This is a genomic window from Xenorhabdus griffiniae (assembly GCF_001028135.1).
Taxonomy (GTDB): domain Bacteria; phylum Pseudomonadota; class Gammaproteobacteria; order Enterobacterales; family Enterobacteriaceae; genus Xenorhabdus; species Xenorhabdus bakwenae.
On record NZ_LDNM01000010.1, the window covers coordinates 1 to 55,158 of the forward strand.

At 44.7% G+C, this 55,158-nt stretch carries 44 protein-coding genes, 4 pseudogenes and 1 other annotated feature; of the genes and pseudogenes, 19 read left to right on the forward strand and 29 right to left on the reverse strand.

Translation table 11 applies throughout. The features are described 5' to 3' along the window. Positions 1–363 precede the first annotated feature (363 nt). The 3 genes and pseudogenes from AAY47_RS03470 to AAY47_RS21575 form a co-directional block, all read left to right on the forward strand. Positions 364–1,458, forward strand: coding sequence for a hypothetical protein (locus tag AAY47_RS03470; RefSeq protein ID WP_047766917.1), 1,095 nt, complete (start codon positions 364–366; stop codon positions 1,456–1,458). Positions 1,459–1,560: 102 nt separating this feature from the next. Continuing rightward, positions 1,561–6,642, forward strand: a complete 5,082-nt coding sequence (locus tag AAY47_RS03475) for an RHS repeat domain-containing protein (protein WP_047766919.1) — start codon at positions 1,561–1,563, stop codon at positions 6,640–6,642. Between the two features lie 22 nt (positions 6,643–6,664). Continuing rightward, a pseudogene (locus tag AAY47_RS21575) lies at positions 6,665–6,739 on the forward strand (GlsB/YeaQ/YmgE family stress response membrane protein); the annotation flags it as partial. 101 nt (positions 6,740–6,840) lie between these two features. Here AAY47_RS21575 and sseA read toward each other — a convergent pair. Continuing rightward, positions 6,841–7,680, reverse strand: a complete 840-nt coding sequence (gene sseA, locus AAY47_RS03480) for a 3-mercaptopyruvate sulfurtransferase (protein WP_047766921.1) — start codon at positions 7,678–7,680, stop codon at positions 6,841–6,843. A gap of 39 nt (positions 7,681–7,719) precedes the next feature. Beyond that, on the reverse strand, positions 7,720–7,875 hold the full coding sequence (locus AAY47_RS22205; RefSeq protein ID WP_167400583.1) for a hypothetical protein: 156 nt from the start codon (positions 7,873–7,875) through the stop codon (positions 7,720–7,722). A gap of 273 nt (positions 7,876–8,148) precedes the next feature. On the opposite strand from AAY47_RS22205, the gene dinG reads away from it, so the two are divergent. Then, complete coding sequence (gene dinG, locus AAY47_RS03485; protein WP_047766923.1) at positions 8,149–10,263, forward strand: ATP-dependent DNA helicase DinG; 2,115 nt, start codon at positions 8,149–8,151, stop codon at positions 10,261–10,263. A gap of 360 nt (positions 10,264–10,623) precedes the next feature. Here the strand turns inward: dinG and AAY47_RS03490 are convergent, their stop codons facing one another. The 3 genes from AAY47_RS03490 to rhtA all read right to left on the reverse strand — a co-directional run bounded on the left by AAY47_RS03490 (position 10,624) and on the right by rhtA (position 12,645). Beyond that, positions 10,624–10,848 (reverse strand): alkylphosphonate utilization protein, encoded by a 225-nt coding sequence (locus AAY47_RS03490; protein WP_047766925.1) that lies wholly within the window; start codon positions 10,846–10,848, stop codon positions 10,624–10,626. A 192-nt stretch (positions 10,849–11,040) separates the two neighbouring features. Then, positions 11,041–11,547, reverse strand: a complete 507-nt coding sequence (gene dps / locus AAY47_RS03495; RefSeq protein WP_047766927.1) for a DNA starvation/stationary phase protection protein Dps — start codon at positions 11,545–11,547, stop codon at positions 11,041–11,043. A 207-nt stretch (positions 11,548–11,754) separates the two neighbouring features. After that, complete coding sequence (gene rhtA / locus AAY47_RS03500) at positions 11,755–12,645, reverse strand: threonine/homoserine exporter RhtA (protein ID WP_047766929.1); 891 nt, start codon at positions 12,643–12,645, stop codon at positions 11,755–11,757. 207 nt (positions 12,646–12,852) lie between these two features. On the opposite strand from rhtA, the gene AAY47_RS03505 reads away from it, so the two are divergent. Next, the gene (locus AAY47_RS03505) at positions 12,853–13,317 is read left to right on the forward strand and encodes a GNAT family N-acetyltransferase (RefSeq protein ID WP_047766931.1); all 465 of its coding nucleotides are present in this window, start codon (positions 12,853–12,855) and stop codon (positions 13,315–13,317) included. A gap of 176 nt (positions 13,318–13,493) precedes the next feature. Here AAY47_RS03505 and AAY47_RS21580 read toward each other — a convergent pair whose 3' ends face one another. Continuing rightward, entirely contained in the window at positions 13,494–13,649 is a 156-nt protein-coding gene (locus AAY47_RS21580) for a hypothetical protein (RefSeq protein WP_235428274.1), read from the reverse strand. Between the two features lie 264 nt (positions 13,650–13,913). On the opposite strand from AAY47_RS21580, the gene AAY47_RS03510 reads away from it, so the two are divergent. Further along, positions 13,914–15,509, forward strand: a complete 1,596-nt coding sequence (locus AAY47_RS03510; RefSeq protein WP_047766933.1) for an ABC-F family ATPase — start codon at positions 13,914–13,916, stop codon at positions 15,507–15,509. A gap of 80 nt (positions 15,510–15,589) precedes the next feature. Here the strand turns inward: AAY47_RS03510 and moeB are convergent, their stop codons facing one another. Both moeB and moeA read right to left on the reverse strand, forming a co-directional pair. Beyond that, the gene (moeB, locus tag AAY47_RS03515) at positions 15,590–16,345 is read right to left on the reverse strand and encodes a molybdopterin-synthase adenylyltransferase MoeB (RefSeq protein WP_047766935.1); all 756 of its coding nucleotides are present in this window, start codon (positions 16,343–16,345) and stop codon (positions 15,590–15,592) included. Between the two features lie 62 nt (positions 16,346–16,407). Next, positions 16,408–17,664 (reverse strand): molybdopterin molybdotransferase MoeA, encoded by a 1,257-nt coding sequence (gene moeA, locus AAY47_RS03520; protein WP_047766937.1) that lies wholly within the window; start codon positions 17,662–17,664, stop codon positions 16,408–16,410. 205 nt (positions 17,665–17,869) lie between these two features. Here moeA and AAY47_RS03525 point away from each other — a divergent pair, with 205 nt between their 5' ends. The 3 genes from AAY47_RS03525 (at position 17,870) to yeiB (ending at position 21,170) form a co-directional block, all read left to right on the forward strand. Beyond that, the gene (locus AAY47_RS03525; RefSeq protein ID WP_047766939.1) at positions 17,870–19,054 is read left to right on the forward strand and encodes a YbfB/YjiJ family MFS transporter; all 1,185 of its coding nucleotides are present in this window, start codon (positions 17,870–17,872) and stop codon (positions 19,052–19,054) included. Between the two features lie 274 nt (positions 19,055–19,328). Further along, positions 19,329–19,997 carry a GTP cyclohydrolase I FolE gene (gene folE / locus AAY47_RS03530; protein ID WP_047766941.1) on the forward strand — a complete coding sequence of 223 codons (669 nt, stop codon included), beginning with the start codon at positions 19,329–19,331 and terminating at the stop codon, positions 19,995–19,997. 39 nt (positions 19,998–20,036) lie between these two features. Further along, positions 20,037–21,170: a DUF418 domain-containing protein YeiB gene (gene yeiB / locus AAY47_RS03535; RefSeq protein ID WP_200897735.1), complete on the forward strand. Its 1,134-nt coding sequence runs from the start codon at positions 20,037–20,039 to the stop codon at positions 21,168–21,170. A gap of 70 nt (positions 21,171–21,240) precedes the next feature. On the opposite strand, the gene sanA is transcribed toward yeiB, so the two are convergent. From sanA to metG, 6 genes are all read right to left on the reverse strand, one after another. Beyond that, complete coding sequence (gene sanA, locus AAY47_RS03540) at positions 21,241–21,969, reverse strand: outer membrane permeability protein SanA (protein WP_047766945.1); 729 nt, start codon at positions 21,967–21,969, stop codon at positions 21,241–21,243. 212 nt (positions 21,970–22,181) lie between these two features. Then, positions 22,182–23,879, reverse strand: coding sequence for an NAD-dependent malic enzyme (locus AAY47_RS03545; RefSeq protein ID WP_047766947.1), 1,698 nt, complete (start codon positions 23,877–23,879; stop codon positions 22,182–22,184). A gap of 162 nt (positions 23,880–24,041) precedes the next feature. Next, positions 24,042–24,926: a cytidine deaminase gene (cdd, locus tag AAY47_RS03550; protein WP_047766949.1), complete on the reverse strand. Its 885-nt coding sequence runs from the start codon at positions 24,924–24,926 to the stop codon at positions 24,042–24,044. Between the two features lie 192 nt (positions 24,927–25,118). Further along, on the reverse strand, positions 25,119–25,814 hold the full coding sequence (locus AAY47_RS03555; protein ID WP_047766951.1) for a CidB/LrgB family autolysis modulator: 696 nt from the start codon (positions 25,812–25,814) through the stop codon (positions 25,119–25,121). Further along, complete coding sequence (locus AAY47_RS03560) at positions 25,808–26,305, reverse strand: CidA/LrgA family protein (RefSeq protein WP_047766954.1); 498 nt, start codon at positions 26,303–26,305, stop codon at positions 25,808–25,810. The genes AAY47_RS03555 and AAY47_RS03560 overlap by 7 nt, the downstream gene beginning before the upstream one ends. A gap of 148 nt (positions 26,306–26,453) precedes the next feature. Further along, positions 26,454–28,481 carry a methionine--tRNA ligase gene (gene metG / locus AAY47_RS03565; RefSeq protein WP_047766956.1) on the reverse strand — a complete coding sequence of 676 codons (2,028 nt, stop codon included), beginning with the start codon at positions 28,479–28,481 and terminating at the stop codon, positions 26,454–26,456. A 183-nt stretch (positions 28,482–28,664) separates the two neighbouring features. Here metG and apbC point away from each other — a divergent pair, with 183 nt between their 5' ends. From apbC to asmA, 4 genes are all read left to right on the forward strand, one after another. Then, positions 28,665–29,777 carry an iron-sulfur cluster carrier protein ApbC gene (apbC, locus tag AAY47_RS03570; RefSeq protein ID WP_047766957.1) on the forward strand — a complete coding sequence of 371 codons (1,113 nt, stop codon included), beginning with the start codon at positions 28,665–28,667 and terminating at the stop codon, positions 29,775–29,777. 359 nt (positions 29,778–30,136) lie between these two features. Next, positions 30,137–30,778: a uridine kinase gene (gene udk, locus AAY47_RS03575; protein ID WP_047766959.1), complete on the forward strand. Its 642-nt coding sequence runs from the start codon at positions 30,137–30,139 to the stop codon at positions 30,776–30,778. 47 nt (positions 30,779–30,825) lie between these two features. Then, positions 30,826–31,407 (forward strand): dCTP deaminase, encoded by a 582-nt coding sequence (dcd, locus tag AAY47_RS03580; RefSeq protein ID WP_047766961.1) that lies wholly within the window; start codon positions 30,826–30,828, stop codon positions 31,405–31,407. A 63-nt stretch (positions 31,408–31,470) separates the two neighbouring features. Beyond that, a complete protein-coding gene (gene asmA, locus AAY47_RS03585) occupies positions 31,471–33,339 on the forward strand; it encodes an outer membrane assembly protein AsmA (protein ID WP_047766963.1) in 1,869 nt (622 codons plus the stop codon). Between the two features lie 78 nt (positions 33,340–33,417). Here asmA and AAY47_RS03590 read toward each other — a convergent pair whose 3' ends face one another. Next, positions 33,418–34,998, reverse strand: coding sequence for a TerC family protein (locus AAY47_RS03590; RefSeq protein WP_047766965.1), 1,581 nt, complete (start codon positions 34,996–34,998; stop codon positions 33,418–33,420). A 290-nt stretch (positions 34,999–35,288) separates the two neighbouring features. Between AAY47_RS03590 and gndA the strand changes: the two genes are divergently transcribed. Continuing rightward, positions 35,289–36,695, forward strand: a complete 1,407-nt coding sequence (gndA, locus tag AAY47_RS03595) for an NADP-dependent phosphogluconate dehydrogenase (RefSeq protein WP_047766967.1) — start codon at positions 35,289–35,291, stop codon at positions 36,693–36,695. A gap of 444 nt (positions 36,696–37,139) precedes the next feature. Then, positions 37,140–38,291 (forward strand): L-threonine dehydrogenase, encoded by a 1,152-nt coding sequence (gene yiaY / locus AAY47_RS03600; protein WP_047766968.1) that lies wholly within the window; start codon positions 37,140–37,142, stop codon positions 38,289–38,291. Between the two features lie 76 nt (positions 38,292–38,367). On the opposite strand, the gene hisIE is transcribed toward yiaY, so the two are convergent. The 9 genes and pseudogenes from hisIE to hisL form a co-directional block, all read right to left on the reverse strand. After that, a complete protein-coding gene (gene hisIE, locus AAY47_RS03605) occupies positions 38,368–39,003 on the reverse strand; it encodes a bifunctional phosphoribosyl-AMP cyclohydrolase/phosphoribosyl-ATP diphosphatase HisIE (protein ID WP_047766972.1) in 636 nt (211 codons plus the stop codon). Then, the gene (gene hisF, locus AAY47_RS03610; RefSeq protein WP_047766974.1) at positions 38,997–39,773 is read right to left on the reverse strand and encodes an imidazole glycerol phosphate synthase subunit HisF; all 777 of its coding nucleotides are present in this window, start codon (positions 39,771–39,773) and stop codon (positions 38,997–38,999) included. The genes hisIE and hisF overlap by 7 nt, the downstream gene beginning before the upstream one ends. Further along, positions 39,755–40,492 carry a 1-(5-phosphoribosyl)-5-[(5-phosphoribosylamino)methylideneamino]imidazole-4-carboxamide isomerase gene (gene hisA / locus AAY47_RS03615; protein ID WP_047766975.1) on the reverse strand — a complete coding sequence of 246 codons (738 nt, stop codon included), beginning with the start codon at positions 40,490–40,492 and terminating at the stop codon, positions 39,755–39,757. Before hisA ends, hisF begins: the two co-directional genes overlap by 19 nt. A 4-nt stretch (positions 40,493–40,496) precedes the next feature. Beyond that, positions 40,497–41,087, reverse strand: a complete 591-nt coding sequence (gene hisH / locus AAY47_RS03620; RefSeq protein ID WP_047766977.1) for an imidazole glycerol phosphate synthase subunit HisH — start codon at positions 41,085–41,087, stop codon at positions 40,497–40,499. A 23-nt stretch (positions 41,088–41,110) separates the two neighbouring features. Then, entirely contained in the window at positions 41,111–42,178 is a 1,068-nt protein-coding gene (gene hisB, locus AAY47_RS03625; protein ID WP_047766979.1) for a bifunctional histidinol-phosphatase/imidazoleglycerol-phosphate dehydratase HisB, read from the reverse strand. Continuing rightward, entirely contained in the window at positions 42,175–43,317 is a 1,143-nt protein-coding gene (gene hisC / locus AAY47_RS21585) for a histidinol-phosphate transaminase (protein ID WP_327213532.1), read from the reverse strand. The genes hisB and hisC overlap by 4 nt, the downstream gene beginning before the upstream one ends. Next, positions 43,294–44,601 (reverse strand): annotated as a pseudogene (gene hisD, locus AAY47_RS21590) (histidinol dehydrogenase); the annotation flags it as partial. The gene hisC and the pseudogene hisD, both read right to left, overlap by 24 nt. Before the next feature lie 5 nt (positions 44,602–44,606). Then, on the reverse strand, positions 44,607–45,506 hold the full coding sequence (gene hisG / locus AAY47_RS03640; RefSeq protein WP_047766980.1) for an ATP phosphoribosyltransferase: 900 nt from the start codon (positions 45,504–45,506) through the stop codon (positions 44,607–44,609). Between the two features lie 47 nt (positions 45,507–45,553). After that, positions 45,554–45,674 (reverse strand) — a sequence feature (His leader region). Continuing rightward, positions 45,650–45,697 carry a his operon leader peptide gene (gene hisL, locus AAY47_RS21595; RefSeq protein ID WP_113967449.1) on the reverse strand — a complete coding sequence of 16 codons (48 nt, stop codon included), beginning with the start codon at positions 45,695–45,697 and terminating at the stop codon, positions 45,650–45,652. Its footprint overlaps the feature before it by 25 nt. Before the next feature lie 327 nt (positions 45,698–46,024). On the opposite strand from hisL, the gene AAY47_RS03645 reads away from it, so the two are divergent. Further along, positions 46,025–46,864, forward strand: coding sequence for an SDR family oxidoreductase (locus AAY47_RS03645; protein ID WP_047766981.1), 840 nt, complete (start codon positions 46,025–46,027; stop codon positions 46,862–46,864). Positions 46,865–46,883: 19 nt separating this feature from the next. Here AAY47_RS03645 and AAY47_RS03650 read toward each other — a convergent pair whose 3' ends face one another. Then, positions 46,884–47,504, reverse strand: coding sequence for a glutathione S-transferase family protein (locus AAY47_RS03650; RefSeq protein ID WP_047766982.1), 621 nt, complete (start codon positions 47,502–47,504; stop codon positions 46,884–46,886). Positions 47,505–47,657: 153 nt separating this feature from the next. Between AAY47_RS03650 and AAY47_RS03655 the strand changes: the two genes are divergently transcribed. Beyond that, positions 47,658–48,866, forward strand: coding sequence for a serine hydrolase (locus AAY47_RS03655; protein WP_047766983.1), 1,209 nt, complete (start codon positions 47,658–47,660; stop codon positions 48,864–48,866). Positions 48,867–48,947: 81 nt separating this feature from the next. On the opposite strand, the gene AAY47_RS03660 is transcribed toward AAY47_RS03655, so the two are convergent. Together AAY47_RS03660 and AAY47_RS23140 are read right to left on the reverse strand one after the other, a co-directional pair. Next, on the reverse strand, positions 48,948–50,255 hold the full coding sequence (locus AAY47_RS03660; RefSeq protein ID WP_047766985.1) for an HAAAP family serine/threonine permease: 1,308 nt from the start codon (positions 50,253–50,255) through the stop codon (positions 48,948–48,950). Positions 50,256–51,083: 828 nt separating this feature from the next. Continuing rightward, positions 51,084–52,048 (reverse strand): annotated as a pseudogene (locus AAY47_RS23140) (ISAs1 family transposase). A 78-nt stretch (positions 52,049–52,126) separates the two neighbouring features. On the opposite strand from AAY47_RS23140, the gene AAY47_RS23260 reads away from it, so the two are divergent. Then, a complete protein-coding gene (locus tag AAY47_RS23260) occupies positions 52,127–52,444 on the forward strand; it encodes a hypothetical protein (protein ID WP_160300190.1) in 318 nt (105 codons plus the stop codon). Between the two features lie 4 nt (positions 52,445–52,448). On the opposite strand, the pseudogene AAY47_RS03670 reads toward AAY47_RS23260, so the two are convergent. Further along, a pseudogene (locus AAY47_RS03670) lies at positions 52,449–53,493 on the reverse strand (ISAs1 family transposase). A gap of 35 nt (positions 53,494–53,528) precedes the next feature. On the opposite strand from AAY47_RS03670, the gene AAY47_RS03675 reads away from it, so the two are divergent. Then, positions 53,529–54,638: a tyrosine-type recombinase/integrase gene (locus AAY47_RS03675; protein WP_047766987.1), complete on the forward strand. Its 1,110-nt coding sequence runs from the start codon at positions 53,529–53,531 to the stop codon at positions 54,636–54,638. Between the two features lie 109 nt (positions 54,639–54,747). Here the strand turns inward: AAY47_RS03675 and AAY47_RS20365 are convergent, their stop codons facing one another. Then, positions 54,748–54,939: an isocitrate/isopropylmalate family dehydrogenase gene (locus tag AAY47_RS20365; RefSeq protein ID WP_072161163.1), complete on the reverse strand. Its 192-nt coding sequence runs from the start codon at positions 54,937–54,939 to the stop codon at positions 54,748–54,750. Positions 54,940–55,158: the final 219 nt, after the last annotated feature.

Here is a 55,158-nt window from a genome sequence, read left to right on the forward strand (position 1 = left end):
ATATTTCCCCGCGCAGAGGGGAAATATAAGGACTCACGTCGTCTTGCGGATGGCAACTTGAAGTTTATCGAGTGTATTAATGAATTTTTATAATTAAATAATTTTATGGGAAAATATATTATTAAATAATAATTTGTTGCCATTTTTATTTAAATTTCCATTTGGCTATTTAAGTAACTTAATTGATGTAATGTTATTTTTGTGATTTATTCTGGAAATATTTTAGTGTTGGATGTAATATTATATATGTCGAATTTCAACAATGAAATGTCGCCATTATTTTTAATATCATAATGTAAAAAATCAAGAGTTCCTTAAAAGGATAATGAATTTTTTATTATTATTTCTCAAAGAGGAATTATAATGAGCACACAACAACACAATGTTTTTTTAAAAAAAATTATGAGCTTACCCACATTTAATCTTGAATTATCTAGTGGGGAAAGGGAGGTTCATCTGTTTGCTAATGGAAATATGCAAGTTTGTATCATTGTTAATATACAAGCTGCAACTGATAATGAGGAGGTGGTAACCTTATCTACTGAACAATTAGATAGTATTGAATTAGTTGATAAAACAACAGATAAAAAATTATCTGGTGAGTGGGAATACAGCTCAGAGGAAAACGATTACCGTCACCATCTTCCAGGACGTAGCATAACAAGAGATACCAATTTATCATATGAAAGAGACGCGATCAGTGATGAGCCTAAACCCCAGAAAAAAATTTATTGGCTGAAAACAAAAAAAAGTGAAATCATCACAATAATGGCAAGAGTTACATTGGATGGGAAAACATATTCATCAGATGATTATCATCATAAGGGATCACATATTGTTGTTACAGGCCATGAACCAATTATTTATCATTCTGATAGTCTGGAGCCAGTAATTGAAGAAACAGTTACCTCTGGCACATATGGAGTTAAACAAACCATAACTACATATAGTTTATTTGGAACGAATACTCAAATTACATTTCAATATCCGCAATGGACTCAAAATAATTATTATCTCTTACCTAAAAAAAGTCAGGGCTATGCAGTGCATGATGTTGAAATTCGAAATACTATAAACGATGAAGATACCCTTAAGTATGATTACCGAAGATTTACCCATCATACAAGAAGTAACAATCTTTACCTTTGGTTTCTTTGGGGGACATATAATGCTGAGAGAACAGCTGGCGCGGCTTATCAGGTCTTAGAATTTGATGACCCACATGGTACTTCCAGTTTTAAATGGGAAGCTACCCCACAAGAGAAGATAGTCACAACAACACGCACAGATGCTATTAGTTTGAGTAGGCTTTATTTTGAAAGCCCAAGACCTGATTTTTGGGTTGATGAGGCTGACCAAATTCCACAATTCAAATTCCGTGATATCTATGGTAATGAGTCTGTCTTTCTAAAAGTTATCATGGACAATGCAGATTCGTTTCACCTACAGGAGGGCTGAATATAATATTTTGTCAGTCGCCGTAGTGAGTTTTCCTTGAGCATCCTCTGATTAAGAAATGAGAAATACATTTTTCTATAACTAGAAAAGAGAGGCGCTAAAATGCCATATGATTTTTTCTCAAATGCCCACAACTTTCAAAGTGCGGCCATGGGCAGTGTCGACCCCCGCACCGGCCTGTTTACGTATGCGATGCTGGTTGCTCAGTTAACCGGCAACAATCACCTCGGGCCGACTCAAACGATAGCGCTGTCGTATAACCCGCTTAATACCGGAGATATTGGCCTGGGTATTGGTTTTTCCCTGGGGCTGACCCAGTATGACCGCCGGCAACGGTTATTAAGTCTCTCCACCGGTGAGCGCTATAAAGTGGATGAATACACGGACAAAGTCTATCTGAAACAGTATAAGCAGGATGTTGTGCGGTTTGAAAAGGACGTCACTCAGAATGTTTACCGGGTGATCCATAAATCGGGTACAGTTGAAGTGTTGACCGGGCCGAAAAATGCCTATCACCTCAAAGTGCCTACACAGATATTTACCCCGCTGGGCCATGCCCTGAAACTGGACTGGATTTATAAAACGGGGACGATACCCCGTCTTGCTGCGGTATCGGACGAAAGGCGGGTGCTGTTAAAAATTGAGTATAAAACAGCTCGCTATACCCGTATTACGGTCTGGCCCGAATCATCGGAATCTTATGATATCCGATTACGCTTTGAGAATGACAAAGTCACTCAGATTAGCAATGAGACGAGTCACCACAGGTTAATCTGGACGCTGGAATATGACTCAGACAGCAATTTTTTAACCCGGGTTTCATCTCCGACAGGTGCCACGGAATTTGTGGATTACGATTTTGACGGCCATCAGTTTCCCAAAGAGGCAAAATTGCCGCCTCTGCCTTATGTCACCCGCTACACGCAACATACAAAGCAACGTTCCGAAATCATTAAGCACTATAAATATACAGAGTATAATTTTTTGGGTTATGGGAGTCACGAGAGCTGGAATGATGATGAAGATTTTCTCTACGGTGTCTTAAGTCATTACTGGTATGGCTCGACCGAAAGCTGGGACAACGGCACCACGCAACGCCATATTACCCGAAAGTATAATAAATACCATTTATTGGTGTCCGAAACGACGGAGCAAAATGGGTGCAGGCGGGTGCATGAGACCGACTATTATGCGCAGGAGGGCCGTTCGTTTGAAGAACAGCCCCCGCAGTTCCAGCTGCCGAAAACAGCCCGCGTCAGCTTCAATGACACCCCGGATGTGGAGGTGATCCAGACCGAGTTTGATGAAGCGGGAAACCCGACCGTGCAAATTGCGCCGGATGGCACCCGCACGGACTGGGTTTATTATCCGGCTGAGGGAGAAGAAGGGGGCTGCCCGGCGTCCCCGCAGGGCTTCGTGCGTTTTGTCAAATCCAGGACCGTGACACCGGGCAGGGCCTCGCCGGGAGGGACGTATGAGGATGTTCCGACTCACCGGACAGTCTATCGCTATGAGGTATTGCCGACCCTTCCCGGCGCACCCTGTGCGCATGCCGTCGCCTGCACCTATCAGGGCTGGTATAGTGAACAGCAGCATAACCCTCAGTTACTGCATGAAACACAGACCCACTATGTAAATGATACCCGCTCTCCAGACCACGGGCGCATCCGGCGGATTGACGAGACGGTGCATGCCCTGTCGGGAGAGGCGCTTGCGGCCGGCAAGGCATGGACAAGCTCCCAGATTTTCAGCTATACCCTGCAAGGTGAAGCGCTGGTGAAAACCGGTCAATGGGTCGGTCATGACCGGCTCAGTCTGACAACCGAGAGTCGTCAGTCGCAGGTCAGCGGCAAGTTATGGCAGGCCGTGGATGCACAGCAATGCACGGCTCATTATGATTATGATGAGCTGGGACGTATCTCAACGTATACCAGTAATGCGCATACCGACTATGCCCAGACGGTACATTATGCCTATGCCATTGAAGAGACAGGGGCAGCGGCGACCACAAAAAATGATGTATGGGGCAATCAGGCGCGTCTCCGCTTTAACGGGCTGGGTCATGTCTGCCAGCAGGAGATACGGGAAAAGGGGCAGGGAGAACAGGGCTGGCGGTTAGCATCTGACGCTGAACGGGATGGTTGGGGGCGGGTGGTCACTCAAACCCGGTATGACTGGTTACCTGTGGAAGATGGTACTGACAATCATGGTTGGACTGACCATGCCGCCGGTCAGATGGTGCGGATCTCTTCCAGCCAGCGTATTGAATACGATGACTGGGGAAAATTACACCGGATTATCCAGGACACGGGTGAGAGCGTCCGGCAGGATTATGATCCGGTGATCCGCACTGCGCAGATAACCCAACTGGCGGAAGGATTGCACTTTAGTCACAGTACCGTAGTGTATGATAACCGTCATCAGCCGGTCACGATCACCCTCTACGACAGCCAGGGGAAACAATATCGCCAGCAACACTACTACTATGATGGTCTGGGGCAGTTACGGGCCAGCGTTGACGAATTGGGGCAAAAGACCGAATACACGTACGATTTATTGGGACGGATATTGACGATAAGTCACGCTGATGGCACGGTTATCCGAAAATCTTATGCGCCGTTCACGACCGGCAATTTAGTCACGCAAATTGAAGTGAATGGGGAGGTGCTGGGGCGCCGTCGCTTCGACAGCCTGCACCGTCAGGTTGAAGTCACCAGCAGGGGGCGTACTTACTCTTCGTCCTATCAGGGGAATAGCCCCAGCCCCCGCGAGGTGACCGATCCGCTGGGGCAAACGGTGAAGTATCACTATGAACCGCAGCTGGGCAATGCCCTGACACAGGTGGAGGCGGGGGCGATACAGCAGCATTTTACCTACGATCCCCGGACCGGAGCGATGACAGCCGACCGTGCGGTACAGCAGGTCACTCACGGTATGGAATATACCGCTTCCGGTCGTTTGCAGCAGGAAACCTTCCGTTTTGACGATAAGGGCACGGCACGGGCGGCGACCTATACCTATTCCCCTATGGGCCGGCTGACCGCTTATCAGGATGTTACCGGGAAAAACTGTCGGGTCAGTTTTGATAAATCCGGCCGCCCGGTGGCGGCTTATGATCCTGATGTGGACGTGGTATTAACCTACGATGCGGCCAGCCGGGTCAGGGGCTGGCGCGTTCACGACAAACGCAGTGGTAAAACCCTGACCACCACGCTGGATTGGGATGATTTTGGGCGTGAGACGGCACGCCACATCCAGACGGAAACGGATACGCTGACTCTGGCACACACGTATACGGTCAGGGATCAGGTGGCGTCGTGCACCACCCGTTCACAAAGTGCCGGTTTGCTACGTCAGGAAACCTACACCTATGATCCGATCCGCAACTGGCTGACAGAATATGACTGTACGGGGTTAGAGCTTCCGCGTGATGCCTATGGTTTTAGCATAGCCCATCAGCGTTTTACCTACGATCGTTTGGGGAATATCCTGACATGCCTCACCACCCTTGATGATGGCCGCAGTGATACAGCCACGTTTATCTACAACCCGTCAGATCCCTGTCAGTTACTTACCGTCACCCATACCCACCCGGATTATCCGGCCACGATCCGTTTAGCGTATGACGCGGCCGGTCGTCTGAGACAGGATGAAGCGGGCCGGGCTTTAACCTATGATGCATTAGGGCGGCTGGTTAATGTGAGCGCCGGTGACCTGAGCAGCTCCTATACCTATGATGCGGGCAACCGACTGGCGCTACAACAAATCGGCACAGACAGAACCCATGAGCTTTATTATCAGGGGGCCACCCGCGTGACCGAAATTCTGCGCGAAAGCGGTGCGGTGACCCGTTTGTTACGGGCACAGGGGGAAACCGTGGCAGCCATCATGGATACCGGTACACATTTATTGGGCACTGACGGTCATGGCAGCGTGCTGGTGAGCCAGCAGGGAGAAGACCCGGAAACCCGCTATTGCTATTCCCCTTACGGGCAGCAGGCCGAAGGGAAAGGTAACCCGGCTATTCCGGCGTATAATGGCGAACGCCGTGATCCGGTGGGAGGAGCCTATCATCTGGGCAATGGATACCGGACTTATCATCCTGTTTTGATGCGTTTTAATGCCCCTGATAGCTGGAGTCCATTTGGTGCCGGGGGACTCAATCCGTATGCCTACTGCCTCGGTGATCCGATCAATCATATTGACCCGACGGGGCATCTCAGTCTGGGCAGTATTTTTGGGATTATTGGCGGCGCCATCGGGCTGGTGATTGGGCTGGCGATGGCTATCCCCACCGGTGGGGCCTCACTGGCGGGTGATGCCGCCATTCTCGCGGGGATTATCGCGGATGTGACCGGGATTGCCAGTGCGGCCACAGAAGACAGCAACCCCCGGGTCTCGGCAATTCTCGGCTGGGTTTCTCTGGGACTGGGGGCGCTCAGTCTGGGGACCAGTGTCATTGGCGGTCTTAGCCGCAGCATGAGGCGGTTGGGCCAACAGTCAGGTGAGTTTAGTGAAGCGTTTGGCAGCCGGTTCAGTAGTGGAGGGCCAAGGCAAATGAATCTGGTCACCCCTCCTGCAACATCAAGCGGATCAATGGCAAGCTCAAGCAATGACTATGTAGCCGTGTTCAGGCACGCCATAGTTGAAAATAGGATTAGGCAAGTTGAAAATCCCAGAGGGAGTGGTTTTTATACTGTAGGGATAGAAACTAATGGATTACCTGAAAATAGTCAGATGCAATACCTGAGAAGGAAATTATTTACCCCAAGAGGGGATAACTCTACGATAGAAATTATTGATAATATCATGCCATTAGAAAATGGAACTAACCAGTTATTAAATATCGGAAATGAAGATTTTGAAGTATTATATTTGCACTTTATAGACACCAGCATATTAAGTAATCGTAATCTATCTAATGCTGTTATTGGCACTGTTAATCGTCTCCGTCTTGTCACTAGACTTCATCTCTTAGACGCATCTGCATTTGACGATAACACTATAAATATGATGAAACGTTTGTGGGAAGTAAGCGAATTTTCTAATTCTAGTTTATGTAAGTGGCTATATTATCACTTGCGGTATTTATCTCCGAATCTAAATTTCCCAAACGATATAGCGGCAGAAGACAATGCATTTCAGTTTTTTAATCATATTCTTATTCCAAATCTGAGGGGATAAAAAAGTAAGCCTGGATTGGTATATGGGTATCCTGTCATGGATTATCTTTGGTCTGATCGCCGGAATCCTCGCTAAATGGATTCTGCCGGGAAATAACAGCAATTGTTCTGTTTGTATACCCTAAAATTTCTAACCAAGAATACAAGAAAGGGCATATTATTTTGATGCTCTTTCTTGCTCTTTATTATTGTCAATAACCTATTTTTCTAATGGAAGTGAAGCATCAGCGCCCCATTCAGCCCAGGAGCCATCGTATAATCCCGCTTCTTTATGACCAATCATATCAAGCCCCAGGACTAAAATTGCGGCTGTCATACCAGAACCACAACTGGTAATTATGGGTTGGCTTAAATCAATGCCCTGTTTGCGGAATATTGCTGCAATTTCTTCTTGTGGCTTATAGCTCCCGTTATCAATCAGGGCTGTCCACGGAACATTTTTAGCGCCGGGCAGGTGCCCCATTCTCAGACCTGGACGGGGTTCCGGCACTTTTGCCTGAAAACGGTCTTCTGCCCTGGCATCGACAAATTGTACCGCGACATTGTTACGGATAGCATCAAGGATCTGTGCCTGAGAACAGACTTTTTCAGGGGCAAACTGGATATTGAAAACTTCGGGAGAGCGAATAACTTTACCTGATTCGGGTGGATAACCGGCTTGCTGCCAGCCTTGTAAGCCCCCTGCAAGAATACGGATATGATGAGCCCCAAAAATTTTAAATGTCCACCATGCCCGTGGGGCGGAAAACATATTGCCTTGATCGTAAATTATCACCAGATGATTTTCACTGATGCCCATTTTGCTAACAGCCTGACGAAAGGTTTCCGGCTCCGGCAACATGTGAGGCAGGTTGATTTGTAGATTAGCGACCTCATCCAGATCAAAAAATTGTGCGCCCGGAATGTGTTTCTCTAACCAAAGCTGGTGATAATTGATGGATTGGGTAGGCATTGGGGCACTGGCATCAACGACAACGATATTCTCATCATGGCGATGTTCGTTTAACCATTGTGAACTGACAAAATATTCATTTTTCATGAGCTTCCTCATCGGGTGTTACGATACAAGCCAATGTATTTATTGCTGCCCTGTTGGCGCATTTTCCTGCTGAGCCTGTTGTGGTGCTTCGGCTGGTGTGGTTGAGCGGGTATATATATTCATCCCTGCCAGAAAGATCCCGCCAATTGAGCCGATGGAAAATAATATGATGATAATGAGCAGGATTTTTTTCATCTCTGTCTCCAATAAGGTTTTAATAACGAGTTATAACGGTTATAAAAAGTCAAAAGTATATCGGCTTCTGCATTCCAGACAAGCGATAACCGATTTTCTTGCATTGAGAGTAAAAAGACTGGAAACCGCTTCGCAGGAATGATCATATAAAGCTGATTTGAGATCAGTTCTATGGGAAAATTATTCCTTACCAAATTGCGCTTATGCGTTTGAATAGTAAAGACAGAAGTATGATGAAAAAAATAGCTCTCCAATTTTTAAGCAGTAAAACTCATGGCACTTTCTAGTTCAGTAAAAAGTCAGATTAGTCAGTGGTATAAATCATTATCTACCCATATTGATGGTTTCATTCCACGCGCTCCGCAACGTCAAATGATTGCCGAGGTTGCAAAGACATTGGCGGATGAAGAGGGGCGACATTTGGTGATAGAAGCGCCAACGGGAGTAGGGAAAACGTTGTCATATCTGCTCCCCGGGATTGCCATCAGTCGGGCAGAACAGAAACCATTGGTAGTCAGTACAGCCAATGTTGCCTTACAAGATCAAATTTACGGCAAGGATTTACCGCTGCTGCGTAAGATTATTCCTGACCTGAAATTTACGGGCGCTTTTGGTCGGGCGCGTTATGTTTGTCCGCGTAATTTGGAGGCCATTTGTGCTGAGGAAGGCGAGCAGATTGATTTGATGTTTCTGGTCGAAGACCAGACTGAAATTGCTAATAGTGAAGAGCGGGAATTATGTCGCCGATTGCGCAGTGATTATACAACGTTTGCCTGGGATGGCTTACGTGATCACCATAAACTGGCACTGGCGGATCCACTATGGGCAAAAATCAGTACGGATAAAGTGAACTGCCTGGCCCGCAATTGCCAGTTTTACCATCGTTGCCCATTTTTCCTTGCCCGCAGGGAAATTGAAGATGCAGATGTCATCGTTGCCAATCACTCTTTGGTTATGGCTGCGCTGGAAAGTGGATCGGTTTTACCGGAGGCAAAAAATCTGCTGTTGGTTCTGGATGAAGGGCACCATATTCCCGAAGTGGCAAGGGATGCACTGGAAGTTGAAGGGGAAATAACCTTATTCCAGTTTAATGGGCAGTTAGATACATTTATCCATCATGTAGAACAATACCTGGTTCAATTTCGGCCGACAAAACCTCCTGCTTTGGCAAATATCCCCCGATTACAGACCCATTGTGCAACAATCCGTGAATGCTTTAAGGAATTGGCGGAGATAACACAGGCGCTATTGCCTTCGCGTGGCGAAGCGGAAGAATACCTGTTCGAACTGGGAAAGTTACCGGAGAGTTTACTGCTATGTTGCCAGCAATTATTTAAACTCACTGATGGATTACGTGGGTTGGCTGAAGCGATTTTGAATGATTTGGGTGATCATCAGACTGCCAGACAAGATATTGTCCGTTTGCATCGTGCTATTTTGCAAGCCAGCCGAACGTTAGGCTATTTTGAGAATATGACAAAACTGTGGCGTTTGGCTTCACAAGAAGAATCTTCCCATGCGCCGATATCCAAATGGTTAACGCGACGCAATGAGAAAAATCAATCACATCTCTATCTTCATTGTGCAGGCATTCGGGTCAGCGAACAATTAACTCAGATACTATGGCGTACTATCCCCCATATTATAGTGACATCGGCCACGTTGTGTTCACTAAATAGCTTTTCCCGCATTCAGGAACTTACCGGATTACACGAAAATCATGGTGATCGTTTTATCAGCCTGTCATCGCCTTTTAAACATGTACGTCAAGGGCGTTTAGTCATTCCTCAAATGACACAGGAACCGACCATTCAAAATGAAATGCAGCATCTTGAGGAAATGTCGCGCTATTTTCGTTCTCAGGTGATGGCAGGGAAACATCGGGGAATGTTGGTACTTTTTAGCAGCCAACGAGCAATGGAAGGGTTCCTGACTTTCGTTACAGACTTGCGGTTGGTGTTATTGGTACAAGGTGATCAGCCTCGTTATCGATTGGTAGAAACACATTGCAAGCGAATTGATGAGGGACAAACCAGCGTTCTGGTTGGATTGCAGTCATTTGCAGAAGGATTGGATCTAAAAGGTGATTATCTTTCACAAGTCCATATCCATAAAATTGCATTCCCTCCCGTGACTAATCCGGTGATCATTACTGAAAGCGCATGGTTGAAATCTTTAAAACGTTATCCATTTGAAGTACAGAGTTTACCCAGCGCTTCCTTTAACTTGATCCAACAAGTGGGGAGGCTAATTCGCAGCCATGAGTGTTATGGTGATGTAGTGATTTATGACAATCGGTTATTCACCAAACGTTATGGTTCACGTTTATTGAATGCGTTGCCGGTATTTCCCATCGAACGGCCAAAGGTGCCAGCAGAAAAGAAATAAATAACTCAAGGATGAGTTATTTATTCAATTGCGCTGTATCAATATTCCAATTTGATGATTTTATTTTTATTACCTGAGGCAAATTGTTTTATCTTGCCTTTATGTTCCAATACATCTTCAATAAGTAAATTCATTTTTTATCCTAAAACCAGATTCTATATTGCTCTTAATGCCCGTCACTATTGAAGACACCAGTGCCTTAATAATGACGGGATATGTCCAAAACTAAAAACCTGGGCTTGAACTTACAACCTCTTGAAATTACTGTTCAACAAAACTGAAGTTGGATTGGTATAAAAAGGATAAATAATATAATAGTTAATATTATTTATCCTTTAAGCAAAAATGGATTTATAATCGTTATTTATCTACTTTTTTCAGGAAGCAGGTTTTCAAGACTAATCCTTTAATTTTATCGGCATTACATTCAATCTCGTCTTCACGGTGGGTCAGGCGGATGTTTTTGATCAGTGTGCCGCGTTTCAGTGTCTTGGAAGTGCCTTTAACTTTCAGGTCCTTAATAACCTGCACTGAGTCGCCGTCATCCAGTAATGCGCCGTTAGAATCTTTAACTTCGTTATCCATCTAATAGAATCCTCATGTTTATTTTTGAATCAAACAGGGATTATAGAGAGAAAAATGATTTTTTTAAAGGTTTGTGGGGTTTTTAAGGGTATAACTGCTTTTTTTAATGTTTTTTCCATCAATAATGGACACTGATGTTAAAAAGGCCACTGATGTGGCCTTAACTTAATTACGAGGAATAATATTTTTATTTTACTGCTCAATATTTGCTTCGATAAACCATAAAAATTTGTCGAGATCACGGGATGCTGCGGTAAACATATCCGCAGTGTCTTCATCTTCCGCATCAATGATCGCCTGACGGATATCATTAGCAACCACCGCATAGCGATCGGCCAGCACCTTTAGATGATCCTGTACATCGTGAATATCAGTTGGGTAGCTTTTCAGGGTGGTACGTTTATACACTTCCTGAACCGTGCCCAGCGCGGTTCCTCCTAATTGAACAGCTCGTTCTGCAAATATATCAAGGTGTTCTGTGACGGCATTACGAAAATTATCCAACATTTCATGAATGGCAATGAAATTGCGGCCACGCATATTCCAGTGAGCCTGTTTAGTCAGCATGGATAGGTCGATAAATTGGCTCACCATATGATTTAAGGTAGTAATCGTTCTCTGTTTAATACCTTCATCAAGATTGTTTCGGGTATAAATCAGGCCAGAAGGTTGGGTTTTGAGTAATTTCGCGGTATTCATAATAATATCTCCTTAATTCTGAGTAATGAGTTATCTCATTAGATAGAATAAATTTAGTTGATCATCTGTCGGAAGTCATATTGATTACCTCTATTGAATTGATAGTTATTGTGTTGGTCGGTAACATTTTGATAATTTATGAAAATAAAAAACCGGAGAAAAATATTTCTCCGGTTTCAATAAATCATCCCCGTATTTTTAAAGTCGTTATTCTACTTTTTCTATTTTAGTTTTTCGCTTAATGGTTGAAGTGGAGCCTATGGACGCACAAATAATACAGAAAAGGGCAACCCACTGACTCATTGCCAAATGTTCATTAAGAAAAATGATGCCTGATAATGCTCCCAATACAGGTTCAAGGCTCATTAATGTCCCGAATGTTTTGGCTGGTAAACGAGTAAGGGCAATCATCTCCAGAGTGTAAGGAAAGGCGGTGGATAAAATGGCGATCCCCAGGGCAATCGGTAGTAAAGAAGCATCGAACAGGAGTTCAGGGCCAGTCTGTATTAACCCGATTGGGAAGAAGATAAAGGCAGCAATGAGTGAACCGATAGAAACTGTTGCGGCTCCATAGCCCGCTCCAGCACGTTGCCCAAAGATAATATAAAGCGCCCAAAAAACACCGGCTCCCAATGCGTACAACATACCGATAGGATCGAGTGTATTGACACTATTTCCGATTGGCAGCAGGACGCTTAACCCGGCAATAACCAGGGCAATCCAGAGAAAATCCAGAGGACGGCGGGAAGAAAACATGGCTACTGCTAAAGGTCCGGTAAACTCAAGTGCAACGGCAATGCCGAGCGGAATTCGGGATAAGGACATATAGAACAGGTAGTTCATTGCCCCCAAAGAAATGCCGTAGGCAAAAAGCGGGAGCAATGAAGAACGCTGAAACGTTAACCGCCACGGTTTAAAAATCAGAAATAGGATAATCGTGCCTAATGCAAGTCTCAGGGCTGTGACACCGGGTGCACCAATGACAGGAAATATTGTTTTAGCCAGTGAAGCTCCGGCTTGAATTGATGTCATTGACAGTAACAATAAAATCACAGGAAGCAGTGAAAAAGAAGCTGCCCGATGCTTGGAAAGAGACATTTTAAAGAAACCTCAGTTACAACATGTTATTTAAGGTCGCCATCTTCGCAGTGAAACAGATATAACTCAACAGTATTATCAGTTGTATGCTTGTTAGCAAATGTTGAACAAAATCCAGCTTTATCACCTGATACTTGACCGTTTTAATAATTACATCAATTCTATTGATTGAAATTTATACTAACTGAAAGTGATCGAGAGAACCTAATGATAATAAGAGCGGCTACTATGCAGGATATTGAGGCTATTTTATCTCTTTATAGCATATTGTTTAGTGAAATGGCGGCGTTACAGCCGGATAGAATGCAGGCGGCTGAACAAGACAGAGATTTTATTGTTTCCAATATCAATAACGATAAGTTTCATTTACTGGTTGCGGAAGATGGGAATGGCAATATTAAAGGTTTTGCTATTGCCCAGGAGCAAAAAACACCTCTCTTCAATTGCCTGGTGCCGAGAACTTATGGTTATGTTTTTGACTTGATGGTAAGTCAGGATGCCAGAAACCTTGGAGTTGGTCAGAAGTTACTGGCTGGTATGAAAAAGTGGGCGCAAGAAAACCATTATTCACACCTTGAACTGAGTGTATTATCCCACAATGTTGATGCGATACGTTTTTATATCAGGGAAGGGTATCAAGAAGCCAGCAGAACGATGGTAATTACCTTGTGAATAAAAAGAATATATATTAAAACCATCAAAAGTTATACTTTGATGGTTATTTTATTAGTTGGTTTACTCTTCATGTTTTTAAACAGTAACACCAAGCTATTTAGGAAATAATATTTGCAGTAGCCCGATATTCTTTTAATACTTCATCCATAACCCAACTGGTGCGAGCGGCAGATTCACCCGTGGAGGGACAATTGCCATTGCCTTGCTAAATCTGCATTGCGCCGCATGACGGCGACTAATTCTGAATTCTCCAATTTATAAAAAGCTGGGCCACTTTTTACTTCTGTTACATCACCACAACCTATAATACCCCATCTTACTTTTTGCATTGTGTTTTTCCGATATATCAATTTGTTGATTTGTAAAATAATATCGGAAAGTTTATAACAGTACCGGTTTCTATTCTATATTTCTCTGTCCAATAGATTAGTTTATTTTATGAAAAAATGATTAATATTCAGTGTGTTATGTGAGGTGATGGCCTAATTTTAAACGTGGGTAACGCATTCTGGCGATACTTTTCTTCTGTTGTGGCATAATGCGCGGCTATCGATTTTACATTTCCCTTTTTATCCACTTTAAGAGCAACAGTTGTGTTAAGTACAAACAACATCACTATGCAGTTTGGCAGTAAGCCACTGTTTGAAAATATTTCTGTCAAATTCGGCAACGGTAACCGCTATGGTTTGATTGGGGCGAATGGGGCAGGCAAATCTACTTTCATGAAAATCTTGGGCCGGGATTTAACCCCAACTTCCGGTAATGTCAGCCTTGATCCTAATGAGCGTTTGGGTAAGTTGCGTCAGGATCAGTTTGCTTTCGAAGAATATACCGTGCTGGATACCGTCATCATGGGGCATAAGGAGCTGTGGGAGGTCAAACAGGAGCGTGACCGTATTTATGCGATGGCAGAAATGAGCGAAGAAGATGGCTATCGCGTCGCAGATCTGGAAGTCGCTTATGGTGAGATGGAAGGTTACAGTGCAGAAGCGCGTGCCGGCGAATTGTTGTTGGGGGTCGGCATTCCCGTTGAACAGCATTATGGCTTGATGAGTGCAGTGGCTCCGGGCTGGAAATTGCGCGTATTGCTGGCACAAGCCCTGTTTTCCAATCCTGATGTCTTGCTGCTCGATGAGCCAACTAACAACCTGGATATCGACACTATCCGCTGGTTGGAGCAAGTGCTCAACGAACGTAACAGCACGATGATCATCATTTCCCATGACCGTCATTTCCTGAATACGGTATGCACACATATGGCCGATCTGGACTATGGCGATCTGCGCTTGTTCCCTGGCAACTATGATGAGTATATGATTGCTGCAACGCAAGCGCGTGAACGTCTGCTGGCCGATAATGCCAAGAAAAAGGCGCAAATTGCTGACTTGCAGGCATTCGTTAGCCGTTTCAGTGCTAATGCTTCCAAGTCTAAACAGGCGACTTCCCGTGCCCGTCAGATTGATAAGATCCAGTTGGAAGAGGTGAAGGCTTCCAGCCGTCAGAATCCTTATATCCGCTTTGAACAAGAGAAAAAACTGTTCCGCAATGCGCTGGAGTTGGAGGCATTGACCAAGGGATACGATAACAACCCACTGTTTAAAAATCTAAATATGCTGATAGAAGTCGGCGAAAAGATGGCGGTAATTGGTGAAAACGGTATCGGTAAAACGACCCTCCTGAAGACACTGATTGGTGAGGAAACGCCAAATAGCGGCACCATTAAATGGTCTGAAAATAGCACGATTGGCTATTATGCACAGGATCATGCCAGTGATTTTAACTGTGATATGACGGTGTTTGAGTGGATGAGCCAATGGAAGCGCGAAAGCGATGATGAGCAGGCAGTACGCAGTATTCTTGGTCGCTTGTTGTTTGGGCAGGATGATATCAAGAAGAAAGTGGGTGTGCTTTCCGGTGGTGAACAAGGCCGGATGCTGTTTGGCAAACTGATGATGCACAAGCCTAATATTCTGGTGATGGATGAACCAACTAACCACCTGGATATGGAATCTATCGAATCTTTGAACCTGGCGCTGGAACTTTACCAGGGAACGCTGATTTTTGTCTCCCATGACCGTGCTTTTGTGAGTTCATTGGCTAGCCGTATTTTAGAAATTAAATCCGACAAGGTGATTGATTTTAAAGGTACTTATGATGAGTATCTGAGAAGTCAGGGGATTGTCGGGTAAGCTTTTTGTATTGGAAGAGAAACATCCGGCTTAATTGGGCTGGATGTTTCTTTATCAGAAGTAAGTTTCCAACGACATATTCATTGTGACTGGCAAACTTCACATAAGGGATCTTGCAGCAATGTTATTTGGCGAAATTGCATTGTCATTGCATCAAAAAGTAATACTTTGCCGTGACAGGTTTGCCCGTATTGAGTCAATAGCTTAATGGTTTCCATTGCCTGCAATGAACCGATAGTTCCTACCAATGGCGCCATGACACCTGCTTCAACACAAGTCAGGCTGTTTTCACCAAACAAGCGGCTCAGGCAACGGTAACAGGGCGTTTCCGGTTGGTAAGTAAAGACAGAAAGCTGGCCTTCCATGCGGATCGCAGCACCCGAAACCAATGTTATCTTACGGCCATAACACAGGCGATTGAGTTGTTCACGAATGGCAACATTATCTGTACAGTCGAGTACAATTTCATGTTGGCTGATTAATTCATCTAACGCCGGATCATCCAATAGCCCTTCAATGGGATTGATAGTGATGTGTGGATTGATCTCCCGCAGGGTTCGCGCGGCGGAATGCACTTTTGCCATACCAATGCGCTCATCGCGGTGGAGGATCTGCCGTTGCAGATTGGAAAGGGAAACCGTGTCAAAATCCAGCAGGGTCATTGTCCCAATACCCGCCGCCGCAAGATACTGGGAAGCGGCGCAACCCAGCCCGCCAGCACCCACTATCAACACGTTGGCTGATTTTAATGTTTCCTGTCCGTCGAAATCGAAACCACGTAAGACAATTTGTCTGTTATAACGCAAGGTTTCTTCATCAGTAAGTTCGACCGCCATTTTTCACTATCTTCTTATGATTGGTTTTTCGGTTATTGGTTTTTCGGTTATTGGTTTTTTAACTATTTATTTTTTAATAAATAGTTAAAAAACTCGATTTGCACGGTTTCACCAGCAGCAACATGCCCACGTTCCCGTTCCAACACAATAAAACAGTTGCCGAAGTTATATGAACTAAATATATGGGAGCCTTGATGCCCCGTAGTTTGCACTTCTAATTCACCCTGTTCATTAAGTGAAGCAATACCACGTTGGAAATCCAGCCTGCCGGGGGATTTTTTCAAAGGTGTCGTCGTCCTGGCCGTGAGACGCATAGGTGATTGCCATGCAGTAAAACCCGATAGGTGGGCAATCAACGGTTGTACCAATTGGTAGAACGTGAGCACGGCTGATACCGGGTTGCCAGGCAAGCCGCAGAACCAGGCATTTTCCAATTTACCGAAGGCGAAAGGTTTACCCGGTTTGATGGCGAGTTTCCAAAAACTGATTTTTCCTGTTTCGTCTAAAATCTGTTTGGTGTAATCCGCTTCACCAACAGAAACGCCACCGCTACTGATCACTAAATCAGTTTGTTTATCTGCTTCAATAAAGGCCCGGCGCAAGGCTTCAGGATCATCGCGGATTACGCCAAGATCGATGATTTCACACTCCAGTTTTTCCAGCATCAGGCGAATAGCAAACCGGTTGGTATCGTAAATTTGGCCTGCCTGTAAGGGTTCACCGATGGCTTGTAACTCGTCACCGGTAGAAAAAATGGCAACTTTCAGCTTGCGGACAACATCAACCGTTGCAATGCCTAGTGAAGCAATCAGCGCTAATTGTGCTGTGGAGAGCTTGATCCCTTTTGGTAATACCACCGCATTTTGGCTGATATCTTCCCCAATGGTGCGAATGTTCTGCCCCGGTTTTACCGGATGGGTGAAGCGAATTCCCATTTCGGTAGCCTCCGTTTGTTCTTGCATCACAACGGCATCAGCGCCAAAAGGAATGAGAGCACCGGTCATAATGCGGATACAACTGCCGTTCGGCCATTCCTGCTGAAACGGCATACCTGCCAGCGCTTTGCCTGCCACGGGTAAGATATGGTTTTCGTTAAGATCTGCCAGGCGAATCGCATAACCATCCATTGCTGAGTTATCAAACGAGGGGACGTTGATCGGGGAAACGATATCAGTGGCGGTAATTCTGCCCATAGATTCGGTCAGGTTAATGGTTTCTGTCGTGATCAGAGGAGTTGCAGTAAGGGGAACGGTGTGTGTCAGTAATGTTTCCAGTGCTTGCTCAAGAGAGATTAAGTCTGAGGTATGACAGTGATCCATAAGAAACTCCCTATATGCCGCAAATTGCGGACAAGTGTTTATTCTTGTATTGGATGCATTATGGCAAAGATTGCATTGATGGGGAATGACAGGCAGTGGTGACTGCCACAGAGAGGGTTGTTAAGAAAAGATGTATATTATATTTATGGTTTGTTATAACTAAATAATGCCCCCAACCAATTAATTTCATTACTCTTTAATCACTATGAAAAATCAAACGGTTACATCTCTTCATCGTAATTATCAAGCTGTTCAGATTGCATTAAGCGGTTTTCTCGCTTTGGTTGTTGCAATGGGAATAGGACGCTTCACTTTTACCCCACAAGTGCCATTGATGATTGCTGAATCACAACTCACATTAACGAGTGCGGGGATAGTCGCCGCATTCAATTACCTCGGCTATCTGGCGGGTTCTTATGATGCCATGCGGGCGCCACGTTTTGTGGAATGCCGTTTGTGGAGCGGTTTGTGGGGAGCCGTCATTATCACCCTGCTTTCTGCCTTGTTGGATGGACCGATATTGCATAGTATTGCCCGCTTTTTTATAGGTTGGGCCAGTGGTTGGACGTTGGTATTGGTAGCTGCATGGGCGAATGATGAATTGGCAAAATTGAGTCGTCCGGGGTTGAGTGCAGCCGTTTTCTCAGGGACAGGCGTGGGGATTTTTATTAGTGGTATGCTGGCAATTGGCATCCAATCCTGGCAGATGAGCGCAGCCAGTGCGTGGATGTTATATGGTATTTTGGCGCTGTTATTCAGTGTTTACGTCAGTCGCTATCTGCCCCGCAGCGGTGAATTACACCGTCCGCAGACGGCGGGCGAAACACTGAGCCTGACACCGGAAATCAAGCGATTGGTGTGGTGTTATAGCCTGGCTGGATTCGGCTATATTTTGCCTGCGACGTTTCTTTCCCAAATGGCGGCAGCGCGTTTTCCTGATAGCTTGTTTGCCCAATTTGTCTGGCCAATATTTGGCGGTGCGTCGGTCGTTGGCATCATGCTGGGAATTTTGTTGCGTAATGTATCAACATCCCGAATCCGTCTGGCGGTTACGTTATGGCTCCAGGCACTCGGCATCCTGATTGTGGAAATATTACCGGGCATTGGTGGTTTGATGATTGGGGCATTGCTGATAGGCGGTGGATTTATGTGTGTGGTACAGCTTGCTTTACAGTATGGCCGTGAATTGGCGCCCAATCATGCCCGTTATATGGCGGGATTGCTGACCACGGGCTATGCGCTGGGGCAATTGGTAGGGCCAATGTTATCCGCGACTTCGACATGGCTGACAGGCAAATTAGAACCTGCTTTGTATATCGCATTTATTGGGTTGCTCATTGCCGGTTTACTGGTATTTTATCGCACCAATACCTATCGTGAACCATCCTGATTTGGTGCATTGATGATGTACGGGTATAGTTATGCGCTCGCGTATACGATATATACTCGATAAACTTCAAGTTGCAATCCGCAAGACGGCGCAGAGCCTTATATCTCCCCGCTGCACGGGGAAATATAACACGCATCTTGAAGTTGGATTGGTATATGCGTAGAACAAGATAAATAAAGTCGATATTGTGTGGTATTACATTCGCTGATATCTGCGTAAAATAAGCGCCCTGATTTCCCGTCAAGTAACGAAAATATTTACCCTGGAGAAACTGATGTCATCCTTAAGTACAGAAGCTGCACTGGTGCATTCGGCACTGGCTGAGCGTGGTCTTGAAACCCCATTGCGTGAACAAACTTTGGAGCCAGAGGTGCGTAAGGTACGCATTAAGGCACACATGACAGAAATTATGAAGCTGTTAAATCTCGATTTGAGTGATGACAGTCTGGCAGATACGCCCGGTCGTATCGCCAAAATGTATGTGGATGAGATATTCTCAGGGTTGGACTATAACAATTTCCCGAAAATTACGCTGATAGAAAATAAAATGAAAGTGGATGAAATGGTGACCGTGCGTGATATTACGATGACCAGCACTTGTGAACACCATTTTGTCACTATTGATGGCAAAGCCACGGTTGCTTATATTCCTAAGGATAAGGTCATTGGTTTGTCGAAGATTAACCGGATTGTCCAGTTTTTTGCACAGCGCCCACAAGTGCAGGAACGCTTAACACAGCAGATCCTGATTGCATTACAAACCCTGCTTGGCACAAATAACGTCGCTGTTTCCATTGATGCTGTTCATTATTGCGTGAAAGCGCGCGGCATTCGTGATGCGACCAGTACGACGACGACGACTTCTCTGGGAGGGTTATTTAAAACCAGCCAGAATACACGGCAGGAATTCCTGCGTGCCGTGCGTCATCTGCATTTATCATGATGAATTTCTATTATCATGAAACAGAGTTGTAATGGGGTAATGTGTCAGAGAATTGAAGTACTTGATAGTGTGCGTGGTGTTGCCATTTTGGGAATATTGTTGCTGAACATTTCCAGTTTTGCTTTGCCGTATGCAGCGTCCATGAATTTGTTTTATAAAGATTCAGTCTCGTTCTCTGATGTGATGACATGGTCTGTCTTGAGTACCTTTACTCAGGGAAAATTCCTGTTTATCTTGACGCTGTTGTTCGGAGCATCACTCGAATTGCTTCGGCAGCGGGGACGGGACTGGAATATTTCCAGGTTACTGGTTTTGGCTGTTATTGGTTTGTTGCATGGAGTTTTGCTATGGGATGGTGACATTTTGTTGCTATATGGCGTTGTTGGCTTATTGGCATGGCGTTTTATCAATACCCGTCAAAAGTTGTTTGGTACAGCGGCGACGTTCTATTTATTCGGCGTAATGATGTTTTACCTTCTGGGGCTGTTTCCCTTAGGGGAAAATAATGCATTCTGGCAGCCTACACTGGAAGATATTTCTTATGAAAGCTACTGGAAAATGTATGGTGGATTATTGGCCATAGAATACCGTATTCGTCAGATAAGCGGGGCGATGATAGTGGTGATTGTGCAATATGGCTGGCAATTAATCGGAGTCATGCTTTGTGGCGCGATGTTACTGCGTAATGGTTGGTTAAAAGGGGAGTTTAGCCATAAGCATTACCGCCGTTTGGCGCTATGTCTGATCCCGGCTGGCATGGCAATTCAGGGTATTGCTTTGTCGATACAATACTTATATCCCTACAGTTATTTTGCATCCTGGACTGTCCGTTACACCATTACTGAACTGGCAACACCGTTGCTGGCATTGGCTTATATCGCATTGATTTATGGATTCTGGCCTGCCATTTCGCGTTGGAAAATCACGTTTTGGCTCCGGCAGGTCGGAAAAATGGCACTGAGTAGTTACGTGTTGCAAACACTGATTTGCACCACACTTTTTTATCGCTTTGAGTTATTTGGGCAGTTTAGCCGTTTGGAGTTAATGGCATTTATTCCCTTTATCTGGGTATTGAATATTGGGTTTGCTTGCTGGTGGCTGAAACGTTATTCTCAGGGACCGATGGAAAAGCTCTGGCGCAGCTTAACAGCAAAATTGGCAGGTAAGGTTTAGAGAAATCCGCCGTAAACCCTCGCCCAATGCGGGCGGGGATATAAGTTTGTCGGTAAACTGCCACTTTTATCTATTCTGATTTCCTTTGTGGCTTCCTTTCTAATTCCTGTAACTCCGCTGGCGATACCGCAGGGTAACCTTGAATTCCTGTTGGTATGGTATGTGGCGCAGGGATAGGCATTAATGGGCCTAAAAAGCGCGGTTCACGTTTTAAAATATAGAGATCAGTCAAGGCACCGAGACGAGCCAATACTTCCCTGAGACGGATCGTCATCATATTCTTGGGAGAGGGAACCACATAACATTGTGCTTCTATACCAAAATGCATAGCGATAAACAAGGCCCGTTCGCAGTGGAAGCGCTGAGTGATGATAGTAAAATCGTTGGTATCAAAGACCTTACGGGTTCTGACAACTGAGTCCAATGTTCTGAAACCGGCAAAATCCATCACAATATTACTGGCCGGAATTCCTGCCTTGATCAAATCCTTTCGCATGGTAATTGGCTCATTATAACTATGCTGGGCGTTATCTCCGCTCAATAGCAGGTATTTGACTTTACCGCTGTTGTAAGCGTTAACCGCGCCCTGGATCCGATAGAGATAATATTGGTTATATGTACCGGTTTTATAATATTTGGATGTGCCGAGTACCATACCGACTTCTCGCTCAGGCAGTTGCCTGACATCATCAAAAATGTAAGGAGCGGTTTTCCAGCTAACCCAACGGTCAAGCATAATGGCTGCCAGTATAAGAACCGCAATGATAAAAATGAAACCCGTAATCAAGCGCTTCCACATGATTTTTGTTTGCCTTATATGTGCTGATGAGCCAATGCCGTAAAGGCTACTTGACTTGAAATATCGAAGCAAGTTTTGGGGGGGCATATCGGCACTAAATTGATTCAATTAAAAAAATATAAAGCCATTATTTATGATTTATCTGACCAGATTATTATTTGATTACTTTTCAAGCCTGCCAATATTATTAGCAGGCTTATTTATTACCAATATCAGAATGAAGTGCGTTTATACACGCGATATTCTGGTTTCCAGAAATTGCGCTCAATCGCTTCATCCAACGCATCTTCCGATGTAACAATCGCTACGCCTTGAATTTGGGCTTTTTTTGCTACTTCTTTGGCTATTTTGCGGGAAACACCCTGGATGTCATCAATCAGTGGCAACAATGGGCCTGAGCCTGTTTGCGCCAGCGGTGAACACTCCGCTAATGCGCGGCTGGCCGCCATCAACATATCATCGGTAACACGTTTGGCACCGGCAGCGATAACACCTAAGCCGATCCCCGGGAAGATATAGGAGTTGTTGCATTGTGCGATTGGATATTCCTGACCGTCATATTTTACTGGTGCAAACGGGCTTCCTGTAGCGACCAATGCTTTGCCTTCCGTCCAGTTGATGATGTCTTCCGGGCGAGCTTCCACTCGTGATGTTGGGTTGGACAGCGGCATCACGATAGGACGTTCACAATGTTTGTGCATTTCACGGATGATCCCTTCGGTAAATAGACCAGATTGACCAGAAACACCAATCAGAACCGTAGGTTTGGCATTGCGAACCACGTCCATCAATGAGAGAGAATCGCGGGTGACATCCCACGATTGCAAGACGGTGCTTTTCTGTACCAATGCACTTTGGAAATCCAGTAAGTTTGGCAGCTTGTCAGTGAGGAGGCCAAAGCGGTCAACCATAAACACGCGGGCACGAGCTTGTTCATCACTCAATCCTTCAGATTTCATTTGGGCAATGATCTGCTCTGCAATACCACAGCCCGCAGAGCCGGCACCGAGGAATGCCACGGTCTGGTCTTTCAACTGGCGGCCGGCGGCCCGGCTGGCGGCAATCAGGCTACCTAAAGCAACCGCTGCGGTGCCCTGGATGTCATCATTGAAGCAGCAAAGCTCATCGCGATAGCGGTTCAACAGCGGCATGGCGTTGTTCTGGGCAAAATCTTCAAATTGCAGCAGTACGTTAGGCCAGCGACGTTTCACAGCCTGAATAAACTCATCGACAAATTCATCGTACTCTTTGCCAGTAATGCGTGGATGACGCCAGCCCATATACAGAGGGTCATTGAGGCGCTGTGGGTTATTGGTTCCTACATCCAGAACCACAGGCAGGGTATAAGCAGGGCTGATCCCGCCACAGGAGGTATACAGCGACAGTTTACCGATAGGAATACCCATGCCGCCGATCCCCTGATCACCCAGACCAAGAATGCGCTCACCATCGGTAACAACGATAACTTTTACATTCTGCTTGGTGGCATTTTGCAGCATATCATCAATGTAAGCCCGGTTTGGGTAGGAGATAAACAAGCCACGGGCACGGCGGTAAATATCAGAAAAGTGTTCACACGCTTCACCAACAGTTGGCGTGTAGATAATAGGCATCATTTCGCTTAAGTGGGCATCAAGGAGACGATAGAACAGCGTTTCGTTGGTGTCCTGAATATTCCTTAAATAAATGTGTCTATCGATATCGTATTTGAAATCGCAATATTGGCGGTAGGCGCGTTCGGCCTGCTCTTCTATTGTTTCAACGGCCTGCGGCAATAAGCCGTGTAAATTGAAATGACTACGTTCTTCTTCTGTAAAGGCACTGCCTTTATTCAGCAGAGGAAATTCCAACAAGATAGGGCCAGCGTAGGGAATATAGAGAGGACGTTTACTTTCGTGTTCCAGTTCCATGATGCTTACTCTTTGAACTTATCAATAACAAAATCGGCTATAGATCCTAAGAAGATAAAAACAATAAGTACAGTAAATGTTACTTAGATATGATTATCATGAGCAAAAATGAGAGATAACATACAGAATTGGCTAATAAAATGTTATTGGATGATACACATTTCAAAATGTATACCGTTCTGCTTTTGTACAGCCGAGAGCCGTTAATGTGCATTCTGTCGCATTCCATTGTGATAAATGGCTATTTTCGCCTTCCACCAAAACGGCTCGCTTGATGGATTGACAATCGCCACCTGCCATATTCATGAAAATCAGAGCTGCCTGTAATGGTGGTAAACTTGGGTTGAATGCCGCATTTTCTGCATAACGGCCGGTATAAACTTTCCCTTGTTCATCTTGTAGGGCAATGCCTGCATGGGATTGGCTATAAGGCGCATGGCTACGGTTCGCTGCATCCAGTGCTGCCTGCACCAATTCGTCACTGCTAGCTAACTGATGGCCGTGATTAACCTCATCCAGCAACAATGGTGTGTCGGCTAAATCGCGCGGGCCAAAGGCTTCTGGCAGGTAATCGGCCAGAGTCAATGGTGGCCGGCTGGGGAGGCAAACTTCCAATTGTGTTCCACTATTCAGTTCATTCATAAATTGTCGGCAATGGCCACAAGGTGAATAGTTGACGGTGATGGCAACCAACTTTTTCTCACCACGCAACCAAGCGTGCGTGATGGCGGATTGTTCTGCATGGATAGTTTGCTGTAATGGAACCCCAGCGAATTCCATATTGGCACCGAAATAGAGATTGCCACTTTCTCCCCGGACAATTGCGCCAACATAAAAATGGGAAATAGGCGCACGGGAATAGGCTGCGGCAAGTGGTAATAAGGCTAATGCCAGCGCCTGATCGTCTGATCCGCAGAGCTGTTTAATTGACGCCGCTTGCTCTGCGGTCAGCATGGCGGGAAAATCGTCATTGCCAATATAAGGTAAGAGGGCTTTTTGCAGTTCAGGTGTGATTTTTGCCCAGATAGCGTGAAAACGAACTTGCATAGAATGATCTCCAAATTAATTGAAGGTCATTCTAGGACGTCTGTTCAGGTTTGCAATGTGATAAATAGCATATAATTAATGAAATTCGTGTAAACAAGATATCATTTTATTAACCTATATCAAATTTTTGCTATTTTGTTGGATTTGTTTACTTTCTTGCTACGATTTTGTAACCCGTAACCCATAAAATGATTAGCCAAACAGATGCAGCAATACGGGAAATAGAAAAGGGGCAATCAGTGAGGTAATAATGCCGCAGGTCATTAAGGCCAGTGAGCTGTATGCCCCTTCAATATGATCCATTTCTGCACAGCGAGCCGTTCCCACCGCATGAGATGCTGTACCCATTGCCAACCCTCGTGCCGACGGGGTTTTTATTTTCAGGGCGTTAAATAGATTGTGACCAAAGATAGCCCCCAAAATCCCTACCATAATGACACAAGCTGCACTAATGGCGGGAATACCACCAATGGAATCGGCTACAGCCATAGCGATTGGGGTCGTCACGGATTTGGGGAGCACAGAGGCCGCAATTTGCGGTGTAGCCCCTGCCCATAATGCGATGGCAGTCCCCGTAACCATGGCGACAATGCTGCCGACAAAACAGATACTAATAATGGATTTCCACTGGGCACGGATTTGATGTAGCTGTTCATACAGCGGAAAAGCCAGTGCAACAACGGCAGGTTGCAGCACATCGTTCAGTATCCGGCTGCCGGCAAAATAGTGTTTGTAAGGAGTATGCGTCAGCAACAGCAGAGGAATGATAACGGCCATTGAGATCAGTAACGGATTAAATATCGGCAGTTTGAGTCGCACTGACAGTTTTTTAGCGCCGTAAAATACAATCAGAGTTAATGGTAGTGACCACCAGATATGGCTTAACATTTTTCTTTCTCTTCCGGTTCTTGTGATAACGGTTGTGATGGATTTGTGGGGGTTGAGATGGGTTCTTGCTGCTTAGTACCAGTCTGGCTAGTCTCCATTTGCCGAGCACTGATAATGACTCGTTCACGATGAATATAGTGGGAACTATAAGCAACAACGACCATAACAATCACTGTGCTAACGATACAAGAAAGGAGAATAGGGAGCATTTGTTGGCTAAGTTGTGGGTAATAATCCATGATCCCCACCCCGATGGGCAAAAAGAGCAGTGTCATGTGTTTCATCAACAGGCTACAGCCTGGTTTTACCCAATGTGAGGGAATAATTTGGGATGCGAGTAAGCCAAACAAGAGAAGTAAGCCAATAATACTGCCGGGGAGAGAGAAAGGAAGTTGTGCCGAAATGATATTCCCCGCGATCAGGCACAAATAAAGCAGCGCGAATGCGCGCAGGTATTGCCAACCTGTTATCAGCACATTTTGGAAAGACATAATCAATAATTCCTCAATATAACGAGGTTTTTATCATACGACTAACATTATAAATGTGCCATACATCACATTAAAAAGCGGGTCTTTTTTGGAACCCGCTTTGTTATCTAATTGATAATTAATGATATCTATTAAAAATATGCCACTATCATTTAACCTGCATACCGGGTTGGGCACCGCTGTCTGGGCTTAACAGGAAAATGTCTTTTCCACCAGGACCTGCTGCCATCACCATACCTTCTGAAATACCGAAGCGCATCTTGCGTGGAGCAAGGTTGGCAACCATCACTGTCAGACGGTTTTCCAGCGCCTTGGGATCAGGATAGGCTGAACGAATACCAGAGAAGACCTGGCGAGTTTCACCACCGAGATCAAGTGTGAGTTTCAGTAACTTATCTGAACCTTCGACAAAATCAGCCTGTTTGATCAGGGCGATCCGCAGGTCAACCTTGGCAAAGTCATCAAATGCAATGGTGTCCTGAATGGGATCATCTGCCAGCGGGCCTGTTACAGTTTGTTGTGGCTCGATGCTCTCTTTTGAATCAGCAACTATGGCTTCAATTTTCGCCATTTCGATGCGGTTGAACAGCGCCTTGAATGGTGAAACATCATGGTTCAACAAAGGTTGCTGGATGCCATCCCAAGTCAGTTCAGTATTCAGGAAGGCTTCTGCCCGTGTGGCCAAAGCCGGGAGTACAGGTTTCAGGTAAGTCATCAGCACGCGGAACAGGTTAATTCCCATTGAACAGATTGCTTGCAGATCAGCATCACGGCCTTCTTGTTTCGCCACAATCCACGGGGCTTGTTCATCAACATAGCGGTTAGCCAGATCGGCCAGTGCCATCATTTCACGGATCGCCTTGCCGAATTCACGATTGGTAAAATCGTCTGCAATGCCCTGTGCAGCATCGACGAATTTCTGGTATAGCGCAGGATCAGCGAGTTGCTCCGCCAGTTTGCCGCCAAAGCGCTTGTTGATAAAGCCCGCATTGCGTGAAGCAAGGTTAACCACTTTGTTAACGACATCGCTGTTTACACGCTGAACAAAATCTTCCAGATTCAGATCAATATCGTCAATGCGGGAAGAGAGTTTTGCCGCGTAATAATAGCGCAGGCAGTCTGCATCCAGGTGTTTCAGATAAGTACTGGCCTTGATGAAGGTGCCACGGGACTTGGACATCTTAGTGCCGTTAACCGTGATATAACCGTGGACAAACAGGTTGGTTGGCTTACGGTAGTTACAGCCTTCCAACATGGCTGGCCAGAACAGACTGTGGAAATAAACGATGTCTTTGCCAATAAAATGGTAGAGATCGGCTTTGGAATCTTTTGCCCAGAACTCATCGAAATTCAGGTCATCACGTTTATCACACAGATTCTGGAATGAACCCATATAACCAATTGGGGCATCCAGCCAGACATAGAAATATTTACCGGGCTGATCGGGGATCTCAAAACCAAAATAAGGTGAATCACGGGTAATATCCCATTGTTGCAGCCCCGCTTCGAACCACTCCTGCATTTTATTAGCCACTTGCTCCTGCAAGGTGCCGGAACGCGTCCATTTTTGCAGCATATCGCTGAAAGCAGGCAGATCGAAGAAGAAATGCTCTGTGTCACGCATTTCTGGCGTTGCGCCGGAGACAACAGAACGAGGATTAAGCAATTCCGTTGGGGAATAGGTGGTTCCGCAAACTTCACAGTTATCGCCGTACTGGTCTTCTGCCTTACATTTCGGGCAGGCACCTTTGACGAAACGGTCTGGCAGGAACATACTTTTTTCTGGATCAAATAATTGAGAAATTGTCCGGTTTTTAATGTAACCGTTCTTTTTCAGTTCCAGATAAATTTGAGAGGCAAGAACTCTGTTCTCTTCGCTGTGCGTAGAGTGGTAATTATCATAGCTGATGGCAAAACCGGCAAAATCCTGCTGATGCTCTAGGCTCACCTTGGCAATCATCTCTTCTGGAGAAATGCCACTCTGCTGTGCTTTCAGCATAATTGGTGTACCGTGGGCATCGTCGGCACAGACAAAGTGAACCTCTTTGCCGCGCATTCGATGATAACGAACCCAAATATCAGCCTGAATGTGTTCCAGAATATGACCGAGATGAATTGGACCGTTAGCATAAGGTAACGCACAGGTCACCAATAATTTGTTCGCGACTTGAGACATAGTTAGGATCAGACTTCCGTAAAGTGAAAAGGGTTTTTGATGTTACCTGATAAGGCGCGTTGCTGCTAGGGTAACGCGAGATCTTCGTCACTTTTACGGGTTACCTTTATCCGAAGTGGTTAGCTTCTGTTATGATGGCTGAACAGTTTTAGGTTTGAGAAAGATAAATCAAAAGGAGCTGGGATGAACTCACAATCCCCGGAGCAGACCAATCCTGACCTGCTGAAAAAACATGTTGCAAAGATATTAGCAACATTCAAACATGTGACCTTAGAGCAAGATTTGATTGCCCTGAAAGCATTACACCATTGCACTATGCTGGATGGGATACTGCATATTGAATTAACCATGCCGTTTGTCTGGAAACGCGCCTTCGAAATATTAAAGAAAGAAACCACTCAATGCTTGCAATCCGCGACGGGAGCAAAATCCGTTGAATGGCGATTAACCCACAATATCAGCACATTGCGTCGTGCCAATAATCTGCCGGGTGTTAATGGCGTGCGCAATATCGTGGCAGTCAGTTCAGGGAAAGGCGGCGTAGGGAAATCCAGCACAGCGGTGAATCTGGCGCTGGCGCTGGCACAGGAAGGTGCAAAAGTGGGCATTTTGGATGCAGATATTTATGGGCCATCCATTCCCAATATGCTTGGTACAGCCAAAGAGCGCCCGACTTCCCCTGATGGACAGCATATGGCACCAATTATGGTTCACAGCATGGCAACCAACTCCATCGGTTACCTTGTTACCGATGATAACGCGATGGTATGGCGTGGCCCGATGGCAAGCAAGGCCTTGATGCAGATGCTGCAAGATACGCTGTGGCCGGATCTGGATTATCTGGTGATTGATATGCCGCCAGGAACAGGCGATATCCAGCTAACCTTGTCCCAGAATATTCCGGTGACAGGCGCGTTGGTTATCACAACCCCACAAGATATTGCCCTGATCGATGCGATGAAAGGCATCGTCATGTTTCAGAAAGTCAATGTGCCCGTATTGGGTATTGTTGAGAACATGAGCACCCACATTTGCAGTAACTGCGGCCATCATGAGTCCATTTTCGGCACGGGTGGGGCGGCAAAACTGGCAGAAAAATATCATTGCCAATTACTGGGGCAGATCCCGCTGCATATTTCACTGCGCGAAGATCTCGATCGGGGTGAACCGACGGTAAGCAGCCAGCCTGACAGTGAATTTGCCGATATTTATCGTGAGATTGCTGCCAATATTTCTGCCAAGATGTATTGGCAGGGCGAAAAAATCCCGACTGAAATTTCTTTTCGTGCAGTTTGATTAATGAGTTTAACTGTGTGTAACAGCGGTTGAGCGGTTGAGTAGAAAAAGTTGGTCAATGGCTCAATGGGTACAGAGTCATTGACCAGTACTCAATGTTTTCTCTATTTTCTACCGCAATATAACACCTTATCATCCGAGATCCGGTTGCACATTTTTGTGAAAATTATTTGCAGAATATTTTCCGTCAGGCCATAAAATTGCGGGGTTTTTATGCGAAGCGTATCGAAAAAAACGAGACTTATTCTGTTTACTCTGGAATAGAAGCCATTTACTCCCTATAATCCGCCAAACATGGTGTTAGCAAATACCATATTCCCGCTTTATTTTTTTCTTTATTTAACCAGGTTATTTTTAGTATGGCTGATGAAGCACATAAGTGTACAATCGTAGGTATTTCAGGTGCCTCCGCCTCAGGCAAAAGCCTTATTTCCAGCACACTTTATCGAGAATTACGGGCTCAGGTTGGTGATCACAATATCGGCGTTATTCCAGAAGATTGTTATTATAAAGATCAAACGGATACCCCGATGGAAGAGCGTCATAAAGTTAATTATGATCACCCAAATTCTATGGATCACGATTTGCTACTCGAGCATCTTCAGGCATTGAAAGCCGGAAAATCCATTGAATTACCACAATATGACTACGTTGAGCACACCCGCAAACCTGAAGCCATTCATTTTGAACCGAAAAGAGTTATTATCCTCGAAGGTATCCTACTATTAACAGATAAGCGCTTACGCCAAGAACTGGACTTTTCCATTTTTGTCGATACGCCACTGGATATTTGTCTGATGCGCCGTATTAAACGTGATGTGAATGAACGCGGACGTTCATTGGATTCCGTGATAGAGCAGTACAAGAGAACGGTGCGTCCAATGTACCTGCAATTTATCGAGCCATCGAAACAATATGCCGATATTATTGTGCCTCGTGGTGGAAAAAACCGCGTGGCCATTGATATCTTAAAAGCCAAGATTGGCCAATTTTGCGAATAATCTGTTATCCAGGTATTCATCAGTATCATCGTATTTGAGAGGAAATAATGCGACTCTGTGACCGTGACATTATTAAATGGCTAGATGAAGGTAAGCTGGTAATTACCCCTCGTCCCCCTGTAGAACGCATTAATGGGGCAACGGCTGATGTGCGCCTTGGGAATCAGTTTCGTGTTTTTCGTGGTCATACTGCCGCTTATATTGATTTGAGTGGGCCTAAGGCAGAAGTCAATGCGGCACTTGACCGTGTCATGAGCGATGAAATTACGTTGCCGGCGGGGGAAGCCTTTTTCCTCCATCCTGGCGAATTGGCTTTGGCAGTAACGCTGGAATCTGTCACACTGCCTGATAATTTAGTCGGTTGGTTGGATGGTCGCTCATCTTTGGCTCGTCTTGGTTTGATGGTTCATGTTACTGCGCATCGTATTGATCCAGGCTGGCAGGGACAAATTGTCCTGGAATTCTACAATTCAGGCAAACTGCCTTTAGCCTTGCGTCCTGGTATGGTAATAGGTGCATTGAGTTTTGAACCGCTTTCTGGCTCTGCTGAACGACCTTATAACCGACGTCAGGATGCTAAATATAAAAATCAGCAGGGAGCCGTAGGTAGCCGAATCAGTGAGGATTAATCTTTTCTGGTAAAAGCCTTCTGGTGAAAATAGTCTTCTTGTGAACATGAGACTGGGGAAGTCATGAAAAGGTTGTTGACGACACTCATTATTTTGTTGGTAGTCATTGTGGCTGGCCTGATGGCATTGGTTATGCTGGTTAATCCAAATGATTTTCGTGGCTATATAGTCAAACAAGTACAAAAGAAGAGTGGCTACCAGCTCGTGTTGCGGGATGACTTGCGCTGGCATGTTTGGCCCAAATTAAGCATTCTGACCGGTGAGATCTCTTTGACTGCTGAGAATGCCAGGGTACCGACTATTGTGGCCGAAAATATGCGTCTGGATGTGGAGTTGCTGCCACTGCTGTCTCATCAACTCTCAGTCAAAGAGGTGATGTTGAAAGGGGCTGTTTTGCGATTCACACCGGATAGTCAGCCGAAAAAGCAGCCAGAAGCCCCGATTGCGCCGGAAAGTGATATTCATTATCCCGCCATCACGGGCAGCCAGAATTGGAAACTGGACATTGCCAGAATCAGGTTAGTAGATGGCCTACTGATCTGGCAACCCAATAAAAATTCCCAATTAAATGTCCGTGATCTCAATTTATTGCTGGAACGAAGTGATCAAAATCACGTGAGACTTAGTCTGCGCAGTAAAATCAATAAAAATCAGCAAGAGCTGTCACTTAAACTCAATTCGTCGGTAGATATCTCTGATTATCCACAGCAGCTATCGGCCGACATGAATTCCTTTGAATACCAATTACAGGGAATGGGGTTACCATCGGCGGGTATTCAGGGAACGGGCAGTGCCATAGTGAAATATCAGGCTGCACCTGAATCGATTGCATTGCAAAAAATGGCATTGACGATGAATGATGGGAATGAGCTGAAAGGGAATATTACTGCCGTTTTGCAAGATAAACCGCAATACGCTATCAAATTGAGTTCGCCAAAATTCAATTTGGATAACGTGTTGGGGTGGGATGCCTTACCGAAAAATACGCCGCAGGCAAAGTATGATTATCGGGTTGAAAATAATTACTTAAAACCGGTGATTGCAACATCGGTTTCGGCATTGTCTAACTATGACCTTACATTTTTGCAAGGGTTTGATGCTGATATCTCATTGACGGCAGATAAATTCGTTTATCAGGGTATGGATATTGACCATTTTGACTTGCAAGCTATCAATAACAGTGGCCTGACGGAAATCACAAAATTAAGTGGCAACGTATTTGGTGGGCATTTTGCGCTGCCGACTTCAATTGATGCCACGGTTGTTCCTGCAAAACTACACACAAAGCCACTCTTACAGGGGATTGAGATACAACCTTTGTTAACTGCATTGGCATTGCCATCGATATTCAGCGGCCAGCTTCATGTTGACGGTGATCTTTTGGGAGAAGGTTACGATGAGTACGCTATTTCTCATTATTGGCAAGGTGATTTGAGTATCGAGCTAAAAAACGCACGTCTGGCAGGATTGAATATTCCTCAGCTTATTCAACAATCTTTTGCACGGGCAACAGATCAAGTCAGCCAACCTACAAATACAAATGATTTCACCGAAGCTAAAAATATGTCAGTGAAAGCCCAATTGGAGCGCGGTGAGGTTAAAATCAGTGAACTTGCTGCAACTTCAGGCATGTTCAATATTCAAGGTCAGGGAACAGCCAATTTATTGAAACAGAACACCGATGTTTCATTATGGGTGCAATTAACCAATGGATGGGGTAAGCAGAACGAATTGGTGCGTCGTTTGGCGCAGTTACAGATTCCACTGCGGGTTTATGGTGACTGGCACAATCTGCAATATGCGTTGAATGTAGAACCCATGTTGCGTGATGAATTACAGCAGAAGGCCAAAAAATCGATCAAAGATTGGCTCGAAAATAACAGCGACAATGAAAACCTTAAGGCGCTGGAAGGTCTGCTGAATAAAAAATAGGTGATCGCTTCGGCGATCACCTGATTTACTGAACTTACGGTTTTTTCTCAGTAGGTGATATCGTTTTAATATCGTGAGTTATATTTCTGCCGTTTCTTCAACGGTCAGTGGAGTAATTTTCACTTTATTGATGCGATGACTGGTGATTTCCAGCGCTTCAAACAGATAGTCACTAATCTTCAATTGCTCACCTTGTTGTGGGATGCGTTGCAAATGCTCCATCAACAAGCCAGCTAGTGTTTGGTATTCCCGTTTTTCATCCAATGGCAGAGGCACATAAAGCACCAAATCTTCCAGGGGCATAAATCCATTGGCAATCCAATATCCTTCTTCCATAACCTGAATATCATGGCGAGCGTCGAGCTCTCCGCTACCTACAGGGAGATTACCTGTAATCGTTTCCATCACATCGGTGACGGTAACCACCCCTTCGACAGAACCGAATTCATCGACGACAAAGGCAAAATGGGTTTGTGCCTTACGGAATTGTTCCAACGCCTGTAGTAAAGAAAGCGATTCCGGGAAAATTAACGGTTGCTGAACTAACTTCCTTAAATAGAAAGCATTTTGCATCAGTTGTTGATTAAGGATATCAATCACATGTACAACGCCAAGCGGTTCGTCACCACTCTGTTCATCGGTGACCACAATTCGCGTGTGTGGTTTTTGCTCCAGTAGCGCGGTTAACTTTTCAGCAGGGGAATGGACATCAAGATAAATCACATCATGGCGTGAAGTCATGATGCTACTGACGGTACGTTGTGCCATGCTGAGAACGCGGGCAATCATCTGGCGTTCCTGAGGCTCAAAGAGTTCTTTGTTATCTGCATGATCTGCAATCAGGTCAGAAGTATGGTTATCCAACGCAGCGTTTTCACGTTTGCCATTTAAAATGTGCAGAACAGCTTCTGCGGTTCTTTCGCGCAGGGAACGGGAAGCGCTCAGGAACTTACGGCGATTGAACTGAGCGAACAGATTCAGTGCCTCAATCATGATGGAGAAGCCGATGGCAGCATAGAGATAGCCTTTCGGAATCGGGTAGCCAAAGCCTTCTGCAACCAGGCTAAAGCCGATCATTAGCAAGAAACTAAGACACAGGATCACGATGGTGGGGTGCGCATTGACAAATTTTGTCAGTGGCTTGCTGGCCCATATCATCAGGATCATGGCAATGGTTACCGCAGCCATCATGATACCAATATGATTGACCATTCCTACGGCAGTGATAACAGAATCCAGAGAGAATACGGCATCTAAGACGATAATTTGCACAACAACCGCCCAGAAGCTAGCCCCTTTGCGTTGTTGACTGGTATGCAGCATTTCTCCTTCTAACCGTTCATTTAATTCCATTGTCGCTTTGAACAGCAAGAAGATCCCTCCTGTCAGCATAATTAAATCACGGGCACTGAAAGGATGTTCCCATAAAATCACCAGGGGATTTGTCAGGGAAATGAGCCAGGATAAGCTAAATAGCAGCAATATCCTCATAAGAAGGGCGCAGGAAAGCCCTGTCAGGCGAGCTTTGTCTCTCTCTTTTTCAGGTAGTTTATCTGCCAGAATGGCAATGAATATTAAGTTGTCTATTCCGAGAACAATTTCTAAAACGATAAGTGTGGCCAGACCTGCCCATATCGTCGGATCAGCGATCCATTCCATATAATTCGTTTTGCCTTTTAGTGGGTCGGCACTTGCCGACTATTAAATAATGCGTACTGAAATGCGAAATATCAATAGCTGATTTATCTCAGTTGGAAATTTTTTCGGCAAAAAAACGTCATGACGATATCGATTGCATCAATAACTACCGCCGATGTCCATTCCTGAGTTAACATGTGACCTCATTAACAAATTGCCCACTCTGTTTTGTTGCATACGGAATGTATTACACAGGGTATTACGTATGACATCTTGGGTGGGCGGCAGTCATTATTAGACGGGAGTTATTCATGTCCAAACAGCAGATCGGTGTTGTCGGTATGGCGGTAATGGGGCGCAACCTGGCGTTGAATATTGAAAGCCGTGGTTACTCTGTTTCTATTTTTAACCGCTCCAGCGATAAAACAGATGAAGTTATTGCTGAAAATCCAGGGAAAAAATTAGTTCCAAGTTATTCCATTGAAGCGTTTGTCGGTTCGCTGGAAAAGCCACGTCGTATTCTGTTGATGGTTAAGGCGGGTGAAGCTACGGATAAAACCATAGCATCACTGATGCCACATTTGGATAAGGGCGACATTCTGATCGATGGCGGCAACACCTATTTTCAGGATACTATTCGCCGTAACCGTGAGTTGTCTGCTCAGGGCATTAATTTTATCGGCACGGGTGTTTCTGGTGGTGAAGAAGGGGCATTGAAAGGCCCTTCAATTATGCCGGGTGGTCAGAAAGAAGCTTATGAGTTGGTGGCCCCCATTCTAAAAGAGATCGCTGCTCAAGTTGATGGTGAGCCTTGTGTGACTTATATCGGTGCAGATGGTGCAGGCCATTATGTGAAGATGGTTCACAATGGCATTGAATATGGTGATATGCAATTGATTGCAGAAGCCTATTCTCTGTTGAAAAATTCATTGGACCTGAGCAATCAGGCGCTGGCTGAAGTGTTCAGTGATTGGAACCAGGGGGAGCTAAGCAGCTACTTGATCGAAATTACTGCTGATATTTTCCGTAAGCAAGATGAAGACGGAAAATATTTGGTTGATGTGATTCTGGATGAAGCGGCCAACAAAGGCACGGGTAAATGGACCAGCCAAAGCTCGCTGGATCTGGGTATTCCGGTAACACTTATTACCGAATCTGTCTTTGCACGCTACATTTCTTCCCTGAAAGATCAGCGCGTAGCCGCATCTAAGGTATTGTCAGGCCCGGAAGTTCAGCCATTTAACGGAGATAAGGCGGAGTTTATTGAGAAAGTCCGTCGCGCCCTGTACCTGGGTAAGATTGTTTCTTACGCGCAAGGGTTTCAGCAGTTGAAGGCCGCCTCAGATGAGCACAACTGGGATCTGAACTACGGCGAGATTGCCAAGATCTTCCGTGCGGGCTGTATTATTCGTGCGCAATTCCTGCAAAAAATCACTGATGCATACAATGAAAACCCAGCGATTGCTAACCTGCTTTTAGCCCCTTACTTCAAACAAATCGCAGATGAATATCAGCAAGCGCTGCGTGATGTTGTTTCTTACGGTGTGCAGAATGGTATCCCAACGCCAACATTCTCCGCTGCCATCTCTTATTATGACAGCTATCGTTCCTCTGTCTTGCCGGCTAACCTGATTCAGGCACAGCGTGATTACTTTGGTGCGCACACTTACAAGCGTACTGATAAAGAAGGTGTTTTCCATACTGAGTGGTTGGACTAATCATTAGATATCTTTATAAGATATAACTATTGCCAAAGTTAAGGTGCTGAGTTTTCAGCACCTTTTTGGTGAAATAACGTGAAGTAAAAGTAAAGTATCAATCTGGAGGTTGCCACTTAAGCAATCGTTGGGTAAATCTCTCCAACCAATGTGCTATCTCTGCATCATGAAGATAAAGAAATGTTGCGAGAACGAGGATAGCAAGGCTGATTATTACCAGAACAAAAATATTATTCATATAATAGTCACCTATTTTCGTCTGGTTAAATTATAGCAAAATATTCTCCTGTATAAACTTAAGGTAAACTGATACCTATTTTTTCCTTCCTGCATAGGCAAATATTGATTTTGATCAAAATTACTGAGAGAGATCAGTGTCACATTGTAAATCAATTCTCTCACCTTGATATTTGGAATACTTCCGAAAAATCTAAGGAGTTTCAAATGGCAGCATCAACTTTCTTTATCCCGCCTGTGAATAAAATCGGGATGGGATGTATGGCTGAAGCCGTTGAATTAATAAAAAATTATGGCTACGGACAAGCTCTAATTGTCACTGACCGCGTGCTAAACGAGATTGGTGTTGTTGGAAAAGTGCAGGCGTTACTGGCGGATGTTGGAATAAAAAGTGCAATTTATGATGGCACAAATCCAAACCCGACTACGATTAATGTTGGAGAAGGTTTGCAGGTTCTGCGCCAGCATAACTGTGATTGTGTGATCTCTTTAGGTGGTGGTTCGCCGCATGACTGTGCAAAAGGTATTGCGTTGGTGGCAGCTAATGGCGGAGACATTCGTGATTATGAAGGCGTCGATCGTTCAGCTAAACCACAGTTACCTTTGATTGCCATCAATACGACTGCGGGCACGGCTTCTGAAATGACACGCTTTTGTATTATTACGGATGTTGAGCGTCATATCAAAATGGCAATTGTGGATAAAAATGTAACGCCTATTTTGTCAGTTAATGATTCTACATTGATGGCGGGGATGCCAAAAGGATTGACTGCCGCGACGGGGATGGATGCATTGACTCATGCTATTGAGGCTTATGTCTCTACGGCGGCAAACCCGATTACTGATGCCTGCGCGTTGAAAGCGGTGACCATGATCAGCCATTATCTGCGTCGTGCTGTTGAAGATGGCAATGACATGGAAGCGCGTGAGAATATGGCTTATGCCCAGTTTTTGGCAGGTATGGCATTCAATAATGCGTCCTTGGGCTATGTCCATGCGATGGCACACCAGCTAGGGGGATTTTATGATTTGCCCCATGGTGTTTGCAATGCGGTCTTACTGCCACACGTGCAGCGCTTCAATGCAAAAGTTTCTGCCACACGCCTGAAAGAGATTGCTGCGGCTATGGGCGTTGAAGTTGGTGCTTTAAGTGATGCACAAGGGGCTAAGGCTTGTATTCAGGCAATCAGTGAATTGGCAAAAGATGTGAATATTCCGTCAGGTTTGTCAGCGTTGAACGTAAAAGAGGAAGATTTACCAATACTGGCAACCAATGCATTGAAAGATGCCTGCGGATTTACTAACCCAATTCAAGCGTCACATGAAGAAATCATTACTATCTTTAAGGCAGCAATGTAGCTCCAGTGAGTAAAAGCCACTTCGTTTATGTGTTTGTTGACGAAGTGGCGGTTAATCTCAATTCTTGCATCGGAAATTACTTTTTGGCTGAATGTCGTTTCCGCAATTGACGGATGATACTACTGAGATCGAGTTTTTGATCCTGGAGTAGAACCAGCAGATGATAGAGCAAATCTGCGGCTTCGTTGGTTAATTCTTCCCGATCATTAACTGTAGCGGCTAATGCGGTTTCGACGCCTTCTTCGCCAACTTTTTGGGCGATGCGTTTTGTGCCACTGGCATATAAGCGAGCGGTATAGGAACTGTCTGCTGAGGCATTTTTTCGGCTTGCCAGTAATTGTTCCAATTCATAGAGAAAGCCCCATTCGGTTTGTGCGGGAGCAAAACAGCTCTCATTACCTTTATGGCAGGTAGGACCAGTAGGATCGACCAGAGCTAGCAGAGTATCGTTATCACAGTCGGGATAGATACCGACCAGATTCAGGAAGTGGCCGGAGCTTTCGCCTTTTGTCCACAATCGTTGTTTAGTGCGGGAAAAAAAGGTCACTTTGCCAGAATTGAGCGTGATATTCAGTGCATCCTGATCCATATAGCCCAGCATTAACACGGTTCCAGAGATGGCATGTTGGACGATGACGGGCATCAGATTATCCACTTTTTCCCAATCCAGGTTCTCAATTTCTTGAGTTGTTAATTGCTGTGTTGTCAACATGTCCTAACCTCGATGCCCTGTGTGGCAAGATATTGTTTGAGTTCACTGATGTTAATGATCTGTTTGTGAAAAACAGAGGCAGCCAAAGCTCCATCAACATTTGCAAGCCGGAAAGCATCAAGGAAATGTTCTGGTGTTCCGGCCCCTCCAGAAGCAATTAATGGTACAGAACAGACACCACGCACTAATTTCAGTTGCGTGAGATCATAGCCATTACGAACCCCATCCTGATTCATCATATTCAGGACGATTTCACCCGCGCCGCGTTGTTGCACTTCTTTGATCCAATCCAATGTCTGCCAACGGGTTGCAGCTGTACGTCTTTCATCTCCGGTAAATTGGTAAACCTGATAGTTATGAGTATCCTCATCAAACCACGTATCAATGCCCACGACGACACATTGGACACCGTAGCGATCAGCCAGACGGTTAATCAGGTCTGGATCAGCCAAGGCTGGGGAGTTGATGGAAATTTTATCTGCACCGAATGCTAAAATTTGCCCTGCTTCTTCCACGGTTTTAATACCACCCGCTACGCAGAAAGGGATATCGATAACTTCAGCGACTTTCGCCACCCAGCTTTTATCTACCACCCGGCCATCGGAAGAGGCGGTAATATCGTAAAATACCAACTCATCCGCCCCTTCCTGAGCATAGCGCTGGGCGAGGGGAACAATATCGCCAATAATCTCATGATTGCGGAATTGTACGCCTTTAACGACTTGTCCATCACGGACATCCAGACATGGAATTATGCGTTTTGCCAACATTGGATAGCCTCCGTTAGGGTAAATTTTCCTTCCAGTAGTGCGCGTCCGACAATGACTCCTGTTACACCTGATGCAGGCAGGGGAGAGATATCGGTGAGACTGCCAATGCCGCCGGAAGCCTGAAATTGGATTTGCGGATATTGCTGGCTGATTTCCTGATAGAGCGCAATATTGGAGCCGCTTAATGTGCCGTCTCGGGAAATATCGGTGCATAGAACATGTTTGAGTCCGACAGGGAGATACTGCTCAATGACGTACTCAAGGGTAGCGTTGCTGTTTTCTTGCCAACCGCTAATGGCGACTTGTTTTATCCCATCTGCATTGATACGAACATCCAATGCCAGCACAATGGCTTCTGCCCCGTAGTTTTGCAACCATTGTTTGATTAATTCAGGCTGTGTAATTGCCGTGGAACCAATGACAACTCGGCTTGCACCTGCTTCAAGCAATACTTTTATATCTGCCTCGGAGCGGATGCCCCCACCAACTTGAACGGGAACAGTAACACCTGTCAGTAGCTCTTTTAAGAGTGCAATTTGGCGTTTGGCAGGATCTTTGGCACCCGTCAAGTCCACTAAATGCAGTAACTGAGCGCCTTCCTGTGCATATTGTTGTAAGCGAGATAGCGGAGAGCTGCCATAATCCCGGCGTTGGTTATAATTTCCCTGATGCAAACGCACCACATTGCCATCAATTAAATCTAATGCGGGTATAATCATGCGGTTACATCTCCAAAAAGTTTTTTAATAATTGTGCGCCTGCTGCCCCTGAACGTTCAGGATGGAATTGCACACCAAAGAAATTGTTTTTTGCAATAGCGCTGCTAAATGTATTGCCATATTCAGTTTGGGCAGTCGTATATTCACCGACAGGCAGGGCATAACTGTGAACAAAATAGAAACGGGAATTATTTGCAATAGAGTGAAACAGCGGATTGCCTGTCTGCGCTTTCACCTGATTCCAGCCTATATGTGGTAATGGCAGATCTGCGGTCATCATTTTTTTGACAGGCGCGTCAATGAGCTGCAATAGAGGGATATTATCTCCTTCCTCACTGACACGCGCCAGCAATTGCATACCGAGACAAATACCTAATACGGGCTGGGTAAGAGCATTAATCAAGGGAATTAATTGTCGTTGTTCAAGTTGTTTCATCGCGGCAGTCGCCGTACCTACCCCCGGCAGAAATAGTTTATCGGCTGTTTGAACAATATCCACGTCTAAACTCACCGTGGGTTCATAACCTAACCGACGGATGGCATAGGTAACAGAAGCGAGGTTAGCGCAGCCTGTATCTAGAATAACAACGTTCATCATGGCTTCCTTTATCGCCTTTCCTATAAAACACCTTTGGAACTTGGTAAGATTTTGCCCTCTACGCGAATAGCTTGGCGTAAAGTTCGGCCAAAGACTTTAAACAGGCTTTCTGCCCGATGGTGATCGTTCTTGCCTTTGGTTTTCAAGTGTAAGGTGCATCCCATTGTGTAAGAAAGGGAGCGGAAAAAATGTTCGATCATTTCTGTACTCAAATCTCCAACCCGCGGGTGTTTAAATTCAGCTTTATATTCAAGATGTGGGCGCCCGGAAATATCCAGAGAGCAGCGAGCAAGGCATTCATCCATTGGCAACATAAAGCCAAATCTGGCAATGCCGCGTTTATCCCCCAATGCCTGCTTTAAAGCTTCTCCTAGTGCGAGACCGGTATCTTCAACAGTATGATGATCGTCAATATAGAGATCACCCTTGACCTGGATATTCATGCGGAAGCCGCCGTGAGTTGCGATTTGATCTAACATATGATCGAAAAAACCGACGCTCGTATTGATGCGACTTTCTCCTTCACGATCCAGCCAAATTTCAATATCGATAGCGGTCTCTTTGGTTTTTCGTTCAATATGAGCATGGCGATCTTTACGGGTCAGTTGTTCGCAAATGACCGACCATCCCAGTGATTCGGGCTGGTAGCGAATGCCCCTGATCCCCATATTCTGGGCTAATTGCAGATCGGTTTCCCGATCACCGATGACATAACTGTTGTCAGTATCAATGACATCGTCTGCCAGATATTTTTGTACCAACCCAAGTTTGGGTTTACGGCAATGACAGTTATCTTCTGGTTTGTGTGGGCAAATCAGGACCTCTTCAAAATGGAGACCTTGTGAAGTGAAAACCTGCATCATCAAGGCATGAGGTGGCTCAAAATCCGCTTGTGGAAAACTAGCCGTACCTAACCCGTCCTGATTAGTGATCATCACTAATTTATAATCGGCTTTTTGCAGGGCGAGTAAGGCAGGGATCACTCCAGCTTCAAAAACCAATTTATCAAGGCGATCAACTTGATAATCACTAAGCGGTTCGGTGATTAATGTTCCATCGCGGTCAATAAAAAGCATTTTCTGACTCATGGGTTTTCTGTTTCCTTGATTTGTTGAGGTTGGTCGGAAAGCGCACTAATGGCACGAACCAGTTGTTCACATTCATTCCGGTTGCCGACGGTAATGCGCAGGCAATTCGTTAATCCTGGCTGTTTACGCTGGTCACGCAGGATGATCCCTTGTTCCCATAGCGTTTTAAATACAAGCTCTGCATCGGTAAATTTCACCAAAATATAGTTGGTTTCGCTTGGAAATACGTTTTCAACCAATGCCAGTTTACTGAGGGCTTGCTGGAGATAAGCCCGATTGTTGCGGATCTCTGTCACCCGATTTCTCATTGTTGCAATGCCTGCTTTAGTGAGTGCTTGTGCCGCGATATCAGCAACAGGCGTCGCCAGTGGATAAGGAGTAATCACTTTTAGCATCAGTGCGATGATATCGGCAGAGGCCAGCGTAAATCCACAACGTAATCCAGCCAAAGCAAAAGCTTTCGAGAGGGTTCGCAAAATAACTAAGTGAGGATAGTCTTGTAGCCAACGGGTGGTAGCATGGGTCGTTGTGTGTTGTGGGCAAAATTCGATGTAGGCCTCATCAATAGCAACAATGGCACGGTTACGGGCTAATTCAAGGATCTGGCGTAATGCCGCAGGATCAATCAGGTTGCCTGTCGGATTGTTGGGGCTACAGATATAGATAAGCTTGACGCGATCCAGATTATTTTTGATAGCGGCAATATCAGGTTGCCAGTCGGCGCTGGCAGGAATTTTTTTCTGTTCTACACCGAAAGTTTCGGCGCTAACGCTGTACATACCATAGGTTGGTGGGCAAAACAGGACAGCATCTCGTCCTGGCTCGCAGAAAACGCGGATCAGCAGTTCGATAGATTCATCGGCTCCCCGGCTGACAAGAACTTGCTCCGGTTGCAGGCCAGCATAATCGGCATAACGTTGAATGACGGTTGCTGGTTGGCATTCAGGATAGCGATTGAGTGTATTTTTGGTGAGTTGGAAATCGGGTGCGATGGGGTATTCATTCGCATTTAACCAAATATCACCACGACCACCCAGACGGCGGGCAGACATATAAGGGACTAATTTGCGAACGTTTTCTCTTGCCAATGAATTGATATCAAAAACTGTACTCATGATTGTTCCGTTCAAAGCAGCCATACGTAACGTAATAGCATTTTTGTGCCCGATAAGCTGTTCTGCTTGTGCCAGTGTTTCGATAGTGGGGGCGAGTTTTTTTAATCCTTGCGGTGTGATCCTCTGGACGGTCATTCTTTTCAGGAAATCAGCCAGACCAAGGCTGGAATAAGTTGAAGTATAGCCATAGGTAGGCAGAACGTGATTGGTGCCGGAAGCATAATCTCCGGCGGATTCAGGCGACCAGTCACCAAGAAAAATAGAACCGGCGTTGGTAATCTGCTCAAGTAGTTGTTCAGGCTGACGAGTTTGGAGGATCAAGTGTTCTGGACCATATTGGTTGCTGATTGCGACGCACTGGTCGAGATCTTGCGTAATAATTATCCGGCTGGCTTGCAAGGCCTGGATTGCGATCTGCTGGCGTGGCAAAGCGATGAGTTGTGCTTCAATTTCATGGATAACTTTTTTAGCTAAATTTTCATCGGGAGTTAGCAGTATCACTTGGGAATCGGGACCGTGTTCTGCTTGTGAAAGCAGGTCTGCTGCCGTAAATACGGGATTGGCTCCGCTGTCAGCAATAACCAATACTTCGGACGGGCCTGCGGGCATATCGATTGCCGCGCCGTCAATCTGTTGGCTGACCTGACGTTTGGCCTCTGTTACCCATGCATTTCCGGGACCAAAAATTTTGTCAACTTTGGCAACGGATTCTGTGCCGAATGCCATTGCGGCAATCGCCTGGGCACCACCGATTTGAAATATTTCGCTGATCCCACATAGTTGTGCAGCATAGAGTATTTCATCGGCAATAGGGGGGGGAGAACACAAGATAACGTTACGGCAACCGGCAATGTTGGCGGGTGTACCTAACATCAATACCGTTGAGGGCAGGGGAGCAGAGCCGCCGGGAATATAGAGTCCAACTGAATCTATTGGGCGCGTCACTTGTTGGCAGCGAACCCCTGGCAGTGTTTCGATATCAACTTCTGCCGGTTTTTGTGCTTCGTGGAATTGACGGATATTATTCATAGCCTGTTGCATCGCCTGCTTGATTTCAGGCGTCAGGCGAGTGACCGCTGCATTTACCTCATTGGCAGAAATCTGGATGGTTTCAACAGTGGTTTTATCGAAACGTTGGCAGAACTCTTTTAATGCTTGATCGCCGCGAGTTTTTACGGTTGCCAGAATCTGTTTTACTGTACCAGCAATATCGTCGGACGCAGCAATAGCTGGACGGGTCAGCAATATTTTTTGTTGTTCTGGCGTACATGATTGCCAGCGAATGATGGTGTTAAAATTAGCGTTCATCAAGGTTACTCCATCATTTTTTCAATGGGCAAAACCAGAATAGAGCTGGCACCTAATGCCTTGAGTTTTTCCATCGTTTCCCAGAACAGAGTTTCACTACTGACCATATGCATGGCTACACGATTTTGTGCCCCTGCCAGCGGCAAGATAGTGGGACGTTCTGCGCCTGGTAGCAGGGATATAATCTCTTCCAATTTGTCGTTGGGAGCATGCAGCATGATGTATTTGGATTCTCGTGCCTGAATGACGCCTTGGATGCGGAGCATCAATTTGTCAATAAGCTGTTGTTTGGCTTCTGCTATCTCGCCATCACGTTGAATCAAACAGGCTTTTGACCGATAAATAACCTCAACTTCCCGCAAACCATTGGCTTCCAACGTGGCACCTGTGGAGACTAAATCACAGATAGCGTCTGCAAGCCCGGCACGGGGGGCAACTTCGACTGAACCATTGAGAAGACAAGATTTGAAGAGAATGCCTTTTTGGTCTAAATAACGTTTCAATAAGTGCGGGTAAGAGGTGGCGATACGGGCATCTTGCAGGCATTCCACATTGGTATAATCGCAATCAAAAGGCATTGCCAGGGAAAGCCGACAATCGCCAAAATCGAGTCGGCGCAATATGAGATAGCGCGGATCTTCTCCTTGTGCCTGGCGGGTCAGTAGCTCTTCTTCAAGCACGTTTTCCCCAATAATGCCCAGATCGACAACTCCATCCATCACAAGGCCCGGAATATCATCATCACGGACACGCAGAATGTCGATAGGCATATTTTCAGCGAACGCGATGAGGCGTTGTTGCTGTAAGTTAATTTTGATACCGCAACTTGCCAGTAATGTTCTGGAGTCATCACTCAGGCGGCCTGATTTTTGAATGGCTATACGTAAGCGTGTTTTATCTAGCATGTTTTGTCCTATCTCAAGATTCAGTAATTAATTCCTAATAATCAGAAACAAAAAACCCCCGGAAAATCTTCCGAGGGTTTTTATCGTATTCGTACCACCGGAAGACGGGTTAAATGTCTTCCAGCACACAGCAGCCTGAAAGACTAGTCAGGATGATGATGATGGTGGTGGTTAAATTGAATACGGTTCATATATACGCGTTCTCTATTTTTTCTACAAAGTTGTTTTTTACAAAAAGTTGTTTTTTATAAAAAGTTTTATACAAAAATATGCTGTACTGAATAATGGCTGTACGTAACGTTATGTTTGTGACTAGGGTTTGGTTGCTTGTTGTTTAACCTATACGATTTTGTGTATAAAAAGCAAACTTTATTTTAAAGAGGATATCCATTTCTTAATAACGTATTGTTTTTAAAGCAAAATATGTTTGGTTGCTATTAAACAAATATATGAGTAATGTTAGCCGTGGTTATATAATGGCCTAAGAATCAAAATGGCATTGCTTTTGGGAGGATGGGGTGAGAAAAGTTTCCATTATTGGATTAGGGTGGTTAGGAATGCCATTGGCACAAGCACTCCAAAGCGGAGGAATGCAGGTAGTTGGTAGTAAAACAACACCAGATGGTGTTGAAGCGGCTTGTATGTGTGGCGTAGATTGTTACCAGCTCAATTTAGAGCCTCAGATTGTTTGCGATGCGGATGATCTTGATCAACTGATGTCTGTTGATGTCCTGGTTTTGACATTGCCTGTTAGTGGTGTTGCTGGTGGGGGGAAGGGATATGTAAAAGCAGTACAACTGGTTGTTGATACTGCGCTTTCGTATTCGATTCCACGAATTATTTTCACCAGTTCGACTTCAGTTTATGGTTCATCGGTTGGTTATCTCAATGAAGATGAGTCCGTGTCCCCCGAAACTGAATCAGCCAAGGCACTGGTTGAATTGGAAAACTGGTTGCATCAACTGCCCAATACATCGGTCGATATCTTACGTTTGGCTGGATTGGTCGGGAATGGGCGCCATGCAGGGCGTTTTCTCGCGGGAAAGAAGGCACTCAGCGGAGGAGAAAGTGCGGTCAATTTGGTACATCAAGATGATGCTATTTCTGCCATTAAGCTGCTTATTCAACGATCGGAAGGCGGGCATCTTCTTAATTTGTGTGCACCAATACACCCGAAAAGAGCTGAATTTTATCAATCAGCCAGTCGCCAGCTCGATCTGATACCGCCAGAGTTTTTACAGTCAGAAGGTGCAGAAATCGAAAGTAAGATAGAGAAAATCGTTGATGGTAGCCGCATCTGTCGGGAACTAGGGTTTGAATATCAGTTTCCAGATCCCGGCAGGATGCCAATGAGTTAATGAAATAACAAGTAAAATCTCAATTTATTTCTATCATAACAATCTTTCTGAAAGCGGGTCTTTCGGTCAGTAATTGATACCAGCGTTCTAAGTTTGGCAGGGATGGGCGCTCTATTTCTACGTTTAACCATAAGTAAGCCAGCGGAGCCAGAGAGATATCAGCCATACCAAATTTGTCGCCGGCAAGGTATTGTTGATTGCTGAGGGTGTCATCGACAATTTTTAGCCATTTTTCAATTTCAGTTACAGATTGGGCGATAATTTTAGGGTCACGTTGATCTGCCGGTGTTCTAATGAAGCTGATTACAAATTGTTTTATAGGCGCGAAGAGGTTGCAGCCTACCCAATCCATCCATTTTTCAACGCTGGCCCTTTCTTGGAGATCGGCGGGATAAAGGCTATCTTTACCAAATTTTGCAGCAATGTAACGAACAATTGCATTGGATTCCCATAAGATAAAATCGTCTTCTTGTAAACAAGGAATAACTGCATTGGGGTTCATACGCAGGTATTCAGGATCGTTGAGTTTGCCAAATTTGCCACCAACATCAATTTGCTGATACGGCACATTTAGCTCTTCCAGACACCAAAGCACTTTTTTCACATTTGATGAATTTTTACGGCCCCAAATTGTCAGCATCATTTGCTCCTTAAGATCAGTACATTTTTCGATGATTGATAATATGACAATAAAACCTGTTGAATAACAGAAAAATCTTTACGTTATTGGGTTGGAGTCTTCTTTCATAACATCCTATATTAATAGAGTTTTAGCAGAGAAAAAGGGCGAGCGATGATGAAAAAAAGACAGCAGATACCGATAATTAAATCTTTTACTTTTGGCTTGGGTATTTTTTGGTTGGCGAATATCAGTGTATATGCAATGGAACAGCCCGCTACACCTGAAATTGATGCAAAAGCCTATGTGTTGATAGATTATGCCAGTGGAAAAATCCTGGCCTCAAATAACGCGGATGAGCGGTTAGATCCTGCCAGCTTGACGAAGATAATGACCAGCTATGTTGTAGGACAGGCGATCAAGTCAGGGAAAATTTCCACCGAAGATAGGGTAACGGTTGGTAAAGATGCCTGGGCTACAGGGAATCCAATACTTAAGGGTTCATCGCTAATGTTTTTGAAACCGGGTGACAGGGTGAAGGTGATTGATCTGAACCGCGGTGTTGTTATCCAATCCGGTAATGACGCCAGTATTGCACTTGCAGATTATGTTGCAGGCAGTCAGGATGCTTTCGTTGATTTGATGAATAAATACTCAGAAACACTAAAATTGACGAACACTCATTTCAAGACAGTGCATGGTCTGGATGCAGCAGGGCAGTATAGTACTGCCCATGATATGGCGCTTTTAAGTCAGGCTATGATCCGTGATGTGCCGGAAGAATACGCCCTGAATAAAGAAAAAGTGTTCACTTTTAACAGCATCCGTCAGCCTAATCGTAATCGTCTGTTGTGGAATGAAAAAATAAATGTGGATGGTATCAAAACCGGACACACTAGTGGTGCGGGTTATAATCTTGTTGCATCGGCAACTGAAGGGCCAATGCGTTTGATTTCAGTGGTATTGGGTGCGCCTAGTGATCGCGTACGTTTTTCTGATAGTGAAAAACTTTTGTCATGGGGATTTCGTTTTTATGAATCAGCGACACCGTTGAAGGCCAGTGATACTTTGGTAACGGAGAAAGTATGGTACGGGACTCGTCCAGAAGTCGCATTGGGAGTAGAAAAAGAGGCTTCCGTGATAGTTCCCCGTGGGCAAGTAGGGAATTTGAAAGTGAGCTTTACTCTGGATAATACCTCGCTTGAGGCACCATTAGCTCAGAATCAAGTGGTGGGTACGGTGAACTTTTTACTGAATGATAAGATGATTGATCAGCGTCCACTGGTCGTTAAAGAAGCGGTGGAAGAAAGCGGTTTCTTTGGACGTATGTGGGATTTCGTTGTAAAAACGGTCAGCGGCTGGTTTAATTCGATCTTCGGGTAACATCTAGATGAAAAAATGCCAGTCATCAAAAGATCGACTGGCATTTGGCATTTTTTAGATGCTACCAACGAAGAAAACTGATTACATGACTGAGTAAATTGCCGCTGAAATAGCAATTGAACCGGTCACAATAACAAAAATATTGCTTGGTTTACCTGCATATTTGCGCATAGCTGGAACTTTTTTGATTGCATACATTGGCATGATAAACAGGATCATCGCAATAACGGGTCCACCCAGTGACTCAATGATATTCAGGATGCTTGGGTTAAGTGTAGCGACGAGCCAGGCACTGAGTAGCATGAAGAGGCTAGTGATACGATTCAGCGTTTTATGCTGAATAGTCTTGCCACGTGTGTTAATCATTGCTTTGTTCACAATACCGTTAAAGCCTTCGCGGGCACCCAGATAGTGACCGAGGAAAGATTTGGTTATAGCAATAAATGCGATAAATGGCGCAATATATTCAATAGTTGGTACACGGAAGTGGTTAGCCAGGTAGGACAGAATAGTGATGTTCTGTGCTTTTGCTTCTGCCAAATTTTCTGGTGACAAACTCAGTACGCAACTGAAAACAAAGAACATAACTGTCAGCACCATCATGATATGAGCATAGGCCAGAATGCGTGAGCATTTTTTCTCTGCGTGCTCACCATATTCTTCACGTTTTGCAACTGCGAATGCTGAGATAATTGGGGAATGGTTAAAAGAGAAAACCATAACAGGGATTGCCAGCCACAGGGTAAGCAGCAGACCATTATTACTTGTCGCAGACATGATACTATTCTGCGACAGGCTATCAAAAATGGTAGTGTTCCAGTGAGGGACTAAGTACAAGGCCAACAGCATCAAAACGGTGACGAATGGGAATACCAATATACTCATGGCCTTAACAATGGCTTTCTCACCGAAACGAATGATGCTCATCACACCCAGAAGCAATACTAATGCCAGCAATGCACGTGGTGGAGCATCTATCTGTAGTTGATGCACAAGAAAGCTCTCTACTGTATTGGTCAATGCAACACTGTACACGAGCAGAATAGGATAAATAGCAAAAAAATAGAGGACGGTGATCAGAAAGCCGGCAACTTTACCAAAATGTTCTTCTACCACGCCGGTGATATCATCACCACTGCTTTTACCAGATAAAACAAAACGGCACATTCCACGGTGTGCAAAAAATGTCATGGGAAGAGCAAGAATTGCCATGATAATGAGTGGAATTAAACCACCAATACCTGCATTGATGGGAAGAAACAAAACGCCGGCACCAATCGCTGTGCCATATAATCCCAGCATCCATACTGTGTCTGATTTACGCCAGGTAGTGTGATTGCTTTTGCTGGACGCAGAGGATGCTATCGAACCTGCTTGAGATGAGTCCATAAGTATCTCCGAAATAACGCGGTAAAGTAAAATTTAAAAACTACTAAACCCGCACATTAATTAAATGTGCGGGTTGGATTTTTATATGAATAATAAGTTGTCAGATATTGCGTTGGTGTTTATCTAAACGTTTTTATTACTACATCCAAAAAACTTAACCCCAGACTTTTGGTAGGGGAAATATAGTTATTTTCAGTGAAATGTACCGTGATCACTCTCGCAATTGCAAGATTTATATAGAAAAGGAAAATTGTTAAAAATATTCATAGAAATGTTGATTAAATATTAAGAAAAATAAAGTGCCAATTTTGTTAAAGAATATATCATTATTTTTATTTTAAATTCTAATATTTATCCGGTTTATTAATCAATGACATTAATGTGTTAATGATATTTTCTTGCCTGGTGCTTGAATAACCTGAAATTGAATTAAAAATACCAATGTTCTTATCTTGATATATCTTCATTTGTAATCTTATTTATTGTAATAATATGATAAATAACAAAAAATTACCATCATTGCATATGGTGTCCATTTTTGAATGAAAATGTGTTTAGTATTGATTATGCCTTAATAAGCGTTTTAAGGATAATCCATTGTTGTGTGTGAAATTTGTTCTTTAACTCTGTGTTTATGAAACAATAGTAATCATTTTATAGTTATATATTGTTAAATATAACGAAGGATTTTGTTCTGATATTTAAAGCCACTATGAAAGGAGAATAAATGTTAAAAAATTTCTTGAACAAAATGATGCCACGTTTTTTTTATGGATATCAGTTAAACCGGTCATATAGGGATATATGACCAGGGCAAACGGGTCTAAATTATACTGACGTAAAACCCACCGTGAGGACTTTCAGCATATAGCTATTATCCCAGCCTGCTTTCTGACGCTTGGTTTTCACACCCACCTTAACTGTTTTCTCATTTTTCAGTAGGTTAAGGGCTATTTTATTCATTAATGCTATGTTTTCAGCGGCATGACCACTTCTCAGGCGTTGGCTGTCTTCACCAAAACTGACGTCCAACTGCCAGTGCGGCTTCGTTTCAATGTGCCAATGACTGCGTATTGCACACGCGATAAAGTCGGCCGACTTATCACGGTGACTGGTGATATAGTCACGTCTTTCATAACTCGCGGGTTTTCCCTGCTCTTCACGCCAAAAAAGAGTTTGATATCGTCGTGAAATTCGCCCTGGTTGCCTTTTAACGCCAGCACCTAATCGGCCTGGTTCTCGACAATCTGGTCAGCGATTTTGTACTGGCAGCCCATCGCGTCAATTGTGATGGTAGACCCTTCAATATCCAGCAAGGCCAGCAGTTTTGGGATCGCGGTGATTTTGTTCGATTTATCCGCGACTTTCACCTAGCCAAAGCAGAGTTGATTCGCGACTGACCAGGCGCTGACCAGATGGAGAGCGGGAACGCCATTGGCTTTGTCGAGCGTTCCCCGCAAGGTTTTGCCATCCAACGCGATAATGTCATCGGATATTTTGGCTAAGCTGTTCACCCATTGGGTAAAAGCGTGCCCAAATTCTTGGGGATCAAGCCGGTTTATCACATCGTGAAAGGTATCATGGCTGGGTATGCCATTGGGAAGATCCAGAAATTGCCGAAACCAATCTTCTTTGGATTTACCGTACTCTTCAATCGCATTGAAGCCTTCACAACCACAGCTCACGGCACAAATCGAGATGGTCAGAATATCGATGAGGGCATACTGTTTCGTTCGGCTAACACGCGGATCAGTGAGGTGCCCAAAGGCCTTGCTGAGGGTAGTTGCTTGCATGGCAGTTTCTACGGTTATCATTGACAGGATGCTGATTATAAATCACAAACAGCTATCAATCCTATTTCTATGTACCGAATGCACTCAGTTAATCCCGTTGGTCAATTTAGACCCGTTTGCCCTGGATTCGGGTCTACATTCAGTGCATTAGCAACATCCTTGATAGGTGTTATTCTCGCTATTTGGAGCATAGCGATTAATCATCTTGGATACGCTATTGTGTCCACCTTTGTGGTAATTGGTCAGCAGCTTCATGAGTGCCCGAATACCCTGCTCCGCCGTCCCGAAACGACAGAAGCGCTTCTCTATCTTCGGATCGTGTGGCAACCCGACCTATCCTGTTACACAGATGCCAGAACAAAAAAATCTACTGGCGCTATCAGGGCAAGAGCGTGAATATTCACTTCTTGCCCAACGCCTTAAACCCTGCAACTAATACCTTATCCAAATAGTTAATATCCATGCTCGCAACCCGTTGTTTTCGGCGAATACTGGCTTTTTTGGTTGTCTCTGCCCGCAACATATTGACACTGATGTGACGCATACATCCCAATATTTCAGCCGATTCTTCCCGGTGGATAAGGCAAGCATCTTCTCCCATCGTGACATCAAGAACCCAATGTAATCGGGTTTCGATCCCCCAGTGTCCCCTGACAACGGCGGCAAATTTGTCGGTGCTCAGTTCCGCTGAACTGATGTAATAACGATAATAAAGCGATTCTTTTCCTTTATTATCAATTCGATATCCAATTGCCACGCCCACAGTTTTTAAGTTTTTCCATTCTGGAAATTGTTGAGACAGCGCTTGGGCGGGTAACACATGATATTCACGGGCTTCTATACGACATGTCCTTGTTCTATCGTGATATGTTCGACATGACTCACGGCAGAAACTTGGGCTGACAACGCCTTCTTAACCGCGCGCTACAACGTCTCCTGATCCCCTTTCACCGCCAGAAGATTGTCACCTTCCTGCTGCACAATTTGTTCCGCAATCTTCGTTTGGCATCCCATCGCATCAATTGTTATCAGGCAATCTGTGATATCCAGCAAGCGGAGTAATTTTGGGATCGCAGTGATTTCATTGGACTTTTTGTCTGTCTTCAGTTGTCCCATCACTACGCCGTTCTGGGTGGCAAACGCACTCACCATGTGGAACATTGAACCCAATGAATAAAACAGTGCTGAAACTCAACGGGATTGAGCCGAGAAATCAGGCGAGCGATAGCATCATGTCCCGGTATTCCATTAGGAAAAAGGGTTTTTTCTTGATACCAGTCCAGGTACGTTTCGCCGAAATCTTCAATATCTTCCCATCCTTCTGCACCGGCGATGATGGCTGTAATCGACGGAAAAAGGACATCAAACAAAGGATAACTGATCTTAGACGACTGGCGGGGGTCTGTTAATGTACTGAAATACCGAGAAAAAGCATCGATACTCATAAGAATACTTCCCGAAAAAATAAGTATGAAATTATATTTTTTCTTATTCGTCAAACCTGAAATTTTTTAACAAAAAGTTCACGCTCTCGCCCTGCTGGCGCTATAAACATCCTGTTACAGGAAAATTTCATGGTCTGGGGGATGATGAAGAGTCTGCGAGGGCTATTGCTATAGAAGCTAATTCCCGTTTAGCTGAGGTCAAGATGACTCAGCTAATAAAAGTAAAAGATGCAATTGGACGAAAGATAAAAAAAGGAATTTCAGTAACAAACTGGTTAGATGAGTATTTAAAAATTCAGCAAGAGCGATTAACCGCAGGTGAGATAAAGGTAAATACCGTAAGGCAAAAAATTGCACCTATCGAGGCATTCAGGAAACATTGTGGTAATGAAAATATAGACAGCATTCAAACTAAATATATCGCAATTTTAGTAGACGAATATAAAGAACGCGGACAAGCGCGAATGGCTCAAATTGTCCGCATGGTTTTAATTGATGTTTTTAAAGAAGCTCAGCATGCCGGGGAAGTTTCTCCTGGATACAATCCGGCGAAAGTAACGAAAATGCCTATAAATAAAGTGAAGCGTCAGCGCCTGGGCCTAGAAGAATGGGAAGTTATATTCGAGAAAGCTGGAGAAACCCAGCGTTACCTACAGAATGCTATGTTACTGGCTCTGGTAACTGGCCAGCGTTTGGGAGATATCGCTAAATTGCGATTTGATGATGTATGGGATGAGCATTTACACATTGTTCAAGAAAAAACAGGAAGTAAGCTGGCAATCCCTTTAGATCTCAAGTGTGAAAAAATAAATTGTACATTAAGAGGCGTAATAGCACGTTGTAGAGACAGAATATTAAGCCCTTACATGCTTCATTATCACCACACAACTTCGCAGGCTGAACGAGGTGGTCAAGTTTCCGCTAATGCTATCACCACAGGTTTTCAGAAATCCCGTGATAAAACAAACCTTAAATGGGACAAAGGTACTCCTCCTAGTTTCCATGAGCAACGATCTCTGTCAGAGCGTCTTTATCGTGAGCAGGGTGTCGATACAAAAACATTACTAGGACACAAGAGCCAGGCAATGACAGATAAATACCATGATGATAGAGGCAAAGATTGGGTTATTCTGGCTGTGAAATAACGGTCAATTTTTAATCGGTTTTGCAGAGGAGTTTTGCAGAAGAATTTTTCAACGCCTAAAAACAACGGGAACCATTAAGCTCCCGTCATCTATTCAGTTAAGCAATTAATTACATATGTGAGATAATTGCATCGCCGAACTCGCTACATTTCAGCAGCTTAGCGTCTTCCATCAGACGCTCAAAATCGTAAGTTACGGTCTTGGCAGCAATGGAACCTTCAACACCTTTAACGATTAAGTCGGCAGCCTCGAGCCATCCCATGTGGCGCAACAATATATAGCCAGAGTTTATATAATGGATTGAATTTAAATGATTTTATTTCATTTTTGAAAGCGGGAAACGGCGTAAACTGGATGCATATAACCACATGATTTTACAATATGTTACTTTAGTTTTGATAACCACCATTCTTTAAACTCTCCACCTCCCCCTGCCCCACATTCCACACCGAATCCGCCGGCATCTGGACACGGACATCTAAGCGACAACCTTCGGGAATGTCGCAGGGTTCGGCATCGG

Coding starts and splice junctions, on each gene's coding strand:
- AAY47_RS03470 (WP_047766917.1), top strand. CDS start 364: ATGAGCACACAACAACACAATGTTTTTTTAAAAAAAATTATGAGCTTA.
- AAY47_RS03475 (WP_047766919.1), top strand. CDS start 1,561: ATGCCATATGATTTTTTCTCAAATGCCCACAACTTTCAAAGTGCGGCC.
- sseA (WP_047766921.1), bottom strand. CDS start 7,680: ATGAAAAATGAATATTTTGTCAGTTCACAATGGTTAAACGAACATCGC.
- AAY47_RS22205 (WP_167400583.1), bottom strand. CDS start 7,875: ATGAAAAAAATCCTGCTCATTATCATCATATTATTTTCCATCGGCTCA.
- dinG (WP_047766923.1), top strand. CDS start 8,149: ATGGCACTTTCTAGTTCAGTAAAAAGTCAGATTAGTCAGTGGTATAAA.
- AAY47_RS03490 (WP_047766925.1), bottom strand. CDS start 10,848: ATGGATAACGAAGTTAAAGATTCTAACGGCGCATTACTGGATGACGGC.
- dps (WP_047766927.1), bottom strand. CDS start 11,547: ATGAATACCGCGAAATTACTCAAAACCCAACCTTCTGGCCTGATTTAT.
- rhtA (WP_047766929.1), bottom strand. CDS start 12,645: ATGTCTCTTTCCAAGCATCGGGCAGCTTCTTTTTCACTGCTTCCTGTG.
- AAY47_RS03505 (WP_047766931.1), top strand. CDS start 12,853: ATGATAATAAGAGCGGCTACTATGCAGGATATTGAGGCTATTTTATCT.
- AAY47_RS21580 (WP_235428274.1), bottom strand. CDS start 13,649: ATGCAAAAAGTAAGATGGGGTATTATAGGTTGTGGTGATGTAACAGAA.
- moeB (WP_047766935.1), bottom strand. CDS start 16,345: ATGGCGGTCGAACTTACTGATGAAGAAACCTTGCGTTATAACAGACAA.
- moeA (WP_047766937.1), bottom strand. CDS start 17,664: ATGGATCACTGTCATACCTCAGACTTAATCTCTCTTGAGCAAGCACTG.
- AAY47_RS03525 (WP_047766939.1), top strand. CDS start 17,870: ATGAAAAATCAAACGGTTACATCTCTTCATCGTAATTATCAAGCTGTT.
- folE (WP_047766941.1), top strand. CDS start 19,329: ATGTCATCCTTAAGTACAGAAGCTGCACTGGTGCATTCGGCACTGGCT.
- yeiB (WP_200897735.1), top strand. CDS start 20,037: ATGTGTCAGAGAATTGAAGTACTTGATAGTGTGCGTGGTGTTGCCATT.
- sanA (WP_047766945.1), bottom strand. CDS start 21,969: ATGTGGAAGCGCTTGATTACGGGTTTCATTTTTATCATTGCGGTTCTT.
- AAY47_RS03545 (WP_047766947.1), bottom strand. CDS start 23,879: ATGGAACTGGAACACGAAAGTAAACGTCCTCTCTATATTCCCTACGCT.
- cdd (WP_047766949.1), bottom strand. CDS start 24,926: ATGCAAGTTCGTTTTCACGCTATCTGGGCAAAAATCACACCTGAACTG.
- AAY47_RS03555 (WP_047766951.1), bottom strand. CDS start 25,814: ATGTTAAGCCATATCTGGTGGTCACTACCATTAACTCTGATTGTATTT.
- AAY47_RS03560 (WP_047766954.1), bottom strand. CDS start 26,305: ATGTCTTTCCAAAATGTGCTGATAACAGGTTGGCAATACCTGCGCGCA.
- metG (WP_047766956.1), bottom strand. CDS start 28,481: ATGTCTCAAGTCGCGAACAAATTATTGGTGACCTGTGCGTTACCTTAT.
- apbC (WP_047766957.1), top strand. CDS start 28,665: ATGAACTCACAATCCCCGGAGCAGACCAATCCTGACCTGCTGAAAAAA.
- udk (WP_047766959.1), top strand. CDS start 30,137: ATGGCTGATGAAGCACATAAGTGTACAATCGTAGGTATTTCAGGTGCC.
- dcd (WP_047766961.1), top strand. CDS start 30,826: ATGCGACTCTGTGACCGTGACATTATTAAATGGCTAGATGAAGGTAAG.
- asmA (WP_047766963.1), top strand. CDS start 31,471: ATGAAAAGGTTGTTGACGACACTCATTATTTTGTTGGTAGTCATTGTG.
- AAY47_RS03590 (WP_047766965.1), bottom strand. CDS start 34,998: ATGGAATGGATCGCTGATCCGACGATATGGGCAGGTCTGGCCACACTT.
- gndA (WP_047766967.1), top strand. CDS start 35,289: ATGTCCAAACAGCAGATCGGTGTTGTCGGTATGGCGGTAATGGGGCGC.
- yiaY (WP_047766968.1), top strand. CDS start 37,140: ATGGCAGCATCAACTTTCTTTATCCCGCCTGTGAATAAAATCGGGATG.
- hisIE (WP_047766972.1), bottom strand. CDS start 39,003: ATGTTGACAACACAGCAATTAACAACTCAAGAAATTGAGAACCTGGAT.
- hisF (WP_047766974.1), bottom strand. CDS start 39,773: ATGTTGGCAAAACGCATAATTCCATGTCTGGATGTCCGTGATGGACAA.
- hisA (WP_047766975.1), bottom strand. CDS start 40,492: ATGATTATACCCGCATTAGATTTAATTGATGGCAATGTGGTGCGTTTG.
- hisH (WP_047766977.1), bottom strand. CDS start 41,087: ATGAACGTTGTTATTCTAGATACAGGCTGCGCTAACCTCGCTTCTGTT.
- hisB (WP_047766979.1), bottom strand. CDS start 42,178: ATGAGTCAGAAAATGCTTTTTATTGACCGCGATGGAACATTAATCACC.
- hisC (WP_327213532.1), bottom strand. CDS start 43,317: ATGGCTGCTTTGAACGGAACAATCATGAGTACAGTTTTTGATATCAAT.
- hisG (WP_047766980.1), bottom strand. CDS start 45,506: ATGCTAGATAAAACACGCTTACGTATAGCCATTCAAAAATCAGGCCGC.
- AAY47_RS03650 (WP_047766982.1), bottom strand. CDS start 47,504: ATGCTGACAATTTGGGGCCGTAAAAATTCATCAAATGTGAAAAAAGTG.
- AAY47_RS03655 (WP_047766983.1), top strand. CDS start 47,658: ATGATGAAAAAAAGACAGCAGATACCGATAATTAAATCTTTTACTTTT.
- AAY47_RS03660 (WP_047766985.1), bottom strand. CDS start 50,255: ATGGACTCATCTCAAGCAGGTTCGATAGCATCCTCTGCGTCCAGCAAA.
- AAY47_RS23260 (WP_160300190.1), top strand. CDS start 52,127: ATGCACTCAGTTAATCCCGTTGGTCAATTTAGACCCGTTTGCCCTGGA.